Below are 51766 nucleotides of genomic sequence, written 5' to 3'. Positions count from 1 at the left end.
GCATGTTTTAAGCGTGAGAAGATGCCTCGTTATGGCTTCTAGCTGTCGGGAAAATCCATAGCCATAGTTGAAGGTTTAATGGTACACTTAAATGAAGTCTGTAAAACGGAGTGAAGATAAATGAAAGCATATTTAGACTTATTACAAGATGTTCTAACAAATGGAGTAAAGAAAGAAGACCGTACAGGAACAGGGACATTGTCCGTATTCGGAAGACAGCTTCGATTTGATTTGCAAGAAGGATTTCCACTAGTAACGACAAAGCGCTTGCATTTGAAATCCATCGTTCATGAGCTGTTATGGTTTTTGAGCGGTGAGACGAATATTCGTTATTTGAAAGAAAATGGCGTATCGATCTGGGATGAATGGGCAGATGAAAATGGCAACCTGGGACCTGTATATGGTTCACAATGGCGTAACTGGGAAACCAAGGACGGCAAGGTCATCGATCAAATCACGAATGTGATTGAGCAAATCAAGAATAACCCAGATTCACGACGCCTGCTTGTTTCGGCTTGGAATGTAGGAGAGGTGGATCAAATGAAACTGCCTCCTTGTCATTACGCTTTCCAATTCTATGTTGCGGAGGGCAAGCTTAGCTGCATGCTTAACATGCGTTCTGTGGACACGTTCTTAGGGCTGCCGTTTAATATTGCGAGCTACGCATTGCTAACCCATATGGTTGCACAGCAGTGCGACTTGGAGCCAGGTGAGTTCATCTGGACGGGCGGAGATGTGCATATTTATTCCAATCATATGGAGCAAGTGAAGACACAGCTTGAGCGTGAACCCTATCCGCTTCCAAAGCTTATTATTAAGCGCAAGCCATCTTCTATTTTCGAATATACATTTGATGATTTTGAATTTGAGGGCTATACGTATCATCCATCAATTAAAGCACCTGTTGCGGTATAACTAGCTGCACATACTCATGAACGTCGATAAATAGAAGAGGGGGGCTACTTTTGGGAATTAGTATGATATGGGCGATGGATCGCAATCAAGTAATAGGGAAAGATAATGCATTGCCTTGGCGGCTTCCAAACGATATGAAGCACTTTATTGCGGAAACACGGGGAAAGACCGTTGTCATGGGTCGTAAAACGTTTGAATCCATCGGATCGCCACTGCCTAAAAGACGCAATCTTGTATTGACGCGCAATTTGGAATGGAAGGCTGAAGGTGTTGAGACCGTTCATGATTTTACTGATGTAGTGAAGATGGCGGAGCATGAGGTGATCATGATTATTGGCGGCTCAGAGGTCTATCGGTTGGCTTTGCCATATGCGGATAAGCTGATCGTGACGTATATTGATCATGAATTTGAAGGAACGGATTATTTCCCAGAAGTCGATTGGAATGAATGGACGCCCGTTAGCGAGCGAGAAGGCATTCTAGATGAACAAAATACTTATCCACATCGGTTCGTAACTTATCAACGTCACGCCTGAGAGGACACTTGAGGGCAGGCACAGCAAGCATTGCTTTAGTCAAGTAGTGCAAATGTTAAGACGTTTTCTCTATGTCCAAGTCTATTGAATTTTTATAAAATGTTATGAAATGAAATGTCGAAGTTTGGTAAAAATCTTTCTTGCAACATCATTTATCCACGTTTATATTGGAGAATAAATGAAGTATGTGCATAGAGACGGACAGATGGATGGAGGAGTACACAGTATGTCAACACCTACTGGTTTTATGGAATATACAAGACAGATCCCAGCTGACCGTGATCCGCTAGAACGCATCAAGGATTGGGAAGAGTTCCACAAGCATATGAATGATGAAGAGCTTCGCCTTCAAGGAGCTCGCTGTATGGATTGCGGAACACCGTACTGCCATACAGGGCTCGAGATTACAGGCGGGACATCCGGCTGTCCAATTAATAACTTGATTCCAGAATGGAACAATCTTATTTATCGAGGTTTGTGGCGAGAAGCACTTGAGCGTCTTCATAAGACGAATAACTTCCCAGAGTTTACGGGCCGCGTCTGTCCAGCTCCATGTGAAGGTTCTTGTACCGTGGGCCTGATCGGTGAGCCTGTAACGATTAAGACCATTGAGCAAGCGATTATCGATCGTGGCTTTGACGAAGGTTGGGTGAAGCCTGAGCCGCCTGCACAGCGTACAGGCAAGAAGGTGGCTGTAGTTGGCTCTGGTCCAGCAGGATTGGCCGCTGCTGCTCAACTGAACAAGGCAGGGCATTTGGTTACGGTATATGAGCGTGCAGATCGTATCGGCGGACTCTTGACTTACGGTATTCCTACGATGAAGCTTGATAAAGACGTTGTACAACGCCGTGTAGATTTGTTGGCAGCTGAAGGCATTACGTTTGTAACGAATACGGAGATTGGCAAGGATATCTCTACTGAGCAATTGCAGCAGGATTATGACGCTGTCGTGCTGTGTGGAGGAGCAACCAAGCCGCGTGAGTTCAATATTGAAGGCCGCGAGCTCAAGGGCGTTGAGTACGCGATGGACTATCTGAATGGCTCGATTAAGAGCTATCTGGACAGCAACTTGGAAGATGGCAATTACCTGAGTGCGAAGGATAAGGATGTTATCGTCATTGGAGGCGGAGATACTGGAACTGACTGTATCGCTACAGCACTTCGCCATGGCGCTCGCAGTGTAACACAGTTCGGTACGCATGCGAAAGCACCGCTGGTACGTGATACGGTTAACAATCCTTGGCCTCAATTTCCGAATGTATATACACTGGATTATGCACATGAAGAAGCCAAAGCGTTATATGGTCAGGATCCACGTGAATTCTCCATTATGACAACGAAGTTCGTCGGTGATGAGCATGGACATGTAAAGGAACTTCACACCGTTCAAATCGAGCGTATCGTAGATGAGACGGGCCGCAAGATTTACAAGCCCATTGAAGGGACAGCGCGTGTATTCCCAGCACAGTTGGTTCTTATCGCGATTGGTTTTGACGGTCCTGAGAAGACATTGATCGACGGATTCGGATTGGAAACAGATCGTCGCTCTAATGTGAAAGCAGAGTATGGGAAGTATCGTACCAATGTCGATCATGTATTTGCAGCTGGCGATATGCGTCGCGGGCAAAGCCTGGTTGTCTGGGCGATTAATGAGGGCCGCGAGGCAGCGCGTGAGGTTGATCGCTATTTGATGGGAAGCACACTCCTTCCTTAACAGACGATCATTTTACTATTAATCATAGTGAATTAGTCAATCAACTTTTCATTCATCGTAGTGCGTTTCCTTTCAATATTAGGATCGGCGGTATGAAATTCATCCATTACTTGATCCATTCTCCATGTGAATTTGCAATACCTCGTCTATCTTAATAGCGGTGTGGAGAGAGGGGCGGTTGCTGTGGATCAAATCATGCAGATGTATCATTATCATGTGTGGGCAAACTCGAAGATTATCAATCGATTGAAAGAACTACCCCTGGACATCTATGAGCGTGAAGTGAAGAGTGTCTTTCCAACTGTGAAGAAAGTACTGACTCATTTGTATCTAACTGATTATGTATAGTTTCGATTCATGACTGGTCATAGTAGAAGCAACACCTTAGCGGATGTTCAAGAGTTGAGCGTGCAGATGGATTCCATATCATTAGCTGAGCTCGAAACGCTATATGAGGAGCTAACAACGAGATATCAAGCTTTTCTGCATGAACAGGATGATCTGGAACATACCGTTGTTGTTGAGACTCCGCTTGGTGAACCTTTAACAACATCACTTTCTGGAATTTTGTTTCACGTAGTTAATCATGGCACTTATCACCGTGGCAATATTACTGCCATGCTTCGTCAGCTAGGGCATGCGTCTGTGATGCAGGATTATGTACTATACATGTATGATGAGAATGAAACGCCTTCGTCTACTTCATAGTAGAAGTGAGTATGGTTTGTGAAAGGAATGAGCTGTCGAGGATTACTCGGCAGCTTTTTCGTATTGGTTATTGAAGTTCACATGATGGATTTCTTATCTTCATATAATAACATAATATATATTATGTAAACTAGTTGTGAATTCCTATTCATTATGATAAATACCACGTTTTGAATAGGATCATGAAAACGCAAAAAACCATAAAAAAAGCAGGCGTTTCACGTTATCTAGTGCACAGATTTTTTATTCGTGTTAGACTAAAATACTAGAATATTCAACACAATGAATACAACCAGAAGGGTTGGAAGTTCGGTATGTCTACAGGAAAAATCCTTGTTCTGGCGGAAAAGCCGGATATGGGGCGCAATATAGCGCAGGTGATTGAGCCGCGTGCGAAGCGTCATCGCACGCATATGGAAGGCGATCGCTATATTATTACTTGGGCGATCGGCCATTTACTAGGATTAGCAGAACCGGATCATTATGATCCAAAATATAAACGATGGAATTTTCAAGATCTCCCAATTATGCCTGATTCCTTTAAGATTATTGCATCAAGACGAACGAAGGATCAGCTTAAAGTGATCGGTGAACTAGCAAAGCAATGCGACTCGATCATCAACGCATGCGATGCTGGGCGAGAAGGGCAGTACATTTTTGCCCTAATCGAGCAGTATTGGAAGTGGAAGAAGCCTGTCCAGCGGCTATGGATCTCAGACCTTACGCCTGAGACGATCCGTAAAGGCTTTGAGCAGCTAGAGGACGCTTCTAAGTACAATAATCTGACGTCAGCTGCTAGAGCACGAAGTGAAGCCGATTGGCTGATTGGGATGAATGCATCTAGAGCCTTTACGACGAGGCACCGAACGCTGCTATCCGTTGGTCGTGTTCAAACGCCCGTTCTTGCCTTGATCTATGATCGTCAGGAAGAAATCGATAAGTTTGAGCCTGATCGGTACTTTGAATTGTCAGCGATATTCGAGCAGAACGGCACCACTTATAAAGGGGTTCGTGTAGGGGAACGAATTCGCAGCGAAGAGGAAGTAGGGAAGCTAAAGTCGTCGTTAGAAGGTAAAGCTGGGACCATTGATGATTTTCAGGTGAAGGAAGGGAAGGAATACCCGTATCGCTTATATGATTTGACACTCCTGCAGCGTGAAGCGAATGGGAAGTTCGGTTTCTCAGCGAAGAAAACCCTTGATATTGCCCAGGCTTTGTACGAGAAGCATAAGGTAATCACATATCCTCGTACCAACTCGAACTATGTAACCGAGCAGAATATTCCTTCCATGCACGATACATTAAGGATGCTGAAGTCAATGGACCTATATTGCGAAATGGCAGAGAAGGCAGAGCCTAGCCGTGTTCATAAGGGGAACAAGGGCGTATGCCAGCCAGTAAAGGTTGAGGATCACCATGCGATTCTTCCAACAAAGAAGCGTCCAGGCACTTTATCACCAGATGAGGCCAAGATCTATGATCTTATCGTTCGCCGCATGCTTGCCCACTTCTATCCGCCTGCAGAGTATACGCTTTATACCGTTATGACCAAGCTGGGAAGCGAGATGTTCAAGACCTCTATCAAGCAGTGGACCCTTCGGGGATGGAAAGAGCTCTATGACCAGGATGAAAAGAAAAAAAAGAAGAGTACCAAGCGTACGAGTGGCGAGAAGAATGAAGAATCCTCTGATGAGCCTGAAGAGTGGGGCGGAACAGAGCCCTTTAAGGTTGATACGAATCAGCCTGTTCAGGTGAAGGAGCTTAACGTGGACTCAAAAGCGACCCAACCGCCTAAGCCGTATACAGAAGGGACCTTGCTTAAGGCAATGGAAGGCGCGGGGAAGGATCTTGAGAATGAAGAACTTCGCGATGCGATGAAGGATGCCGGACTCGGTACGCCGGCTACTCGCGCTGCTGCCATTGAACGGTTAAAGCAGGTAGGCTATGTCTCAATGAGCGGAAAGCGTATCGAGCTTACCCTGAAAGGCAAGACGGCTGTAGAGCTTATCCGCCATGCGGGTGTTCAGCTATTGACCTCTCCTGAAATGACCGGGCAGTGGGAGAGACGGCTGTCACAGATCGCAAGCGGCGAAGCCTCCAGAGACACCTTTATGGATGCTGTTCGCAAATTTACGACGCATGTGATCGACTGTGTAGGCAAGCAGCGTGCGGTATCAGGTGAGCTTCTCGCACAATTTGAAGAAACGAGCAAGCAGAAAGGTTCAGGTAAAAAACAGGGAACGAAGCGAGGAACAGCAACGAAAGCAGGCACTAACAACACGACTGCTGCCGTCGCTAGTGCTGACGCAAAGAGCAGTGAACGAGAGAGCGGAGAGCGGTCCGCATTCGGGACATGTCCTCGTCCGGGCTGCGGCGGCACGATCATCGAGGGACGAAAGGGCTTTGGCTGCTCCCATTTCAAGCAAGGCTGCAAGTTTGTAATCTGGAAAGAGCAGCACGCTATGCATAAGACGATATCGCCGTCTATGCTTCAGAGTTTGCTGTCTAAAGGGCATACCCAGCTGTTGACCTTTACTAACCAAGGATCAAAGTTCAAAGGGCGAATCGTGCTCGCTAATCCGGAGATAGGCGATTTGAGCGTGGAACGAGAATCGTAGCTGTTCTGGAAATGTATCTGACTCCTGGCTTATCGAAATCAAACGATACTTATCAAAAATTGAAACCCCCGAACCTTTGCAGGAATGCATGGCCGGGGGTTCACTTTTTTTCTTAACCATTTGCTCTCGGTCAAAACTTGTGGACTACGCTTTATTGCTGACCCACTGCTGAATCGTCGATGGTACCTCTGTCAGCTTCTCGATCGTATAGAACGCGCCTTGCGGCTTCACATCGAGATCGACAATGTTAAAGGACCATTCGGTTGGCTGCTTCAGATAGATCGCATGAATACCGTTCGTAAGCGCTGGAAGGACATCCGTTCTTAACGAATTGCCGATCATCCAGGTGTGAAGGCGGTCTAAGTCTAATTGCTTCAGGATATCCTCTAATGCGTCAATCGATTTGTGCTGACGAATAAAGATTCGATCATCAAAGTACTCCTTAAGCTTCATTTGATCGATCTTGCGCTGCTGAATGACTGCCTCGCCACCCGTATATAGATACAGCTCGTGCCCTTCATCTCGAAGCTGGTTTAGCGTATCGATCATTCCAGGGTAGGGCTCGACTTCCATCTCATACACGCTCATGCCAAGCTTCCAAAGCTGATCTTCTTCTTCCTTAGAGGTGTCTCTACCTGTAAGGGTGGAAAAATGATTCCAGGTATGAATTAAGGATTTGGGGAAATGCGTGCTCACAAACCCAGATTTGGCGACGCCAGCAATATCATATTCGTTTTGAATGGTGCGAATTTCTTTGACGGTGACCCGATAGGATCGAAACCATGTCTTCATGAGATCAAAAAATTGATCGAGCACCGCATCAAAATACTTGTTGCAGTAGATGAGTGTATCATCCATATCAAACAATAGGGTTTGCTTACTCAACGAATTCGTTTGTTTGTTCATGTGTGCCACCTCCAAGCGCACTTGACACTCGTTTGGAAATGACATTTTCCAAAAGAAATGCTTCTGAAGCTGCATGCATCATACGGTCAAGGGCGAACATAATTCTCTAAAAATAGTGATAAATCAGACAGGCCTTCCTGGCGCAGCGCAATCTTCTCTACCTCGCCGTTCCAGTAAGTCTGAATATAGCCTGCTGCTCTAAGAATGGCCAAGTGATGCTTTACGGCATTCTTGCCAAGGTTGAGATGCGCGGTAAGCTGTGAGAAGGTCAGAGGCTCGTCCGCAATGGATCTTAAGATCTGAAGTCTCACTTCGTTAGACAGTGCAGAGATCATGCGCGTCAACGACAATGGCGGTCCTGCCTCGTCAGACTCATCCGCATGCGCAGCATACAAGATCAGCGTTGTCTTCTCGAATGCACAAGTCATGTTAATCGGCCGATAATGCCATAAAGGCGCAAGGACGACTTCATGATGGGGATCGGGATGATTGAAGATGACACCGTTGGTCGCCACTTCAATTAACTCCCTTGGATTCATTTTGTACATGAGCTTGAGCTTCTCATTCGCATCCTCAAGGATCGGAGACTCCCAATTTGTGGAGGAGGGTTCGAGATACAGCTCGTTCCACATGCGAAGAGCAGGCACAAACAGTTCTTTAATCATGGTAACATGCTTCTTGCGAAAGGGTTGTCCATAGGAACGAAGCAAGCATTTCCAATCCGCTTCTGACATCTCTTCTAATTGATCCAAAAAAACAGGGATGTCATGAGGGTGCTGGCGCTCTAAAGCAGCAGCGTATAAAAGATCGAAAATATGTATGGATGCTTGCTTCAAAACTGCTGCGGTGCTGGTGAAGGCTTCGGGCATCGTCTGCTCCACATGCTCGCTCCAGCTTACACCTAGATCGACGTTGCGTATCCACTTTCGATGTACAAACAGCATGTAGCTGCTGATGAGCTCATATACCGGTGAACAGTCGATACGAACTTGAAGGGCCATTGGTGGACCTCCTTATCAGGTCATTGGTCGGTATTACATATTCATTATGAATTGTGTTACAGGCAATTGTCTACTATAATGTTCAAAGTGCATGAAGCCGCACATCCGCTTCATGTTTTTTTTGTTGCGATCAAAAGTGGGAGGGGAAAGATATGCTATCATCATTCCGACGTCCGACAACATCCCCTGCTTGGCAATTTGTTATTTTGATTACCGTAGTGATGTTTACCGGACTCAGTCAAGGGCTGTTGCTGCCTCTGCTGACTATTTTTCTGGAGAGAATGGGAGTTCCTTCAGATTTAAATGGGTTAAATGCAACCGCATTGTATATTGGCACCTTTGCGATGATGTTTTTTGTAGAAAAGATACTTAGAAAGCTGGGCTACAAGCGCATGCTGCTTGGCGGCATGCTTGTGGTTACGATTGCCTTGACCTTGTTTCCTATTTTCCCTAGCATCGGGCTGTGGTTCGTGCTTCGGATTGTCGTTGGAATCGGGGACAGCGCGCTCCATTATGCGACGCAGCTGTGGGCAGTAACAATCAGTCCCGCAGACCGACGCGGACGCAATATCTCTTTATATGGAATGGCTTACGGAGTAGGATTCAGTCTTGGGCCACTTGGGATTCAACTTCTAGGCATTAGTGACTCTGCGCCATTTATCCTGATCGTTGGATTGTTTATTCTTGTCATGCTGGTCGTATGGTTTAAGCTTCCGAATCAGGACATGAACGCCATGCATGGTGAGGCAAGACCCAATAAACGATACACTCGCTCTTATCAATGGGCATGGTTTGCGTTGTTGCCTTCCTTCTTATACGGTTATATGGAATCGTCCATGAACAGCAATTTTCCCGTATATGCGCTGCGTTTAGGACTGGATCAATCCTGGATTGCTTTCCTGCTTCCTTTCTTTGGACTAGGAGCGCTCATCCTGCAGCTTCCGCTAGGAATGCTGAGCGACCGGATCAATCGTAAAGGCGTGCTGATTAGCTGCGGGATTGCAGGCGGACTTCTATTCTGTCTGGTACCGCTGGTAGGAGATAACCCATGGGCGATTCTGGTCTTGTTTATGGCGATCGGAGGACTCGTCGGCTCGTTCTTCTCACTTGGGCTTGCTTATGCGGCGGATATTCTGCCGAAGGCCTATTTGCCTTCTGCGAATGTGATAGCCTCTGTTCATTTTAGCTTGGGATCCATCATTGGTCCGAACTTAGGCGGTTTCGGTATCCGATATTTATCAATCGGCAGCATGTTTTACTTCTTAGGAATTGGTTATATATTGTTCTCTATTATCGGGCTGCGCTTCCGCGGAAAGGTCATCGCAGATGAAGGAGAAACTGCTTCTCAGGCCTCATAACGCATTCATAACTGGTTGTCTCTTCTGCATGATGGTGAAAAAACCGCTTGCATGAAGGTGACAACCTTTTTTAACATAAGAGGATAGGAATGTTCATCCTATGAAGCTTGAATGGACACCGTCATTTGTTTTTCTTACAATAAACATATAGATCTCTTTAGACAGAGCCTCGAGAGGAGCGCATTCAACTTATGTTAAAAATAGATCGATTAGTCAAGCAATACCCGCCAGACACAACCGTTCTGAAGGGAATCAGCATGGAAATGCATCATGGGGAATTCATTGGAGTTGTAGGGGCAAGCGGTTCGGGGAAGACAACCCTGCTTAAGTGCCTTGCGATGCAAGAATCATGGACAAGCGGTGCCTACTATGTCGATGGCACGGATGTCATAAAGCAGAATGCCCTTGTACGTCATAAGTTAAAACGCGAATTTGCCTATTTGGAGCAGAATCCAGTATTGTCGCCTAACCGCAAGGCGTTCAAAAATGTATTGATCGGGCGCTCCAGCCAAACACCGCTTTGGCGGATGGCGACAGGCATGGTCCGAAACGATGATTATATGGGAGCCATGGATGCATTAGAGCAGCTAGGGCTGCTCGACAAAGCCAAGGTAGAAACGGGAAAGCTAAGCGGCGGTGAGAAACAGCGCGTAGCTATTGCACGCGCTCTTGTTCATGGAGCAAAGGTAATACTCGCGGATGAACCGGTACTTGGCCTTGATCCTCATGCTGCTGAGGATGTGATGAAGAACTTCCAGATGATCTGTCAGAAGGAGCGCTGTACGGTCATCGCCGTATTCCATCAGGTTGAATTGGCAGAGCGCTACTGCACACGTATTATTGGAATCGGCGAGGGCGAGCTAAAGCTCGATATCCACGGCAGAAAGCTGCTGCAGAACGAAAAGCGGATGCTGCAGCTGTAGCATCAGCAGGCGAATGTCACGAATAGGGAGTTAGGATCATAAGCTATTGCTATAACCGTTTCATGGATGAGGTGATAGCATTGTCTTTGCATCCGCTTCCTGTGCAGACTCGAACGGAAGTGATTCGCAAGCCCAAATTAGAAGTATATGTTCCCCAAGTGATTGAAGCCGGATCAGCGGAAGCCACAAAGCGCATCAATCGGACGCTGCATCAGCATGCGGTTGAGCTTATTCGCAAGACGGGCTATGGCGAGGCTGACCAAACCGAGGTGACTGGAAACTACGAAATAAAGCTAAATGAGCGAGGCCTGATCAGCGTATTGCTGATTGTCTATGGTTACACCCAAGGTGCAGCGCATGGCATGACCTATCAGGAAGGCTTAACGTTTGATACGAATACAGGCCAGCTGATCACGCTAAAGGACCTGTTTAAGCCAGGCGCGCCGTATGTCGATGTGCTGAGCAAGCAAGTCGCAAGCCAGATTAAAGAGCGTGATATTCCTGTATTAGAGCCCTTTTCGAAGATTAGTCCTGATCAGCCATTCTTTTTGACGGATAAAGCGCTTGTGCTGTTCTTTAACCTTTATGATTTAGTGCCTTACGCTTACGGCTTTCCTTATTTTCCAATCTCGATATACAGCCTAGAGAGCATCAGCAAAGAAAATGGCCCGCTTGGCACCTTATGGTACTAAGTGATTATGGAGATGTCTGGTTGCTGCATCAGTCAAGACCAGGCATCTCTGATGCTATTGTTTGTAATGGGTTTGTCACCTATTGGTGATCTTTTTTTTTTATGATAGAAGGTGTTCTTAAGCTAATATTATAGGTGTAGAACAATCTATCGGGTATATTTATTCTTAAGTCGTTAGCTTGAGATAGAGAAATGAGGGATGTGATGAGACGCTCGTGGTTCAAACGAAGCGGAATCTGCTTGCTTCTTGCCTGCACATTCATCATCAATGGTTGTGAAGTGGTCCAGGACCCTAAGCTGTTAATGAGTGTTCCGAAGCTACCAGAAGAGCAGGCGAACCTGATGAGTATTATCAATGCTCAGCTGCCTGAAGGCGCGGAGAAGGTTCGACCGAATAACTCCTCGGATGGCAGTGCAGTTAGAATGGCAGATCTTGATGGTGACGGAAAGGCAGAAGCCATCGTATTTTATGAGGTGCCAGATAGTGAAGTTCGGCTACATGGCATGATTCTCAAGAGTGATGGCAAGGAGTGGACAAAGGTAGCAGATTTCGAAGGAGGCGGCGTAAGCCTTGATTATGTAGAGACGGTCGATTTGACGAGAGACAATCGATTGGACCTGCTTGTTGGGTATGGAAGCCAAGATCAGGATTCCTTAAATAAAGGAATGGTCGTATACTCCTTTGTCAACAATCGGATTGAAAAGATATTTGAGCAGCCTTATTCACAGATTGTGATCAATGATCTTGATGGTGATTCTAAGAAAGAGCTCTATATTGTCAGCCAGCATAAGGGAAAGCCGCCTGTATTAAGCCAGTATCAATATATTGACCAGAAGCTTACCAAAACGGCTGAAATCCAAATGGATGTTCAGGTTAACCTCGTTTATAATATGGTGTCAGGCTTAATTAGCAAGGACAAGCGTGGCCTTGTCTTAGATACGGTTACAGGATCAAACTATTACATGTCCGTTGCACTATTGTGTGAGGACGGGCAATTTTACGAAGCGTTCCCGAAAGAGAAGACGATCCGCAGTCAATCTTACCCAAGCACCGATGTCAACAACGATGGCATCATTGAATTTGTTAAAAATGAAACGCCGCAAGGCTGGGATATTTTCAGAGAGTACGAAATTCCTTACTTCCTTGACTATTATCAGTGGGATGGCAAGGAAAAATTAACGCTTGTACAGAAGCAGTACCGCGATTATGCAGACCGATTCCATTTCGCCATTCCAACCTCTTGGTATGGGCGAGTATCGATTGATACAAAGTCTGATCGCGATGAATATTTGCGCTTTATTGATTATCAAACCAATGAAACGCTTGCGGAAGTGAAGTTCTTCAGTGTGGAGAACTGGGAGCGATACAAGAATAAATGGACGTACCTCGCTGCATATGGCGATGAGGTCATCGGTATATTGAGCAAGGAGCAATTGAAGCTGAATGACGGTTCTTTGAAGCTGCCTGAGCTTGAACATGAAGGCGAGCAGCAGGAGAAAAAGTCAACCAAATAACAGAGGAGGTCATACACGGATGACAAAAATATTGATCCTAGAAGATGAGGAATCCATTCGCAGCTTTATCGTAATCAATCTTAAACGCAATGGCTTTGAAGTCGTGGAAGCTTCAAACGGCAATGAAGCGTTGGATAAGCTGTTAAGTGATCAAACGATCGATATTGCGCTGCTTGACGTGATGGTGCCAGGCATCGATGGCTTTGAAGTATGCCGTAGAGTCAGAGAACAGAATGAGCGCTTGGGCATTATTTTCTTGACGGCTAAGGTGCAGGAACAGGATAAGGTATATGCACTATCTGTCGGTGCAGACGACCATGTAAGCAAGCCTTTCAGCCCAACGGAGCTTGTGGCGCGTATTCAGTCGCTGCTGCGCCGCGTACACTCCTATCATCAAGCTTCTCAGAAGGTCGTGTATCATTCTGGCCCCTTCACGCTTGATCTTATTGCAAAGCGCTTTATGAAGGATGAGGAAGCGATAGATCTTACACCTACAGAGTTCTCTCTGATTCAATATTTCATGGAGAAGGAAGAGGTAACACTGAGTCGTGACGTATTGCTTGATCATGTATGGGGCAAAGAGTACATGGGCGATCCGAAAATCGTGGATGTAAACGTGCGACGGTTAAGACAAAAAATCGAGGATGAGCCTTCATCTCCGAAATATATTGAAACAGTCTGGGGACATGGATATAAATGGAAGGGAACCGTTTCCTAATCTTTAAGCCTGGTATACGGCGTTCAGTCGTCATGCACTACTTTATCGTCGTATTCCTAACGATGCTGATCCTAGAAGTGATCTTTATGCTTGCGGTGAGAACCTATTACTATGACGCTGTATATAACCATTTGCGCTCTCATGCATCGGCCACTTCATCCTACTATCAGCGCTATGTAAGTGTCTTATATAATGAAAATGACCGTACCTTATTGCCGGAGCTCTTGAATATTTTTCAGCTTGATAACGCTGAGGTTCAAATCTTGGACAAGAAGGGCGATGTGCTGATTTCACACACGGGCTTTCAAATTAAAGACCCGATTCGAACATCAGATGTGCTGATTGCCGTAAACGAAATGAAGATGTCGAGATGGGTAGGCAAGATGCCCGAGACTGGAGAAATGGTCATGGCGGTATCTACCCCTTTGCTTGCCAAAGGGGACGTGCGCTATGTGCTTCGGCTCGTCACTTCGCTTGATAACGTAAATCAAAAGCTGACCAGCACGGTGCTGTTATCCTTTGTGATCTCAGCTTCCGTTCTCGTGCTTGTTTTGATCATTAGTATCGGTCTCGCCAACTCGATTGTAAAGCCGATCAATGATATCACAGTGGCCTCTGCACAAATGGCAAAAGGCAGGTTCGATGTCAGGGTGACAGAGGAATACCGCTATGAGCTCGGAGAACTGGCGAAGACTCTGAACTTCATGGCGCAAGAAATTGTTCGAAGCAATCAAATGAAGGATGACTTCATCTCTTCAATCTCTCATGAATTGCGAACGCCGCTTACTGGCATCAAGGGCTGGAGTGAGACGCTCTTGTCTGGCAATATGGACGATCCGGAAGAAACGAAGTTTGGTCTAAATATTATTACGAAGGAAACAGACCGGTTGATTGGCCTTGTGGAAGAACTGCTGGACTTTTCTCGCTTGCAGCAGAACCGAATTCAGCTTCAAAAGGAACCGGTCGTTCTTGCGAATCTGCTTGAGGAGACCATCTTCCAGGTGAAGTCGAAAGCCGATCAGAAGTCCATCGAGCTTCAGTTAAATCTTACGGACGAAGCGATTAGCCAGATTCAAACTACTGGTGATGAAAACCGATTGAAGCAGGTATTTTTGAATCTGATTGATAATGCCATCAAATTCTCTCCACTGCACTCGACGATTAAGGTCGAACTGGAACGTGACGACAGCTATTGTTATGTCAAGGTGATTGATAATGGAATTGGCATTAACAAGGATGATCTGCAGAAGGTCATGGATAAGTTCTATCAGGTTAACCCTGACCGTGGAGGAACTGGACTTGGCCTTGCAATCAGTGATGAGATTGTGAAGGCGCATGGCGGGGAGTTATCGCTTCACAGCGAATCACAGGAGGGGACAACAGCGCTGGTTAGATTGCCTCTTCGTACGGAATGTACGGACGATGAGACGATTGCATGATAGCTTAAATGAATGATGAAGAAACCGCGTAATGACCCTTCATGTGAGAAAGTATAACTGAAAAAAATATCTAAAGCTGACGTCGACGATGTGTTGACGCCAGCTTTTTTATATTGATTTCAATCTCTTTCTCTATCCAAATGGAATCCATTATAAAAGGATTATTCTTTATTTGTCTCGCGAGCTTCAGGTTTTCCGTGTTATGAAGATAGTCTTATCAAGCTCATTGACATTGAACGAATGCCTAGCTTGAATAGGTTTGATTTGCTGTACATGCTGCAGTATCTGCCTGTTTAATGCGTGAGCTTGCAGCTAAGCTAAACAGTACCAATGCTAGATTAAATGCCATTGCTATCGTGATGGCAGCTTCCAGCGATAAGCTTGCCGTTTGGCTTATGGCGATGATGGCGCCTCCGATCCCGATCGCGACACCAGGCGTGAAAGAGTCTGCAAATTGCAAGCTTCCCGATACTAGGCCGGATTCTCCCTCCTTGGAATATGAAAAGGCAAGGGTTCCGCTGGTTGTATGAGCGAGACCAATCCCGATCCCTGCAATGATTTCACTAAGCACCGCTAATACGACATTTAAAGCAGGCACCCATATCATCATGCCGATGCCTAAGATCATGAGCAGAATCCCTGCAACAATCCGTTTCTGTCTGCCTCTGCCTTGATCCTTCGCATCCCATCGTGCCTGAAGGATAGCAACGATACACCAGCTTAGCGCCGCACTTGCCACAATAAGCCCTGCTCGGTCCGCTGCGATGCCCTTTGTATCCGTTAAGGCGAGGACCAGGAAGTTCTGGGTGCAAACATAAGCCGCGAAGAACAGGCCACGTGAGGCGATCAGTGAAGGAAGTCCAAAGCGAAAGGTCAATGTCCCTGCTGGGAGAAGCTTGCGTAGGGGCTGGGCCATGAGAATAAGGCCTAGGATCAGAAGCAAGATGCCTAGTGACTTCGGAAGCATGCCTAAGCCGGTCAAGAAGATTCCAGTTCCGATGGCGAGTATGACGGCCATTCCGGTGACCCCAGATTCGTTCTTTGCTTGAGCATTCGGCATGTTCAGCTTACGGAAGACAGGCAGACTAAGAAGCACGGCAAGGAAGAGAAATGGAAGCACGCCCCAGAATACAAATCGCCAAGACCATTGTTGGGCAATGAGCCCGGCAACATAAGGACCAAGCATCGAGGGCAATACATAGGCTGTGCCTAGAGCGCCTAGTATTTTTGCTCGTAGTTCATCTGGGTAACTTAAGGAGATGGCAGAGTAGATGCAGGTATACATCGCACCAGCGCCAAAGCCCTGCAAAGCTCGCGAGCCAATGAGGACGTACATGTTGCTTGCAATAGCAGCGATCACCAAGCCGGCTGCAAATAATATGATGGCGATCGTAAACAGCAAAGCAGGCCCTTTGCGGTCGATCTGACGACCGATGACCAACGTGCCAATGATTTGGGCGAGCAAATAGGCGCTGAAGATCCAGCCGAATAGGGGAAGACCGTTGAGATCACCGGCAATAGCCGGAGCAACCGTCGTCACAGCCAAGCCTTCAAATCCAATCGTCATCGCTGCCAAAATGATGCCAATCGATAAAGCCAAATAGCGCGGGGCAAAAATACTTTGTGATGCCAACCGACTCACCTTCCATCCTCATGTATTCTCGTTACACGAAGTATCCGGATACTTTATATATAAAGATCTTTAGAAACAAAATATACCAATCGTTTTGACTTTGTCAAGAATTATCTTTATAATCTCTGTATAAAAACTTTCTCTAAAGAACGAAGGTGAGCGAAAATGAAAAAAGAGAGATCGCAAACTAAGCTGGGTGCTGAAAGAACGAGAAGAAGCATTGTGAAACTGCTAAAGCATAATGCCTCCATGGATGCTCATCAGTTGGCAAACGAGCTTGGCGTCACTGCAATGGCTGTTCGTCAGCATTTGTATAGTTTGCATGAGCAAGGGCTCGTCACTTATACAGAAGAGGCAAGAGCAATGGGGCGGCCAGCGAAGATGTGGGGGCTTACGTCTGAAGCTAATCGGCTTTTCCCGGATGGATATGCGGATCTTACAATCAGTCTGATTCAATCGATGAAAGAAGCGTTTGGCGAAGAAGGCTTGGATAAGATGCTTGATATTCGTAATCGCAATCAAATAGTGGATTATCAGAGTAAAGTCGCAGCAAGTCTTCCCTTAGAGGATAAGTTAAGCGCTTTCGCAGCGGCTCGGACAGCAGAAGGATATATGGCGGAATCCATTGAGAACGAAGATGGCACCTATTATTTTGTGGAGAAGCATTGTCCGATCTGCGAGGCAGCGAGAGCGTGTTCTGGGCTTTGCAGCAAGGAAGTTGAGATGTTCCAGCAGGTGCTTGGACATGACGTGGAGATTATTCGATCAGAGCATATATTGTCTGGGGACAATCGTTGTGTGTACTGGATTAAGCCATCAGATGCTTCGAAGGACTTATAAGATGTTATGGTGTGTGATACAAAGATTGTGAAGTAAGGGGAGTAGAGCTTGTACAGCAGGTATAGGCTCTCTTTTCCTTTTTGATTACATATGAAAACCAAATTTATGCAAGTCTACCTCAACATTGCTGCAAATCCTGCTTTTTACCAAACATTTCTTTTACTTTTCACCCCTTATCCGCTATTATAGATACGGTCGTTAACATACAATGTACATAAATATACAGATTCTTCTATATTTGAAACAGGAAATGCAATATTCTTACATTTAATGGTTCGAAAATTGTACCGGCATTAAGTGTAATATAATACCAAATTAATAATAGAATGATTATCATACATTTGCATGATTACATATTGATTCTTAAGTGGGTTTAATAAAAGAACCGGGTTGCACCAGAAATGGTTAAAGTGAAATAAGGGACGGCCGTGTGTTCAAATTTCTGATTTAGAGTGATATAACGGGGCTGATCAGAATATTTGTCCGCATCTTTCTGTTGATTGATACGGGATGAGCACGTACCGATTAGGGAATCCTATGCAGAGCAGAAAATGTTATCGAACAATGGTAAGATAATAACGCTTTTATAAATCATGGCAAGATAGCTCTAATAAAGTATTTTCAAAAAAGTATTGTATAAGTATGCATAAGTATGTATAATGAGGTCATTCCACCAGACAAGCTGGTGCGCATTTATCTGATCATAGACATTTATAGACGAAGTGGGGTTACATCAATGAAGAAACATAAATTTTTTAAACTAGCTACGGTTTCTATGCTACTCATGGCGCTTCTTGTAGGCTGTGGCGCTAAGGAAGATCGTTATGATGCAGCCATCAGTGCAAAGAAGATTATAATGGCGACAAATGCAGAATATGCACCTTTCGAATTCCATAAAGATATCGATGGCAAGGATCAAATTGTAGGTTATGACATATTAATCGCGCAAGAGATCGCGAAGGATCTTGGCGTTGAGTTGGAAGTAAAGGATATGAGCTTCTCTGCTGTTGTAGAGAGCGTAGCAACGGGCAAGGCTGACTTTGCAATGGCGGCAATGGACCCAACGCCTGAACGCGAGAAGGCGATGCTGTTCTCTCAGACATACTACACCGCAGTAGCTGGGGTGCTGGTTAAGAAGGATGACGCCGATAAGTTCAAGACTGCAGATGATCTTAAAGGCCTGACCGTTGGCGTGCAAACTGGTTCTACTTTCGTAGACGTTGCTCAGCAAATTCCAGCATTCAACGATAAAGAGCAGCTTATGCAGCTTGATAAAGTAGGAGACCTCGTACAAGCGCTTGAGAGCAATCGTGCAGGAGCCGTTCTTGTAGAATTGCCAGTCGCACAAGCCTATGCAGCGAACAATCCGAATGTTGTGATTGCGCCGATCGAATTGAAGCCAGCAAGTGAAGGTTATGTAGCTGGTGTGGCGAAGAGCAGTCCAAAGCTGCAAGAAGCCATTAACAAGACGATTGACCGCTTAAAGAGCGAAGGCAAGCTTGATCAATTTATTAATGAGGCGAATCGTCTCGTTGAAAGCGAGTAAGCCTTGCTTTGTGAAGGATAAATAGCTTTTTGAGCAGAAACGCTTCCTGTCCCTGAGACAAAGGTAGCGTTTCTCCGTGTTTTATCACCTTTAAGGCGAAAGATGGAAGGGGAGTCAATATTCGTGAATGTATTTCAAACGATTTTAGAGTATAAATCCGGATATTTATCTGGTGTAGGGGTAACGGTAGCCTTATCCTTACTAGGGGTACTCGTTGGTGTTATTCTAGGGATTATTCTTGTTCTTATGCGCATATCAACCATCAAGCCGCTGCGCTGGATTAGCGTGACGTACATTGAGATCTTCCGTGGAACGCCGCTGCTTGTACAGCTGTTCATTGTATACTTCGGTCTGTCTGAATATGGGATTACGACAAGCATGTTTGGCGCAGGTTTGATTGCGGTATCCATGAACAGTGCAGCCTATCTGGCTGAGATCTTCCGAGCAGGGATTCAAGGCGTGGATAAAGGCCAAGCTGAAGCCGCACGCTCCTTAGGGATGGGCAAGGCCATGACGTTCCGTCATATTATCATGCCGCAAGCGCTTCGCAGTGTTCTGCCTGCGATCGGGAATGAGTTCGTCACAATTATTAAAGAAACATCGATCGTTAGTGTAATCGGTCTAGCTGATCTTATGTTTGAGACTAACATTATTCGTTCGAAGACATACACAGCGCTTGCGCCATTGCTTGGAGCTGCATTCTTCTACTTCATCATGACATTTACACTGTCCAAGTGTATTGTGGCTCTGGAAAGGAAGTTGAATAAAGATGATCGAAACTAAACAGCTGCATAAATCATTCGGTAAAAATGAGATTCTAAAAGGCATCGATCTGAAGATCGAAAAAGGAGAAGTCGTTGTGATCATCGGACCATCCGGGTCTGGTAAAAGTACATTCCTTCGCTGCCTCAACTTATTGGAGATTCCTACCTCAGGGGAAGTCATTTTTGAGGGAGAAATCATTAATAAGAAAAATCACGATATTAATAAAACACGTGAAAAGATGGGGATGGTGTTTCAATCCTTTAATCTGTTCCCGCATATGACAGTGCTTGATAATATAACAATTTCACCAATGAAGGTGAAAAAGATGAATAAGGGCGAGGCAGCAGCAATCGCAATGGACCTGCTTCAGAAGGTAGGGCTTGCTGATAAGGCTAATGCTTATCCATCGCAGCTCTCTGGCGGCCAGAAGCAGCGGATCGCGATTGCTAGAGCGCTTGCCATGCATCCGCATATGATGCTTTTTGATGAGCCGACATCTGCGCTTGACCCAGAAATGGTCGGCGAGGTGCTGGGTGTCATGAAGGGCCTTGCCGAATCTGGAATGACGATGGCTATCGTTACGCATGAAATGAGCTTCGCCCGCGAAGTAGGCGATCGGATAATCTTTATGGACGGCGGCGTGATCGTAGAGCAAGGCCCGCCAGAGCATATCTTTGGGAATCCCCAGCATGATCGCACGAAGGATTTCTTAAGCAAGGTTCTATAGGAACTAGCCGCTTTGGACATATTCATAAGTACATGTAAGCACCTTCTATGTACCTAGTACAGAAGGTGCTTTTTGATTTTCTTTCATTCCATATCATGCCATTCATAGGTCTAACGGTGACGAATTTGTAATGTTCTTGTAATAAAAAATAGTTCTTTAAGCCCTTGATGCACAAGGGTTTTTCTTCACTTACAATAAATACCTGCGCACAGGTTACAAAATTGTGATATGATGCTTTCCGAGCCGAACACATGATTGTGACGGGGGACGCTTTCTCGATTCTTTAGAGCTTTGCAAGCTTTTTCAAAGGATCTTGGGGTGAATCACAAGACGCTAATTCGAAGCAGCACCAAGCGTCTAGACGGGAACTCCTTACCCGAATCCGACAACTAACCCCGATGGCGTACATCAAGGAGGTACTTAGATCTATGAATAAAAGACTGCTAGTAACAGTTACCGGCGCGCTGTTAAGTGTAGCCACTGTACTTGCGATTCTGCCAGTTTATGCTTCTTCTGAAACACCAGAGAGCACAAATACGTTCTATTCGGTAGCACAACAATATAAGTTAAGCATGGAATCATTAATTGCTGATCATCCGATGCTTGATGCGAAGAATACGATGGGTGGAGTGGAAGTGAAGATGCCTGAGCCGGCGTCTGATCTTGCCAAGATGAATGCGACGGAAGCGAAGGCTTCTTCAGCACAAGCGAAGGAGCAAGCTGCTGAAGTGAAGCAGGCTGCACCTGCACAGCCGAAGGCTGCGAAAGCAAGCGAGCCTAAAGCGAAGACAGCGAAAGCAGAGCCGGCTAAAAAGGCTCCGACGAATGTCGTTAACATTAACGGCCGCGACATGAAGTATTCCAAGAAGTTTTCCATGAAAGCAACGGCTTACACCGCTCATCCAAGTGAAAATGGTCCTTGGGGTGCGGTAGACGCACTCGGCAACGACTTGAAGCTTGGAACCGTTGCTGTCGATCCGGATGTGATTCCACTTGGTACGAAACTGTTTGTAACCGGCTATCAATTCAGCCACCTTCCTGCTGGAGGTTATGTAGCGATAGCATCTGATACCGGAAGCAAGATTAAGAAAAAGCGTATCGATCTGTTCGTACCTGTAAGCAAAGAGGTTGGTTCAACCTTTGGCGTACAGCAAGTGGAAGTATACGTATTGAAGTAATAAGGAGACTTGAATACAAGCAGACCTAATCTTATTCGATTAGGTCTGTTTCGCTTTTTCCGATACTTTTCGTGGGATGTTTAGTGATCACGTTTTTGCTGCTGATCATTCAACAGTTCTGGCAGCGTAACGAATGAATATTGCTGAGCACGAAGCTTCTTTATAATAGAAGGAAGCGCATGAATGGTATTCTGCAAATATTCGCGCTTGCCGTTGCCGCCCGCATGCTGCAGAACAATAGATCCTGATGAAACGGTGGACATGACATTCTGCTCTACTGCTTTTGTAGAAATTCCTCGCCAATCATTTGAATCTACATCCCAGTTCACGACAAGATAGCCATGATCGCCTGCCCACTTTAATTGCTCCTCCGTTATTTCGCCAAATGGCGGACGGAAAAACCTCGGTTTATATCCAGCAATAGACTCAATAACCTGTTCGGTATCCTTAAGCTGGCTGATGAATTTAGAGAGCTCTGCTTTGGTCAGCAAAGGATGATTATACGTATGATTGCCGATCACATGCCCTTCTTCAACAATGCGCTTTACAAGGGCCGGATGCGTCTTGGCTCGGTGTCCGACCAGAAAGAAGGTGGCCTTCACATCCATTTCCTTTAAAATGTCGAGTACGACAGGAGTGACCGTATTATCGGGTACATCATCAAAGGTCAAGGCAACCTTTTTCTCAGAAGAAGAGCCTCTCATCTTAAATACTTCAGGATAACGTATGCGAAGCTCTGGCAATGTAAGCTTGCGCTGCTTACTCATCACTTGAGAATGAACCTGATTCTGCTGGTTGGCTGCTTGCATTTCTTTTGTTTGTCGCGAGCTATGCTTGGTGTATTGCTGTTTAGATTGCCGCTGCCGCTTCAAGTATGATGAGCTTGAATGCTGAAGCTGTTTTTGCTGCTGTTTTTGGGTATGAAAAGAAAACTTCAACTTCTCTTCGGGCTTGTCCGATCTCGCTGATTTTGATGCACGTTCTTGCTGCTCTACGTTCATTTTATCGGTATTGAGCTTCAGGGAGGTTTTTAATTTTTTATCGCCATCAGGGGAAGGGGGCGTTGATGAGAGAACCCAATCGGCCTGTTCAGGAATAGATGGCAGCGCCTTTTTTGGATCCTGTACCGTATGACATCCTCCAAGGAGCGAAAGAATGAAGCAATACATGATGATTTTTAAGGAAAGCCTCATTGTAGGTCTCCTTTCCTGTAAACAATTGATACCTTTGTTATGTCCTCCAAGAACATGAAATATGCTTTTCTTGGCTGGGCAGTTCTATCCATATCTCATACTAGGAAGAAATGTAAACCTAATTAGAGATTTCATGTAACATTAGAAAACCTTTCTAATAATCTGATAACTTTCGTACACTGTATCAAAAGTTTTCAAACTTTGTGAGGATAGTCACAGTTAATGTGCTTTCTTAATGACATAGTTATAGATGATGTAAACCTTACAAAGGGAGAATGACTGTGCACACAATTGTTTCCAATGAACGCATCTCAGAAGGCATTTACCTCATGACGGTAGAAGGTCAATTTCAAGCGCGCATGGGCCAGTTTTACATGCTACGCGCTTGGGATCGGGAGCCGATATTATCCCGTCCCATCAGTATTTTCAATGTGGAAGCGAATTGCATCCAATTCTTGTACAAGGTAGCTGGTGAAGGCACGCGAATGTTTGCTCGTTTGCGCGCCCAGGATCAAATTCAGCTGGAAGGCCCATTCGGAAATGGATTTCCGGATGTAACAGGCAAGACAGCATTGATTGGCGGCGGCATAGGCGTAGCTCCGCTGTTGTATACAGCGAAGCAGCTGAAGGACAAGCCCGATATTTATCTCGGCTTCCGTGGTCAATCGTATTTGACTGAAATGTATGAGCCCTATGCGAATGAGCTCAATGTTACAGTTAACGGAAACCTTCTAGAAGATTTGGATCTCGGAAAATACGATCAAGTATTTGTATGCGGTCCACTCGGTATGATGAAGGCTGTGGCGTTAAAAGGCGAGGGAGTCGATACGGACATTTATGTCTCCTTCGAAAAACGAATGGCGTGCGGCATTGGAGCATGTTATGTCTGCTCTGTGATGAACAAGGAGAAAAATAAAAAGGTTTGTTCAGACGGACCTGTATTTCTTGCACAGGAGGTGGATTGGCATGCGGAACTTAGCTTGTAAAGTGGCCGGAATTCCTTTTAAGAACCCTATTATTATGGCGTCAGGTACGTTTGGCTTCGGACGTGAATTTGCCAAGCTGTACGATATCAATAAATTAGGCGGTATCTCGTCGAAGGGCTTAACGCTCCATCCACGCAGAGGAAATACGGGTACCCGCATCATTGAAACTGCGAGCGGAATGTTGAATAGTGTTGGTTTGGAGAACCCAGGCATCGATGCATTTTTGAAGGAAGAGATGAAGTTCTGGGAAACCATCGAACCTGTTAAGATCGTAAATCTAGGTGGAAGCAATATAGATGAATATGTGCAGGGTGCGCTCAGAATAACGCAGGATGCAGATGATCGTCGCAAGAGCAAGCTCCAGGCCGTGGATATGATTGAATTGAACATATCATGTCCCAACGTAAAAGAAGGCGGGATTGCCTTCGGAATCAAGACGGAGGTTGCGCGCGAGGTCATTCGCGAAGTTCGTCAGGTTACATCCCTACCGCTTGCGGTGAAGCTCTCGCCTCAGGCAGAGGACATCGTGAAGATGGCTGTGATGTGCGAAGAGGAAGGTGCTGAGAGTATATCACTCGTTAATACCTTCTCTGGTATGAAGATCGACATTTATCAGCGCAAGAGCATGTTCAACAATATGTACGCAGGGTTGTCAGGGCCTTGCATTAAGCCAATTGCGCTTCGTATGGTCCACCAAGTGGCAAAGGCAGTCGATATCCCTGTCATTGGCATGGGGGGCATCTCCTCCGCATCTGACATCATTGAGTTTATTATGGCCGGAGCCGAAGTGGTTCAAGTAGGAACGTACAACTTCATGAACCTTCGTGCAGGAGAAGAACTTCTTGCTGGGCTTCAGAGCTTTATGGAGCTAGAAAACATTCAAAGCCTCGATGAGATCAGAGGGATTATTTAAGATGAGCTGGAACGTGCCTGATCATTCCATTCAATGCAGCGTTCAAGCACTCGGCCGTGATTGGCTCGTCACGCTGACTGGCGGAGAAGTTGTAATGGATCATCACATTGGAGCCGTATCGACAGCTTATAGAGATATGGAATCCAAAGAGTGGAATGTCATTACCCAATCGATTCCTGGGCATAAGGAGCATTTGCTGACGGAAGCCATGGCGCTAGAAGCAGGACAAGCATTGAACGGAAATGTAACAGTTGTTGCAGGCATTCACTTCGATCATTTAACAAAAGAGCAAATTGCGTTGGTCGTAGACGAGGCTTGGTCCTGTTTTCGTGGGGCATTATCAAAACAAGCATAACCTTTAGAATGTATTTTCAAAACCGTTTTCTCGCGGTAAGGGCAGCTTAGCAGCTCTTGTTGCAGGAAGCGGTTTTTGTTGTTTTAGGGCAGTTGACGTCAAAAAATCACGAATCAATCAAATATTTAATGATATTAATCAAAAAAATGAATGCAGGCAAATAACATTCTGATCAACCAACAATTGTAAATAAACATAATATCAATATACGTCTTTGCACACATATATGGGAGGTTACGAGTTCCCTAGTCACTGTTCTCCATATGCACTATGTATCGCTGCTTAGTCAGTCACAATGGAGTCAGTCACAACCAGCTCGATTTTCAAAATTGTCCCAACCATTCAGAAATCAACAGGAAGAACGTATCCGAATCATTTAATATGGTGTGCTTTACATAAGCTTAAAATAAGCGCAATATAAGATTTAGATACAAAAATGAAACTCACCTAAATACCGTCCGTATTATATTAGCAATAACCTTAAAACTGTTTTGGTACATTCTTGAGGAGGTAATAACCTTATGTCATTATTCAAACGTTTAAGAGATCTAACCATGTCTAACTTGTATGCTTTGATCGACAAAGCAGAGGATCCTATCAAAATGACGGATCAATACTTACGTGATATGCAAGAGGATCTTGAGGAAGCAGAGCGCGCTGTTGCCCAGCAAATTGCAATTGAAAAACGCTTTAAGCAGCAATACGAAGAGCAAGAAGCACTCGTGAAAAAACGCGAAGAACAAGCTCATCTTGCTGTTAGCGCAGGCAACTTGGATCTTGCCCGCCGTGCTCTTGAAGAAAAGAAAGCTGCCGAGCAGAAAATGTCCGAGTTCAAAGTGAACTATGACCAGAATAAAGCTGCTGCTGACAATCTCCGCGGCAAGCTTAACGAAATGCACAAGCAGTACACCGATATGAAGAACAAACGCGAAACGCTTGTCGCTCGCTACAATGCGGCAAAAGCTCAGAACGAGATCAACAAAACGATGTCTGGCTTCGGCTCCGATACAGCAACAGCAGGACTTAAGCGCATGGAAGAAAAAATGCTGCAGATGGAAGCACAAGCAGATGCGAGCAACGAGTTGCTTGGCAAAAACAGCTCCTTGGATGATGAGTTCGCTAAGCTTGGATCCAGCAAAGAAATTGAAGATGAACTTGCTGCAATTATGAAAAAAGTACAAGATGAGAAGGCAAACGGGAATTAATGTCCTCCTTTCCACATATGTACTTTTGATAGGATGAATGTGAGAAGACGCTTGCGAATGCAAGCGTCTTTATTCGACAGCAAGTGAATGCATGATGATAAGCCTGGATGCTGGAATCATAGGAGGATATAAGGTGGATCAATTCAATGTAACACTGCAAAATGTTCAAGCCATTGGACTGTGGACAGGAATCAGCGTTGTGCTGCTGTTCATTCTGATGTGTGTGGACTCGTTCTTTACGTCATATAATGACATCCGCGAAATGAAGAAGGGGAATGTTGCGGTAACCACCCGGTTTGTAATGAAGCTGTTTGCACAAGGGTATATCCTGTCCACTTCTATCCGTGTAGCCTATTCCCTATGGGAAGCATTAATTTATTCGGTCATCGCCTTTGTGATTCTGCTTATTATTGAGTGGCTGGTTCGCTTGCTGCTTAAAGGGATGTTCAGCTTGAATCTCGAGGAAGGCACGAAGAACGGCATGATGTCGCATGCTCTTCTTGCAGGCTCCTTGCATGTAGTTGGAGCTTTCATTATTGCAGCATGCCTATAGAGAGATACGGATCGGAAGAAATGAAGGGAGTGAACAGGCGTGAGTCTATGGAAACGAGTGCGCAAGCTCATGGAGAAGCCTGAGCCACCTAAGCCAGAGAAGACACCGATGAGCTTGGTACCTGGCGATATTGTCGAGGTATCACTGATCACCTATGAGATTGTCGGACGTACCGAGTGGCGTGTTCGATCGTCGGTATGGCTTACGTTGCGTGATGGGGCAGCCATCAAGTATTTGCACATTGATCAACGTGAGCAGCTCCGATACTCATTATTTGAGACGATCGACGGAAGATTGGATGCTGTTGAAGAGGTTCCAACTGAGATTGAATTAGATGGAACCTGGTATTACCTAGAGGATCAGTACAGTGGTCAGGTTACCGTTAACGGACAAACACCATTCGGCATAGCAGGCGAGCAATATGTATGGGATTACCAAGCGGATAATCGGAAGCTGCTTCGCATAGAATGGCAGGATGGCCGATTCCAGCTCTATGAGGGAGAATCGATTCTGGCTCCTGATGTTCGCGTCATGAGACAATCGTAACGAAGAACATGACGATAAAGAAGAACTCCTTCTACTGGATCAAATGCCTGCTCGTACTTACGCTCATCTTCCCGCTGCTCGCCGCTTGTGGGCAGGTGAATGTTGCCGAACAATTTCCGTTAGAATCGGTTACCGAGGATGGTAATCGTACCTCGTATGTGTATCGTGCTGCGGATACAACGGTACCTGATGCAGCCAAGCTGCTCTCGGATAAGCAAAGACCTGAGCAGATATCCAAGGAAGATCCCGAGCGTATGTTCCTTGTCTATTCCAACCAAATTATTCAGATTCAACAGGATCAGGAACAGCCTAAGGATGCATTAATTGAGGTTGCTTCTAAGGAATACGTTAAGCAGAACTATGATCGCAGCTTCCTTGAGATGTACTTAACGTACAAGATCGTTGACAGCATGTTCGATTCGTTAAGTGGCCTTGGCAAATATAGAGGCTATACCGATCGAAAAGTATATACGCCATCCAAGCCGTATCATGCTCCGACAAAGGAGGATATGAAGAAGGCTCCTCCGATTACGGTAGATCGCAAAGGCTCTATATTCAAAAGAGGCTCCAGCAATGATTCCACAGTCGGAAGCAGCAGTAACATTTTTAAACGGACACCATCTTCCTCAAAAGGCACGATCAGTCGAGATAAGAGCGGTACAAGCATCAAAAATCCTACAATCAAGAAATACAAGCCGCCAAAGACGAGATCAGGCAAGGGCAGTGTGTTCCGAAGAGGTCGAAGGTAGCGGTAGGAAAAAAGACCACCCCATTTATGAAATCTATGAAGGGGTGGTCTTTTTTCATTGTCGGACCTTAGCGGTCAATCGCTTCAGACATCGTTTTATCAGTCAGGTGAGCATAGATCTCCGTTGTCTCGGTCGATGCATGGCCGAGCTGTTCTTTCGTCTTATAAATATCATTGTGAAGATAATAGTCCGTAGCAAATGAATGGCGCAGCTTGTGAATCGTCAAAGAAGGCTTGCCAAAGGCTTTGGCATACTTGATAATCATGGCCTGCATGGCTCGCTTTGTCATTCTCTTTGCTTCCTGCTCGCCATTTTTAATAGCAAGGAAAAAGGCCTTTTCACGTTTTGGAGCAGGGTAGCGTATAGAACGGAGCTCTAAATAAGCATCCAGATCCTCTTTGGCACGATCCCTGAAGTACACAGGCGTCTTGAAGGTCTCGTCTTGATTGCCTTTTCTGGATACGTATAAGAGTTTATTGTTCATATCAACATCATCACTATTAAGGTTTACAACCTCGCTTACGCGTAGGCCCGAATTTAAGATTAAGCTCACGATAGCCGCATCTCTAACCGCATTCTGCTCGTGGGCATATAGCGCCTGCTTATTATCTGCTACATCAGCGGCATAGCCACTCCGTACATAGTCTACAAAGTCAAACAGCTCATCCTCTTCCAGCAGCTTTCCCTTAAGTTTAGCAGCCGTGTCTTTTGGCTTATGTACTCGTTTGATCTCGATCTTGGCCATAATATTGCGTTTTAGAAGGGGGTAGTAGTTCTCGTCTTCTGCAATCTGGCTTAAATAATGAAAGAGAGAACGCAGGGAGGATAGCTTGCGAGATAGCGTAATTCGGCTGTTCTTCTCCTCCTTATAGGTGGTCAAGTAGATGCGGAATGCCGTAATCTGCTCCATACGAAGGGACTCCAACTCTTCCAAGGTTACATTTTTAATGGTTGGACCCGCGCTGATTCCCTCTTGAATAAGCCATCCAAAGAAGATTTCATAATCTCGAATATATTCGATTAAGGTAGAAGGCGACAGATCAGGAAGTTTATATTCAATAAACTGCTGGACGTACCAAGGCAAAGTTGGTAGCTTCTGATCCACCTGCTGTCGGTCCCTTTGCTTTTGAATAGTCACTAGAAGTAACCCCCTTAAATATTAATGATATTAAATATCAATAAGATTAATTACAGCTAGACTCGAAGTGTTATAAGCGATGAAAGTCCTCTTATTTTATCATATTTTCAATGAATAAAGGTTTTCTTTTACCGTAGAAAGGCTTACACTATAGAGATGCAATTCACCAAGAAAGGCAGCGACAAAGGCAATGAATCAGACTCATACGTGGAAACAAAAAGTGAAAATGATGTTTCACATTCTGTTACCGATCTTTATTACGCAAGTGGCCATGCAGTTTATGGTGTTCTTTGACACGGTGATGTCAGGCAACTTCAACAAGGAGAATCTCGCAGGAGTTGCAATCGGAGCCAGCTTATGGACTCCAATTTATACAGGCGTATCAGGGATATTCCTTGGCGTTACACCTATTGTCGCGCAGGCACTAGGTGCACGTAAGAAGGAGAGGATCGCTTCTAGCGTCATTCAGGCCGCTTATTTAGCAATCGTATTTGGCCTTGTGTTGATCGTCGTGGGCGGATTTGCGATTGAACCGATCTTGCATGCTATGAGCCTAGAGGCTGAAGTTGCAAAGGTTGCAGCGAATTATTTGCATTTCCTTGGAATCGGTGTTATTCCTGTATTGATCTATACAGTGATGAGAGCCAGCATCGATGGTTTAGGGCAAACGAGAGTTACGATGTTCATTACGCTGTTGTCCTTCCCGATCAACGTGCTCTTGAATTATGTATTCATCTTTGGAAAGTTTGGGTTTCCTTCATTAGGCGGAGCAGGCTCTGGGCTTGCGACATCGATCACCTACATCATCATTATGTCTGTCGCAATATGGTTTATGAAGCGAAACGACGGCATGAAAGAGCTTAGAATGCTGTCAGCATGGGAGAAGATTTCATTTAAGAAGTGGAAGGAAGTATTAAAGATCGGAACGCCAATCGGTCTCTCCATCTTCTTTGAAGTCAGTATTTTCGCGATGGTCACGCTGCTAATGAGCAACTATGATACCGTAACGATCGCGTCCCATCAGGCCGCGATGAACTTTGCTTCCTTGCTGTACATGCTTCCGTTAAGTGTAGCGATGAGCTTAACGATATTGATTGGGTTCGAAGTAGGCGCGAAACGCTACAAGGATGCTAGACAGTATGCTCGACTTGGCATCGGGTTTGCAATTGGTATGTCGTCCTTGTGTGCGATTCTATTGTTCTTCTTATCATCTGATGTTGCAGCCCTTTACAATCCTGAGCCATCTGTACGAGAGTTGACACAATCGTTCCTATTCTATGCGATCTTCTTCCAATTATCGGATGCTATTGCAGCTCCAATTCAAGGCACGCTTAGAGGATATAAAGACGTGAATATTGTATTTATCATTGCATTTTTATCGTATTGGGTGATTGGATTGCCTTCTGGTTATGCACTCGCTGCCTTTACGAGCCTTGATGCGTATGGATATTGGATTGGCCTGATTGTTGGTCTTGCGATAGGGGCAGTTGGGCTGTTCTCAAGACTTGCTGTTATTGAACGTAGAGCAAAGCGCGGAATCTTAGCGGATAAATGATGGATTATGAATGTAGCACTAATCAGCCTTATCGAATAAACAGGCAGTCCTTCGCATGAGGGGCTGCCTGTTGTTCTATGTGGTTACGATAAAAACCGTTTTCGAATCTCCGGGGAGGGGAGGGTACAGCTCTCTTTTTTTCCAAACCAACGATAACGGCGCTTCGCAATAAAAGTATAAACAGCATCGCGTATAGGGCGAGGCACGATTAATAGAATCGAACACAGCTTCCATAGTCCCTTTAGATGTTTGCAGATCCGAAGAGCTGCCGTTGACTTTACATAATACTTATTATGTTCGATTAAGACGAAGCTTTCGATATGACTCGGTACATGATACTTTTGAAGCTGAGCCTTACCGATCTCACTTTGCAAGGAAGCAAATGAAAAAACTGCAGAAGGATCACGTTTGATAATAAATTGCACACTCTTATCGCAAAAGTTGCATTCGCCATCAAAGAACACGATTCGCTCCATCCTAATCCCGCCTTATCCTTAACCTAATTTATGTTCTATATGGTTATATATTGTATCACAAACTTCTACAATCGCCGTACAGTCATTGTACAAATTAGCTATACAAAAGCATGCCCTAACCTCCAGATCTTCGTTATGGTACGCTGTAACCGTTAAGTGATGACCTTTCTTTCATTCATTATCATTCGCTGATGGTATATATGGTTCATGAAATATTAGGAGGCTAAAGAATATGTCTATCTATCGAACAGTCGATCTGAATGCCGTTCGTCCGATCATGGAGCATCTTCAGTCAGAGGCGCTGGCATTGATCTTAGAGGGTGAACGGCCATGTGAAATCTATGTGGATCGTCTTCAGGATCCGCGTTCGGTCATGATTTGGGATAAAAACAGAACGTTCTATTGTGCGGGAGATGCTGAACAACGCTCGTTTACTAAGGCACTAGCCAGTGTTCTGCTTGAACATTGTTTTCCGATGATGAACAGATCGAATAAGCTGGATTTTGTGTTTTGTTATGCAGGCCTAGAGTGGGAGGCGCGCATTCAGAATGACATGATTCCAGACAGACGTCTTGCGAAGCTAGACAGACGGTATTACATCATCGATCCAGAGGTGCATCGAAGCATCACGGTCTCCATACCAGAAGGATTCACGATCGAACCCTTTACCGAGAAGCTCTTTCATCAACTTTTGCCTGAACAGCGCCAGCTGGCAGCTGACATGCTTGAGGAGAATCAAATAACATGCGAGCATTGGATGATGGGAAATCGGTTCGGCTATTGTGTGTTGGATGAGAACCAGGTTATCGTGAGTGCTTGCTTAACGGACTTCGTACATGGAGACATCTGCGAGCTCGGAATTGAAACGGATGAGAACGATCGTAGAAAAGGATTTGGGACAGCAGTTGCCCATGCGACAGCAGCTCATGCCTTTCGAATCGGGATTCACAGCGTGGGCTGGGATTGCTGGGACGATAATGTGGGCTCGTTCCGAACGGTAGAACGAATCGGAGGCAGGCTTGTTCGTCAATATACTGTCCTAACAGGCTGGTTCAACTCCTTTGACCATAGACTCGTACAAGCATACCGCGATTGGACCAATGAAGAGTATGACTATGCAGCTACGCAATATGAGGAGGCATTAACACGGTATGCGCTTCATGCGGAGGAAGACTTAGAAGTGAAGTCATCCTATATGCTTACTAACATTCCTCTTGGCTGGTTCAACTTTAATGCTGCAAGAGCTCAGGCTCGCGTTGGTGAAATATCCAAAGCCATCTCCTATCTGCAAGAAGCGATACGATCAGGATGGATTAGCCAAGAGAAGGCGATGGAGGAAGAATCGTTTCAATCCATCAAACAGGATCTATGTGTAAAGACTGATTAGCTCGTACAGCGCATAAATTGGGCATGAGATTCAAGAGACTGTGCCAAAAATAAAAGAAGCTCAGCGAAGGGATAAGCCCTTAAGCGAGAGCTTCTTTTTGCATTTTATTGGGGGTGAATGCGTGGAGAGAGTGAGAGAATATTTGCTAGTTGGCAACTGTGAAAAGATAATAAAAGTCTTTATGGGCGTTGCATCTTTTAGTTGCTCTCAGAAATGGATTTTGATAAAATAAAACCGTCCAGACGGTACAGTAAAAGTTGACGGGTAGAGAGGTGAATGTCAATGGCGGTGTCCAAGCGTCAGTTAATCTTAGAAGCGGCATCCTCGATTATTATGCAGAAGGGAATCAACCATTTGACCTTGGAAGAAGTGGCGGCTGAAGCCGGGGTAAGCAAGGGCGGGTTGCTGTATCATTTTTCGAATAAGGATGAGCTGATTAAAGGACTTAATGTTGAGACGATCAAGGAATATCGAGAGCTTGTTCAAGAGGCATTGGATGAGACGGGAAGCTATACGAAGTCCTTTCTATTAGCGACACTTAAGCAGCTGGATAAGCACCACAATGCGTCTTCGAGCATGCTAGCGGCGCTTTCAACGAATAAAGAATGGATCAAGCTATGGGATGAAGACTATCAGCGATTTCGTGAAGAAATGGTGAGGGAAGAAGTTCCTTTCGAAGTGGGGATGATCGTTCGCCTTGTCAGTGATGGGCTGCTGTACTCACGCTTGTTCGAAAGTGATCCGCTGCATGTGGAGGAAGAGAAGAAGGTTGTACGCTATTTGCTTGATTGGATCGATAAGGAGAAATCAGTATGAATTATGTATGGTTGGGCTTGGCCATTGTCATGGAGGTATTCGGTTCTACGATGCTGAAGCTGTCTAACGGCTTTACGCGCTGGCTTCCGATAGCAGGCATTGTGCTTGGCTACGGGTTCGCTTTCTGGCTGATGTCCCTTGCCTTAAAAGCACTTCCGCTAGGGCTTGTGTATGCAACCTGGAGCGGTGTTGGGACGATCCTGACGGTATTAACAGGAATGTGGATCTTTAAAGAAAAGATGAATCGTCAAGCATGGCTTGGGATGGGGATCCTGATCGTGGGCATCGTGATGCTGAATCTGACGAAGTAAAGGTAGGGAACAGTTATGTCCGGCGTTTTTTATTTGACCTTGGCGATTATATTTGAAGCCTTCGGCACGACGATGCTGAAGCTGTCCAATGGGTTTACGGTTCTAGGCCCGAGTCTTGGGGTGGCATTAGGATTTCTCGTATCGTTTACGAGTTTAAGTTTTGCGCTCAAGACAATTCCTCTATCTACGGCGTATGCAACCTGGAGCGGTGTTGGGACGGCATTATCCGTTGTCATTGGGATCATCGCTTTTGGGGAAACGATACATGTTTTTAAGGTGTTAGCCATTATGCTCGTTATCATTGGTATTGTGATCCTGAATCGAGCCAAGGGAGGATCGCCTGCATCCCAAGATGAATCTAAAAATGCTGCTGAGGCAGGATAAGGCCATTTCATGAATACGATTTAGAATAATAGTTGAATATATCGTGCAAACCTATTTTATTGGCGAATCGCATCATTCGTTAAAAATTGAAGCACCTCTTGGTATTCCATATACGAAGGGGTGCTTTTGCTATTTAGGGTTGAGCCGCAGATAAGGTGTTGGATGGAAGCCGTATGCGGATAGTAGCTTCTGCTGGCAATGAACGCGTTGGCGTAATCGATGCTGGAGCAATCCAGGTACGCGGCTTTGAGCTTTGCTGCAGTTGAAAGGAGCGATAGCGTTTCAAACCGTATTTAATGACCATCGGGATAAATGTGCTTGCCGCAATCGCGAGGAGATCGGAGAGCAGACTCTTTTTGACAATCGCGAAGATCGCAGAACTGCCAATCCAATCGATCGTAATTCCTTCGAGCACCCGATGGATCGGAATTACAACAACAATGAAACTCGGTGATGACGGATATCTCCACATCATATGAAACCACCCCTTGCATTAACGCGATGTGTTGAACGTCTCATGTATATGCCACGTATGAATGTCCTATTCTTGTGTCAAAATCGAAAAAAGCAATCATGTATTCAATAAATAGTGTGTATTACATATTGTAAAAAACATAAATATGACGTATTATATCTTCAATTGATATGGATATCATGGATGTAAATTGGAGGGATCGTCATCGAACTGTCAGGGAGACAGCAGGAAATTATCAGCATTGTAAAACGACATGCTCCTATCACAGCAGAACAAATTGCGGAGATGCTCAACATCAGTCGACCAACGATTCGGGGGGATCTATCTCTTCTCGTCATGACAGATTATTTAGCAGCGAAGCCGAAGGTAGGGTATTTCCTTGGCCAGAAGAGTGAACAGCCGACCATGGATTCTGCGGAGCTGCGTGGCATAAGAGTTGGAGAGGTTCAAGGCTTGCCGATTGTGGTGGACATCAAGACCACGGTTCAGGACGCCGTTGTGACGCTCTTTCTTGAGAATGTGGGCAGTCTTATTGTGACAACGGAGCAGGGGATGCTGGCAGGTGTCATTTCTAGAAAGGACTTATTGAAGGTCACATTAGGGAATCCACAGGCTGGCGCAATGCCAGTTAGTATGGCGATGACAAGACAAGCGAATGTAATCACCGTTACTCCTGAAGATTCTGTACTCGATGCAGCTCGCAAAATGATACATTATCATATCGACAGCTTGCCAGTCGTACAGGAAAAGAACATGCTGGCGGACGGTCATCTGGAAGTAGTCGGACGAATTACGAAGACAACGATTATTAAAGTCTTGCTTGATAAGCTGGATCAGTAATTGCAGGGGGACGGTTGATGATGGGGAATACGTCAGGGATGATTATCATTTGCTCTGATTCTGTGGGAGAGACAGCCGAGGCCGTCGTGCGGGCAGCGATCTCTCAGTTTGATGCTGAACATGTAAGACTTAAGCGATATAGCCATGTGAGACATGCGGATGAGCTTGTTCCATTAATGAAAGAGGCGGCAAGCGAGAAGGGATTCATTGCGTATACGTTAGTGCAGCCTGATCTGAGAGAAGCGATCAAGGAACTGGCAATTCAATTCAATGTGCGGATCGTCGATGTGATGGGGCCAATGATCTCAGCCTTCGTGGACACATTTGCTAGTGAGCCGAAGCGCACGCCTGGCTTGCTGCATCAATTGGATGAGGATTATTTTCGCAGAGTTGAAGCCATTGAATTCACAGTGGACAGCGATGACGGCAAGGACCTGCATGCGATGCATCGGGCTGATCTTATTCTGCTCGGCGTGTCGCGTACTTCAAAGACGCCGCTTAGCATATATTTGGCACACAAAGGGCGGAAGGTTGTAAACTGCCCAATCGTACCTGAGATGCTGCCACCGGAGCCCCTGTTCCATCTTCCTGTCAGCAAGATTATCGCATTAACGATGACTCCAGAGCATTTATGGAAGGTGCGGACAGAAAGGCTGAAGAGTATGGGGCTGCCTGAGCATTCTAGATATGCATCTATGGAACGAATTCAAGAAGAGCTGGATTATGCATCAGGGCTGTATGATCGACTTGGATGCAAAGTTATAGATGTTACCGATAAAGCCATTGAGGAGACAGCTTCTCTTATTATGGAGTGGATGTAGCAGGTTGAAGCGTGATCGGATAACGCTTGTTTATCATTTTTATGAAAAAAGAGGGGGATCAGGATGGATCGGAAACTAGCGCTAGAAATCGTTCGGATTACGGAGGCAGGAGCCATGGCCTCTTCAGATTGGATAGGCCGCGGAGATAAGCACTGTGCGGATGAGGCTGCCACAGCAGCGATGCGCAGCATGCTTGATACGGTGCCGATTAAAGGAAAAGTAGTCATTGGCGAAGGTGAAATGGATGAAGCTCCTATGCTGTTCATTGGAGAGCAGGTGGGAAATGGTACTGGTCCGGAAGTGGATGTTGCCGTTGACCCCTTAGAAGGCACCGAGGCGGTAGCGAACGGCCGAGACCACGGCATGAGCGTGATCGCTATTGCGGAGAGAGGAGCCTTGCTGCACGCTCCTGATATGTATATGAGAAAGCTCGCGGTAGGACCGCTGCTCGCTGGTAAGCTGAGCCTCGATGATCCGGTAGAGGTCACCTTAGAGAAAGTAGCTTCCATTCTGAACAAGCCGCTCATGGAGCTTACCGTAATGATTCTCAATCGCACTCGTCATGAAGGAATCATCGATACGTTAAGAAAAGCAGGCGTTCGCATTAAGCTCCTTGAGCATGGGGATGTGGCAGGGGCCATCGTCACCGCGATTCCTGAGCACGGCATCGATCTGTACATTGGATCAGGCGGTGCGCCAGAAGGCGTACTTGCTGCTGCTGGACTTCGCTGCTTAGGCGGAGAGCTACAGGGAAGATTGTGGGTAACCTCTGATGAAGAGAGAAGACGCTGTGAATGGATGGGCATCTCGAACCCTGATCAGCTGCTTCGGATGAAGGATATGGTTGGAACCGGCGATGTTATTTTTGCCGCAACGGGTATTACAGATAGCGCATTGTTGAAAGGGATTCGGTTCCTTCCAGGTGATCGCATAGAATCCCATTCCGTTATGATGCGAGCCAAGACGGGGACGATCCGTCACTTGCAAAGCATTCATCATCTCCCTGCCAAGCGAAAGCAAGCAATGGGATAACGTTAAGCCTGATTTTAGCAGCATTCATAGTCAAAATAGAAGCTATTCAAGCTGATCACTTGAGTGGCTTTTTTTATTTGGTCATTTCAAATGGAATTAATACATTATCGTATGTTCAGACATGTGTTTGTTCATAATGATGAATATGCAGCTGTGATTTTCGATGACGGGGAGATTGATTTGGAAAAGGCAAAGATTAGTGTGCATCAACTATATGTGCTTGTCGTCTTTTACGTTGTCGTTAGTGCCATCATTATCGCCTTCGGAGTAGAAAACAAACAAGATGCTTGGATGACGGCTTTAACCGGAATGCTTGGTGGAATCGTGTTGTTTTTAATGAATTATACGATCTATTCTTACTATCCTGGGCATACATTTGGACAAATTATCGAGCGAATTATAGGGAAGCCGTTAGGTAAAGTGGTCACGGTGATGTATGTGATCTATTTCCTCTACATTGCTGCTTTCGTCTTGCGAGATTTCGGGGAGCTTGTTCGCGTATTTGCATATCCAAGGACACCCATGCTTCTCATCAGCTCTTTTATGCTGATCGCCATTTTGTATACCGTGTATAAGGGAATTGAGGTCATCGCCCGAACGGGGGAGATCTTCTTTACGATTATCTCTATATTAGGGGTCATTGGGTTGACGCTGCTTCTCAGTTCAGGAAATGCAGATATACATAATCTGATGCCTGTTCTAGAAAGAGGCTGGATGCCTATTATTTTCAGTTCTTATCACAGCACGGTGTTTCCTTTTGGGGAATTGATTGCTTTTATGATGCTTTATCCTTATTTGGAAAGTCAAAAGCATACGAAGAGAGCTGTTATTACAGGGATTTTCTTTGGCGGAGTTGTGATTTCCCTAGTAACGATGCTGAACATTGCCATACTTGGTGTAGATTTATTTACCCGGACCCAGTACCCGCTCCTTACAACATTTCAATTAGTAGAAGGGAAGGCATTTCTGGAAAGGATGGATTCCTTATTTATGGTAACGTCTGTGTTGGGAGGCTTCTTTCGAATATCCATTCTGTTCTACGCTACCTTGATGTGTGCGACGACTGCTTTTTCCGTTCCGAATTACCGAACACTAGTGCTTCCGTTGGGTGTTGTTCTGCTCTATTGCTCAGTCAATCTTGCAGGAAGCTATACGGAATTCATTGTGAACGGAATGTACGCATTCACATACTATATTCAACTTCCCATGCAGATTATCATCCCGCTCCTTCTACTGATTGTAGGGTGGTTTCGAACGCGGAGAAAGGGTAACCCGACATAATATTTGCCTCTCAAAAACAAAACTGCGTATAATAATCATTATACGCAGTTATTTGTGACCCAAAAAAGGGGACGATGTCGACTAAGGTCAGATGATCTTTTTCTTATAAGGTTGAATCGTGATTGCTCATTTTTCGCAGTCGAAAACCAACGAAATTCCGCGTGCAGCAAGGCTTTATCCAGTATGGATCCTCTTATTTCAATTTTTCTTGACGGATGCTGCTTGGAATTATTGCAAGATTGTCACGGTATCGTACCCGCTGGTGTTGTATGATGGAAGGAGGCATTTTTAAGGATGAGCATATCTTCATCAGTTCGCAATGAATTAGAGGAGCGATATGAGGAGCCCTTAATGGCTTTTCGAATGTGGATGTCGAATGCGGGTTATACCGCTTATACGCAGCGCAATTACATTAGTGATGTTCATCACTTTCTATTCTTTCTGGATGGCAAAGCGGTAACAGAGGTTAAGAATCTTCAGATTTTTGCTTTCCTCACGAAGATCAAGCAGTCAGGTGTGAGCGATACAACTCGCAATCGGAAGCATTGTGCGCTTATTAGCTTTTACCGAGCCTTGAATGAGCTTCAGATCACCGATATCAATCCTGCTCTTCAGGTTAAGAAATCGAAGACGGAATCCGCACGTTCGCCCGTCTATCTGGAGCCCACTCAAATCAAGGACTTATTTATACATATTGAAGGGAAATATCAAGAACGCAATAAAGCAATCATGATGCTGATGGCTTATGCAGGCTTACGCGTAGGCGAGGTCCATCGGCTTGATCTCGGGCATTATCACCCAGAGCGTCGAACGCTTGAAGTGTTCGGTAAAGGACGGAAGTGGCGAACAGTGCCCTTGCCGGTCCCTGTTGCCGAGCAGCTGGAGCGTGCGATGGAGGAACGGCTTGAGCCATGGCGGGCGGGAGAAGAAGCGATGTTTATCTCGCAAAAGGGAAGAAGGCTGTCTATCCGCCATATTCAGCTTATGGCGAGTGATTTATTTGAGCAGATCGATCAGCATGCCGGGAATCTATCGTCTTCACAGAAGCGATCGTACTCCTGTCATAAGCTCCGGCATTCGTTTGCCACGATGCTAATTCGGAGTGGAACCGATATTCGTACGGTTCAGGAAATGCTCGGACATGCCTCGATCCAGACGACAACCGTTTATACCCACGTCAATGATAAACAGAAGGAAGAAGCAGCTTCTAGACTTGCATCTTTCTTGGAGCTATAGGTGATATTAGAGATAGTTCACTAGAGTGAATGAGGAACAGCTCGTCAAACTAACGAATGTATTGTTAAGGGGGAGTGCTTGTGGATGCTTTTAAAACAAAGCTGCATGCGCTAATCCGTCAACCGTGGCTGAAAAAGTCACTAAAGATTGTGTTTCCGATTGCAGTTATCGTCTTTGTATTTTTTCATGGTAAGAAGGAGCTATCACAATTCTCGATCTCGGATTCGCTGCATGCGATCCGCTTGTTATCGAGTGAACGATTTACGGCATTAATTATACTTGGCATGCTGGCGGTTGCAACCATGTACGGCTATGATTGGCTCCTGATCCGTTCGATCGGGAAGAAGTTTCGTGCAGCTAAGATATTCCGAACCTCTTGGATTGCCAACACCTTTAACGGCATATTCGGCTTTGGCGGTGTTGTTGGCGTCGGGGTTCGCTCGATTCTATATCGAGAAACAGATAAAGATACGCCTAAGCTGCTCATCGCTTTAGCCTGGATGGCACCATCTATGATCAGCGGCTTATCCTTGCTATCAATTGCTGTGCTTGTTGGAATCCTTCCGGTTCATGAAGTGCTGGCAGGCCGTTCCTGGATGTGGATCGTGCTTGTGGTTGTCGCCTGCTTGTTTCCTGCCTATCTCATTAGTTCGAGATGGAAGGGCAAGCATCACGCCAATATGGGGTTGACCTTTGGCTATACCCTTGTATCCTTCCTTGAATGGGTCGCTGCTGGGACCGTTGTCTATGTCATCTTGATCAGTCTTCAAGCGCCAGTGTCCTATATGGATGTGCTGGCAGTGTACGTCATCAGTGCAGTAGCAGGGATTGTCAGCATGGTGCCTGGCGGATTCGGCGCCTTTGACATCATGTATTTGGTCGGGATGCAATCCATTGGGGTAGAAGATCATTTGGTATTTACGGGGTTGCTTCTGTTCCGGATCGTCTATTATTTCATTCCCTTTGGTCTTGGCCTGATCTTTGCCGCATTTGAATTTGGCGGAGTTGCGGTTCGGCGTTGGGAGGAGCATCCCCGGTATGGCACTTATATTGAAACGGGGAGCATTCTGTGGTTTATCCAACGGTCATTCTGGATGAGCCTATCCTCCTGGTCTACAACCATCTTATTGCTGATGACATCCTTGTTCCTGCTTCTATATGGGGTTACGGTTCCCGTTCCTGGGATAAGCTTTGTATACATACCTTGGGCACATGGGCCTGTATTTCCTATCCTAAACGGGATTATCGTGGGCTGTTCGTTTGTAAATTTGATGATGCTAAAAGGCGTATTCGAGCGCACACACCGTGCTTACTATACTTTATTTGTCTCACTAGCACTGTGTACAGTCGCGACCTTCCTGCTAGGGACAAGCTTAAGGCATACGCTATGGCTAGTCGGCATGGTATGGTTCCTGTATTTGCTGCGCAAGCAGTTCACACGCTTACGGTATCCCGTAAGTCTTGTCGGTACGACAATGATGACCGTATGCATCGTGCTGTTTGGCTGGCTGTACATCCTTTTGGGCAATGAGCTCAGTCTATTGCATGACTCGATTCAATTTGGCGCGTTCCTGCAGTCTAGACAGGAGTGGTTCTCCACCCTAGGCTGTGCCGCAATTGTATTCATGGCGATGTATGTATCCGGCTGGTTCATGCTTGAATATCGACAGGAGGAAACGTTCGGCAGACCGTGGCGCTCATCCGACCACGAACTCTTCCGCCATGTCAGTCATGGCTGGCTGTATCTAAGCCTATCAAACAGACGAGTATACGAGAGTGATGTACAGGGTGCGTCATTTCCGCTCATCATTAAAGGCCGCCGTATCTACATCCTTGGGCAGCCGCAGATTGACGTAAAGCTTCGAGCTGCGGCATTAACGGATTTATACGCCTCAGCGGACCTTTACGGCTATCGTCTAGTGTTTCTTCATGTAGATACGGATTGGATGCCGCTCCTGCTTGACTATGGCAATGACTTCTTCCGAATTGGAGAACGAGCGAAACTTCAGATGACAGGTATTATTGAGGAACCAGTCAGCGACACGAATATCATCGAGCGATATGATTTCCCATTGGATCAATCTGTTAAGAATCATCTTTTAAACAGCTTGTCGCAGTGGCACCATGTTGATGCTCATGATCGTTATAATATGGAGCTTGCGTTGGAAGCACCATTCTCGGACTATCGATTGTTTATCTCCAAGCCGAGAAGCGAACAAGTATGGAATGGAGCTGCCATTGTGCGGATCGAGCAGGAGCGGAAGACACTCGTCATTGAAGACCTTCGCACAACATGCTTAACGGATCCATTTGAACCGATCAAATCGACAGCCGTTGAGCAGCATCTGCTGCATACGCTGTATCAATGGGCACATCATCGCGGCTGCGAGCAGATTGAGAGCGGCTATATTCCGTTGTCCCATCTGGAAACGAGCATAGCGCCGATGAGCTGGTCAGAACGTACGGCGATTGCGATGTACCGAAGAATTCGCCATGTGTATGTGCTTGCGAATCAGCGCCATCGATTTGAACCATGGAGTGAGCTGGAATGGGAATCGCAGTATATCGCTTATCCGAAACAAATGTCTCTAATAACGCTGATGTGGAAGCTTAGCAACTGGATTCGGAGATCCTACCGAAGAGAGCAAAGAAGAGGGAAAGCTGAAGCAGCGAAGGTAAATTGGAAGCTGGATCAAGAACCAACCTCATGAAAATAGCTTGAAATCTTCTGAAAGGCTCGGTAATAGTTTACCGGGCCTTTTCGCTTGAAAAAATCGCTTTCATCTCGCTTATACGGTAAGGATTCCTTGTAGGATCTCTAGGATGAAGGTGCTACAATAGGATTTGTGATTAAAAGTACGAAGCCGCTTGTCGATGAATCCTGACATGTACAGCATGAGATCTTAAACAGAAGGTGATATATAGATGAAGGGGATCATAGGTTTTGCCATCTTAATAGGCTTTAATTTTGCGGGTGTGTGGGTACATAATGCGTTTCACATCCCGCTTCCAGGCAACGTGCTCGGATTGGTATTGTTCCTAGCTGCGTTGGGGCTGAAAATTGTACGTCTCGAATGGGTAGAGACAGCAGCAGAGCTGCTACTAAAGCATATGCTGTTGTTCTTCATTCCTTATGTCGTGGGTATTATGGCGTTCTTCCCAGTGCTAGGTGCTCATTGGGTCAGCATCTTTGCAGGGATCATCGGCAGTACATTGGCGGTATTGTATGTAACAGGTCTTGTCGCGAAGAAAATGCAGGATTCCATGCCAACAAAGCCTGTACCGAATAAAGTTCGGAAGGAGGAAGCCGCATGAATGTGAATATTCCGCAACTAGCGTTTGGCTTCGTGGTCACGGTTTTGGTTTATTTCGCAGCACGAGCACTGCATCGCAAGGTAAAATGGCTGCATCCCATTATCGTTTGCGCTGGCACGATTATCTCAATGTTAATGATTAGCGGCATTCCGCTTGATGATTATAAGGCTGGGGCAGATCTACTGTCCATGTTTCTAGGACCTGCAACGATTGCGCTTGGAGTTCCAATCTACAAGCATCGTCATCATATTAAGGAAAACTTCAAAGCGGTGATGCTCTCGATCACTTGCGGCTCCATCGTAGGGGTAGGGAGTGTTGCAGCGATTATGTTCTCCTTCTCAGGCGTTCGCGATATTGCGATGAGCATGCTTCCCAAATCGGTAAGCTCTCCTATCGCTGTTGAGATTGCCAAGTCCCTTGGTGCTATTCCTGAGCTTGCAGCGGTATTTACCGTATTTACTGGACTGGTCGGCGCCATTGCAGGCACTGCCTTTTTGCGTCGAGTAGGGATTAAGGATGAAGTCTCACTTGGACTTGCTCTGGGTACAGCAGCGCATGGTTTCGGCACGGCGAAGTGTTTGACGGATTCTGAAAAGCAAGGGAGCTTTAGCGGACTTGCTATGGGACTTATGGGTGTCATTACGTCCATATTGTTTGCCATTCTGTTCTTATTTATGTAAATGAGTAAAAGGATGAATGACTTTGATTAATAAAATCAAGGTCATTTTTTTTGATTAGATAATGTGATTTAATTCACATGATATCCTCAAAATTTGTGATATAGTGAAGTCATCCAATAAGAGGAGTGATGAGAGATGAGAACATTCAAAACTTTCGATCAAATGAATAAAGTTACTCAAAACTATCTCCAATTCTGCTATATGTGTGACGATAAAGCAAAATGCACGACAGAAGCTGCTTGCCGCGAATGTTGGACAAAAAACAACTGTGATGCAGAAGTAGAGCGCCACGAAACACGTGACATGCTCCAAGCATACTACGCTTAAAAGGGAAGAGTTCTTTTTACACTGATATGTGAAAAGAATAACTTTCCAAATGTGTAAACCGTATTCCTCCTTTCAATGGGAAGGAGAACGAATGGTAATGTTTATTGCAACTGCTTAACCTCATTTGAAGAATTTAAATATCTGTTATGGTTTTGACCTCCATGAAGTGGAGGTTATTCTTTTTAGATGTTAGTTTACATAATAAGTATTATGTAATGTATAGTACATTCTCATTAATCTTATATTATAGTGTTCTAATATGTAGTGGTTTAATAACAATCAGGGGATGAAGAAGCTTACAGATTTCGATTGAGAGAAAGAACGGTTATGTATAAGGATGATATTGTTCATGTGTAACCATACCATACTTTGAATATCTATCCGAGCAGCATCTAATGCAATTTAAATAGACATAGCCCTAACAATATCCCGCAAGACAAAGCCCTGTCGTATGATCAGTGTCAATCATGATCAAAGGACAGAGCTTTGTCACTTATGCTTCAAGTTGTGAACAAGAATGCTTGGACGCTATTCCTTATCTAACAAGGAAACGGCCTGTGCATTGCTGATAACCTGTGCAGGATCCTTGCAGCCAGGAATAACGGTTGTCACGCTTGGATGTCTTAAGCACCACGCAAGTGCCCATTGGGCCATATTGGTTCCCTCTGGGACTTCCTCATTCTGGATGCGTGCGACCACTTGTAGTGTTTCATCCAATCCTTCGCCATTTTGACGAGCGCGTACATCATTGCTTGCAAAGCGAGTGCCGGATTGATATTTGCCAGACAGCAAGCCGCTTGCAAGCGGAACGCGAGCGAGGACGCCAAGATCATATCGATCACAGGCAGGGAACACATCTGCTTCTGGGCCTCTCTCCAACCGGTTATAGACAATCTGGATCGCACTTGCGCCAACCTCGGCCGCATGAGTAACCTGATGCATGCTGTTGCTCTTGTTCAAGGATAGACCGATATGGCGAATCTTGCCCGCCTGCTTCTGCTTATCGAGCATCGTCCACAGTTCCTCTTGATCAAAGGCTGCATCTGAGCCGGAGTGGAATTGATACAGATCGATATAATCTGTCTTCAATGCCAGCAGCGATGCATCCAACTGCTTCAATACATCTTCTGCACTATAAGCATCGGTCCGATTAAGATGTGAGTGGAAGTGATGACCAAACTTCGTCGCTACGATCCAATCCTCACGCTTGTCCCGCTTCAAATAATCCCCAATAAATGCCTCGGATAGATGATCTCCATAGCATTCTGCGGTATCGATCAAGTTAATGCCCGCTTCCTTCGCGGTATGTAGAATCTCGTCAACCTCAGATTGGGCATAGTCTTTTCCCCATTCGCCGCCAAATTGCCATGTCCCTACACCAACGACGGAGACATTTAGGCCAGTAGAACCAAGTCTGCGATACTGCATTCCCATCCTTGACCATCCTTCCTATTGTGATTTAGAATACTTTCATCTTAGCATTTTTCAGAGGAGGTTGCATTCGCCTCCTAGATGGCTTGCAAGATTACTGTCACAATCAGTCCTGTCTTTGATATTTCCGCCAGAATGATGAATAATAGAGGAAGACTAGAACAAATCTAACATGTTGTTGATCTACAGGGAGAGTTGAGGGAATTATGGATTATCCAGTGATTGCAAATCGTTATGAACTATATAAAATGATCATGAAATCAGATGAAGGAACATGGTGGAGAGCGCGCGACAATTCATTGAAGCGTGAGATTATTTTGCTTCAGCTGCAGGAGGAGGGCCAGGCGGAGACGCTTAAGAGCCTTGGATCAGATGCCGTTCAGGTGTCAAGCGAATCGTTCTTCCAAGTGCTTAATGCAGGCACGGATGGGAAGACGAGCTATGTTGTATTCTCTCCGCAGACGGGTATGCCGCTGTATCAGTATGCAGAGAATCATGCGATGCCGCTGCAGTCTGCACTAGAAATTGTATTCACGGCTGGCCAGAGACTGCAAGAAGGGGTGCGCCAAGGCTTACCAGCCTTCTCAGTCAGTTTTGATAACCTTTGGATAACGGAGAAGCATGAGCTGCTTGTTATGAATTACTGGACAGAGGCACGCAGCAGCCGCACAGGCACGTTTGGTTTGTCTCAGCTGTTATATCAGTTGTGCACGCTTCATCCGCTTGCGCCGCGCCAATACGATACTTATGTGAGCCGCATGCAGTCAGCGCTAAAGTATGAGCTTGCCACTCAGAGAAGCTCTGTCATGGCACTGTCTAAGCGCGTGTATCAAGGCAATGAGCCTGTGCTTAGCTATATGTCTACGATTAAGGAAATTATTAATCAGCCAAACATACCGATTGCTGGTGTAAGCGAGCCTGAGCCAGCTCCTGTTCAGCAAGTTCCGGAGGTTCCGGCATATCCAACATATACGGCTCCTGAACCTGAAGTGAATCGCTATTCGACTCCTGCAGAACCAGCATTATCTGTGCCATCAAGGGGATTTGATTCACAGCAGATGGAGGAAGAGGAGAAAGGGGAGGAATATGCACCTCCTGTAGATGAGCGCAGACCGCGTACAGATCGCAATCGTACAGTAGAGCAGCCATCACCATCATCGGCTAATTCGAAAAAAATAAAGCGCATCTCCATTATTGCAGGTGTGATCTTATTCTTTGGATTGCTGGCAGGGGCTGTTATTTGGGCCAATCAGCTTTCAAGCTCCCGCGGCGCTGAAGCACCTACGGATATTAGTACAGAGCAGCCTGATCAGAACGGATCAGACCAACAGGATAATGCGGAGGAGCCAACGACGCCAGAGGATCAGAATGCGTCCACTACAGATGGCAGTGACTCAACGCAGGCTCCACAGGATCAGAATCAAGATCAGGGATCATCGAATACAGGTACGGAGCAGCCTTCTACCGGCAGCGATGATTCAACATCAACAGGTTCGAATTCATCGAATAACGGCAGCAATACTAGCAATAATGGGAATGACAATACAGGCAATGCTACGAGTCCAGGCAACAATAATGAGAATACGACGCCGCCAGCTACCACGGATCCAAACCAGCCGGTTGAGCCAACGAATCCAACGACTCCTGAACAGCCAAATCAACCAGGAACGGAACTTCCAGCTGTGGAGGAAGGCCAAGCGCCAAATCTCGTCGGTTTATCCCGTGAGGATGCGGAAAAGCAAGCTCTCGCTGCTGGGTTGAAATACTCGTTCGTGATCGAAGCTTCGGAGGGTGGAACGAAGGGCACGGTCTTCAAGCAAGAGCCTGCTGCAGGTACACCCGTGAAGAAGGGCGATAAGATTACGTTTACAGTCGTGAGATAGTCAAGTAATACGGTAACTTTACGATACATTTGAATCAAAGAAGTACCCAAGGTCTACATGCAGGCATGTCCAGCATTAGACATTGGGTACTTTTTCATTTTTACAGGCGTAATTCTAGATAGGATTTCACATCATTGTTTTCACACATGAATAGTGAACCATATTAACCGTCCCTCAGGAATCCGTTACTTCAATGCTGATCTTTGTCACAAAATCAGACTCAACGGCAGCCGCCAGCACATGAATCAAGTACTCTTCATAAGCATCTCCGCAGATTTGTAGCCCTTGTTCGGTAATCTGCTGAACGAGATGTGGATAGTAGTCTGGTATCTCGTCTAATGAACCTTTGTAATACGTTACGGCATATAGACCAGCTGGCCTTAAGGATGCTGCAGAATCCTTGCTCCGGGCATACAGCCTATGAATTCTGCCAAATCGTCCGGATTGAAGATCTTCTTGCGATAGCACAGAGCCAATATAAGCTGGTCCCATCAGACCCGTTTCCTTCATAAAAGCATCATACCGGGCAAACCATTCCTCGTTGCTTGTGTCCTTATCCGCTGGAAAGGGTTCGCTATATAGCATCGTTTCTGCTTCAAGCTCCACAAGAGAAACCTCCCCAAATGGTACACGAATGGCTTCTTCCGTCTGCGAGACGACTAACTTCAATAGCTTTCGAATGTCTTCAAGCTTTTGAATCTCCTGCTCTACATGCCTAAGCTGCTGATGGGATAGGGTGAGAAGCCCCTGCGGAGAAGGGTTGTCAAGGTAGCGTTCCAGCTCTTTGATTGGGACGTTGAGCTCTCGAAGTGATTGTATGGTCCAAAAGGCGTCCAATTGAGGCATCGTATAATAGCGATAACCATTTTCATGAACACCGGCGGGATGAAATAAGCCGATTTTATCATAATAAAAAAGAGTGTCTTTTTTAATGCCGAAGCGATGTGCAAATTCGCCTGTGGTGAATGTTTTTACATGTTTTCGATCCATATATGCCTATACCTCCTTGACTATGGAGTAGCTCCATACTCTATCATGCCTCTTAGGATGAAAAGAATCAACTCTATATCTTTAAGAATCATCCATGATGATTGTCCAGCAAAGGAGATGTTAGAATGAAACGCTTTAGAACGGTTGGAGAATTTGAACAGCAGGAGTCGGTATTGTTGATCTGGCCGATTCCTGAGCATGCAACAAGAAGCCTCAATCTTGACAGGGTAAGCGTTCAGGTTGTTCAAGCTTTAATGGATGAGGTTGAAGTGATGATAAGCTGCTTTGATGAAGAGGTTGAAAAGCGCGCTCAGCGGGTGCTCCAATCTCACGGTGTAGACATTGGCCGCATTCGCTTTGTCCCATTCCCATCAGAAATTGTGTATCCTCGCGACTTCGGTGCGGAGGTCATGATCAATGATGAAGGGGAACGCGCACGCGCTGATTTTCGTTTCAACATGTATGGCTTCTACACAGAGCAAGATGAGATTTCTCGATTGCTTCGAGGATACGGCCAATTCCATGCTGAGCAAGTGGGCATTGAACATACGATTCATGCGGATCTGATCAGTGAAGGCGGTGATCGTGAGTTTAATGGTCGCGGTGTCATGATGGCGATACAGGAAACCGAAGTGGATAAGCGCAATCCTGACAAGTCTGTTACTGAGGTGGAAGAAGAATTTAAAAACGTTTTTGGTCTTGATCAAATCATTTGGCTTCCGCGAGGAACTTATGATGATGAGCATCCTTGCATGGGACCGATCCCTTCCGCTGACGGCACATATCGATCTTATCGCAGTGCCTCTGCCAATGGCCATATTGATGAGATGTGCAGATTTGTCGGTCCCGATACGGTCATTCTGGCTTATGTGCCTGAAGAGGAAGCGAAGAGCAGTGAGCTGCATGCGCTTAATAAAGAGCGTCTGGATATGGCGTATGAAGCATTGCAATCGGCTAGAACCGTAGAAGGGAAGCCTTATACCATCTTGAAGATGCCGATGCCAGAGCCGATTTACATTGATCTTTATCCAGAGGATGAAGCCTTTCAGACTTGGGAGATGATGAAGGAGTCACTGGAAGAGAAGGACAAGTTATTTGACGGCAGTCCATTTCCAACAGCGCCAATCAACGTACTGCCTGCGCTAAGCTACTGCAACTTTTTAATTGCGAATGGAGTCGTTTTGGCTCAGAAGTATTATGAAGAGGGCATGCCGGAGCAAATTCGAGAAAAGGATGAGGAAGCGTTTGAGGTATTAAAGAAAGCCTTCCCAGATCGTCGAATTGTTCAAATAAATACACTTGCTTTAAATCTGTATGGTGGAGGAATCCATTGTCATACCCGTAACATTCCTGCTGCATTAAAGAAGCAATAAGCGCTTTAGCCGTTAACCTTGCAATCCCAATGGGGAACACGATTATGTTTGTTAATACGTGTATCCATAAACAAGCCGAGCAGATCATCAAGTCTGCTCGGCTTATTGCTTTGTTCATACAGGGTACTAATGTCATTCGAATGTCATATTTGATAAATGAATTCACTTAAGAGTTCACAACTGCATCGTCACGTCTCGGCTACACGATTCTGTTTACCAATCGATTGCTGATTGACAGCAGCGGCCAGGTCACCATGACAAGGACAAAAGCAGATAAGAAGTGCGGCAGCTCTCGTACCGTTAGCATAAAGATATCGTTGCCAAGCGGTGTTAAGAAAGCAGCTGCGAAGAGTGTCAGCATCGCGATCACCAGCTGAATCTTCAGTCCATTCAAAGGTCTTGCAATTCTTGTAAGCACAACGAGACTTGATCCGCCTAGCACAAGCACTGCGAGCGTTCTTGCCTCAGATGTATGAAGGCCGCTTAAGTAGGCATATAGGAACATGGTTAAGGTTACCCCTGCTAGAATAACGGCATTTGGGATGGCCGACTTCAGTACCCTTTTTAAGAAGCCGGGGCTTACGCGATCTCGATTCGGACTCATCGCCAGGAAGAACGCAGGAATGCCAATCATCAACGCACCAATCAGCGTGACATGAATCGGCATGATCGGATACGGCATCAAGATGCAGGAGAAGATAATCGATAGAAGGACAGAGTATACCGTCTTCGATAGGAAGAGCACTGATACTTTCTCCAGATTGTTTATAATCTTGCGGCCTTCCATAACGACTCTTGGTAATACGCTAAAGTCAGAGGTGAGAAGCACGAGCTGAGATACTGCTTTCGCTGCGTCAGAGCCATTTGCCATCGCGATGCCGCAATCCGCCTCCTTCAGGGCAAGCACGTCGTTAACGCCATCTCCTGTCATTGCAACGGTATGGCCTTTTGCCTGCAAGGCTTGTACAAGCAATTTCTTCTGTTGTGGGGATACACGACCGAACACCGTGTATTGCTCCGCAGCATCGGCCAGTACTTGCGGATCATCGGACAACTGGCGAGCATCGATATAATGCTCCGCGTCTTGTACCCCTGCACGCGTCGCAACAGCAGATACGGTGATCGGGTTGTCCCCAGAGATAATCTTGATCGTGACGCCTTCCTGAGCGAAGTAACGGAGCGCTGCCGGCGCTTCTTCTCTGATGCGGTCTGCGATGATGAGCATGGCTACCATTCTAGGATGTTGGACCCGCCCTTCATGGAATTCCGCTTCACTCACTTGGGCAAGGAGGAGGACGCGTCTGCCTTGAGATGCCTCTTGCTCAACATCTCTCCTCACTCGTTCATAATCATCTTGAAGGATCATTTCTGGAGCCCCAATCACCCAAGCACCTTCTGATTCGAATGCTGCACCGCTCCATTTTTTATCGGATGAAAAGGGTACAGTATGTGTGACTTCCAGTTCTGGCGCATGCTCGTACTGATCTCGAATAGCCTGCTGTGTTGGATTCATGCTTGGCAGCGCATGAACCACTCCTGCAAGCACGTTGTCAACCCGCTCCTTGGGATCTTCGGCAATCATGTTGATGCCAATGAGCTCCAGATCGCCTTCCGTGATCGTGCCTGTCTTGTCGAGGCACAACACGTCCACACGAGCCAGCACTTCCGTTGCAGGAAGCTCCTGAACGAGCGTTCGATGTTTCGCGAGCTTGACGATCGCAACAACAAAGGTTGCACTGGTAAGCAAGACAAGCCCTTCAGGCACCATGCTTACGATTCCTGAT

The 51766-nt window shown here is 45.8% G+C and carries 48 protein-coding genes, 1 pseudogene and 1 riboswitch; of the genes and pseudogenes, 39 read left to right on the top strand and 10 right to left on the bottom strand.

Annotated features, from left to right (window positions below):
• The first annotated feature begins 120 nt into the window (after nt 1–120).
• From thyA to I2H74_RS00340, 5 genes and pseudogenes are all read left to right on the top strand, one after another.
• Nucleotides 121–915, top strand: a complete 795-nt coding sequence (gene thyA / locus I2H74_RS00365) for a thymidylate synthase (RefSeq protein ID WP_195570671.1) — start codon at nt 121–123, stop codon at nt 913–915.
• 50 nt (nt 916–965) lie between these two features.
• Nucleotides 966–1451 carry a dihydrofolate reductase gene (locus I2H74_RS00360; protein ID WP_195570669.1) on the top strand — a complete coding sequence of 162 codons (486 nt, stop codon included), beginning with the start codon at nt 966–968 and terminating at the stop codon, nt 1449–1451.
• Between the two features lie 226 nt (nt 1452–1677).
• Nucleotides 1678–3165, top strand: coding sequence for a glutamate synthase subunit beta (locus tag I2H74_RS00355; RefSeq protein WP_195570667.1), 1488 nt, complete (start codon nt 1678–1680; stop codon nt 3163–3165).
• 195 nt (nt 3166–3360) lie between these two features.
• A pseudogene (locus I2H74_RS00345) lies at nt 3361–3873 on the top strand (DinB family protein).
• A 314-nt stretch (nt 3874–4187) separates the two neighbouring features.
• A complete protein-coding gene (locus I2H74_RS00340) occupies nt 4188–6491 on the top strand; it encodes a type IA DNA topoisomerase (RefSeq protein ID WP_195570662.1) in 2304 nt (767 codons plus the stop codon).
• A 144-nt stretch (nt 6492–6635) separates the two neighbouring features.
• Here I2H74_RS00340 and I2H74_RS00335 read toward each other — a convergent pair whose 3' ends face one another.
• Together I2H74_RS00335 and I2H74_RS00330 are read right to left on the bottom strand one after the other, a co-directional pair.
• On the bottom strand, nt 6636–7397 hold the full coding sequence (locus I2H74_RS00335; RefSeq protein WP_195570660.1) for an HAD family hydrolase: 762 nt from the start codon (nt 7395–7397) through the stop codon (nt 6636–6638).
• An 86-nt stretch (nt 7398–7483) separates the two neighbouring features.
• Nucleotides 7484–8398, bottom strand: a complete 915-nt coding sequence (locus tag I2H74_RS00330; protein WP_195570658.1) for an ArsR/SmtB family transcription factor — start codon at nt 8396–8398, stop codon at nt 7484–7486.
• Between the two features lie 152 nt (nt 8399–8550).
• Here I2H74_RS00330 and I2H74_RS00325 point away from each other — a divergent pair, with 152 nt between their 5' ends.
• The 6 genes from I2H74_RS00325 to I2H74_RS00300 all read left to right on the top strand — a co-directional run bounded on the left by I2H74_RS00325 (nt 8551) and on the right by I2H74_RS00300 (nt 15042).
• The gene (locus I2H74_RS00325; protein WP_195570656.1) at nt 8551–9756 is read left to right on the top strand and encodes an MFS transporter; all 1206 of its coding nucleotides are present in this window, start codon (nt 8551–8553) and stop codon (nt 9754–9756) included.
• A gap of 191 nt (nt 9757–9947) precedes the next feature.
• Nucleotides 9948–10679, top strand: coding sequence for a phosphonate ABC transporter ATP-binding protein (locus tag I2H74_RS00320; protein ID WP_195570654.1), 732 nt, complete (start codon nt 9948–9950; stop codon nt 10677–10679).
• A gap of 71 nt (nt 10680–10750) precedes the next feature.
• Complete coding sequence (locus tag I2H74_RS00315; protein ID WP_324253965.1) at nt 10751–11371, top strand: DUF3298 and DUF4163 domain-containing protein; 621 nt, start codon at nt 10751–10753, stop codon at nt 11369–11371.
• A gap of 203 nt (nt 11372–11574) precedes the next feature.
• Nucleotides 11575–12885 carry an FG-GAP repeat domain-containing protein gene (locus I2H74_RS00310; protein ID WP_229106259.1) on the top strand — a complete coding sequence of 437 codons (1311 nt, stop codon included), beginning with the start codon at nt 11575–11577 and terminating at the stop codon, nt 12883–12885.
• Nucleotides 12886–12904: 19 nt separating this feature from the next.
• On the top strand, nt 12905–13603 hold the full coding sequence (locus I2H74_RS00305) for a response regulator transcription factor (RefSeq protein ID WP_195570651.1): 699 nt from the start codon (nt 12905–12907) through the stop codon (nt 13601–13603).
• A complete protein-coding gene (locus I2H74_RS00300; protein ID WP_195570649.1) occupies nt 13582–15042 on the top strand; it encodes a sensor histidine kinase in 1461 nt (486 codons plus the stop codon). The genes I2H74_RS00305 and I2H74_RS00300 overlap by 22 nt, the downstream gene beginning before the upstream one ends.
• Before the next feature lie 244 nt (nt 15043–15286).
• Here I2H74_RS00300 and I2H74_RS00295 read toward each other — a convergent pair whose 3' ends face one another.
• Complete coding sequence (locus I2H74_RS00295; protein ID WP_324253964.1) at nt 15287–16684, bottom strand: MFS transporter; 1398 nt, start codon at nt 16682–16684, stop codon at nt 15287–15289.
• A gap of 156 nt (nt 16685–16840) precedes the next feature.
• On the opposite strand from I2H74_RS00295, the gene I2H74_RS00290 reads away from it, so the two are divergent.
• The 5 genes from I2H74_RS00290 (at nt 16841) to I2H74_RS00270 (ending at nt 21731) form a co-directional block, all read left to right on the top strand.
• A complete protein-coding gene (locus I2H74_RS00290; protein ID WP_195570647.1) occupies nt 16841–17515 on the top strand; it encodes a helix-turn-helix transcriptional regulator in 675 nt (224 codons plus the stop codon).
• A 736-nt stretch (nt 17516–18251) separates the two neighbouring features.
• Nucleotides 18252–19061 (top strand): transporter substrate-binding domain-containing protein, encoded by an 810-nt coding sequence (locus tag I2H74_RS00285; RefSeq protein WP_229106258.1) that lies wholly within the window; start codon nt 18252–18254, stop codon nt 19059–19061.
• A gap of 123 nt (nt 19062–19184) precedes the next feature.
• Complete coding sequence (locus tag I2H74_RS00280) at nt 19185–19844, top strand: amino acid ABC transporter permease (RefSeq protein WP_324253963.1); 660 nt, start codon at nt 19185–19187, stop codon at nt 19842–19844.
• Entirely contained in the window at nt 19831–20553 is a 723-nt protein-coding gene (locus tag I2H74_RS00275; protein WP_195570643.1) for an amino acid ABC transporter ATP-binding protein, read from the top strand. Before I2H74_RS00280 ends, I2H74_RS00275 begins: the two co-directional genes overlap by 14 nt.
• A 231-nt stretch (nt 20554–20784) precedes the next feature.
• A riboswitch (cyclic di-AMP (ydaO/yuaA leader) is annotated at nt 20785–20972 on the top strand.
• 9 nt (nt 20973–20981) lie between these two features.
• The gene (locus tag I2H74_RS00270) at nt 20982–21731 is read left to right on the top strand and encodes a 3D domain-containing protein (RefSeq protein WP_195570642.1); all 750 of its coding nucleotides are present in this window, start codon (nt 20982–20984) and stop codon (nt 21729–21731) included.
• Nucleotides 21732–21811: 80 nt separating this feature from the next.
• On the opposite strand, the gene I2H74_RS00265 is transcribed toward I2H74_RS00270, so the two are convergent.
• Nucleotides 21812–22924 (bottom strand): polysaccharide deacetylase family protein, encoded by a 1113-nt coding sequence (locus I2H74_RS00265; RefSeq protein ID WP_229106257.1) that lies wholly within the window; start codon nt 22922–22924, stop codon nt 21812–21814.
• Nucleotides 22925–23205: 281 nt separating this feature from the next.
• On the opposite strand from I2H74_RS00265, the gene I2H74_RS00260 reads away from it, so the two are divergent.
• From I2H74_RS00260 to I2H74_RS00230, 7 genes are all read left to right on the top strand, one after another.
• The gene (locus tag I2H74_RS00260; RefSeq protein WP_195570640.1) at nt 23206–23910 is read left to right on the top strand and encodes a dihydroorotate dehydrogenase electron transfer subunit; all 705 of its coding nucleotides are present in this window, start codon (nt 23206–23208) and stop codon (nt 23908–23910) included.
• Nucleotides 23891–24823, top strand: a complete 933-nt coding sequence (locus tag I2H74_RS00255) for a dihydroorotate dehydrogenase (protein ID WP_195570638.1) — start codon at nt 23891–23893, stop codon at nt 24821–24823. The genes I2H74_RS00260 and I2H74_RS00255 overlap by 20 nt, the downstream gene beginning before the upstream one ends.
• A gap of 1 nt (nt 24824) precedes the next feature.
• Nucleotides 24825–25178 carry a hypothetical protein gene (locus I2H74_RS00250; protein ID WP_195570636.1) on the top strand — a complete coding sequence of 118 codons (354 nt, stop codon included), beginning with the start codon at nt 24825–24827 and terminating at the stop codon, nt 25176–25178.
• A gap of 521 nt (nt 25179–25699) precedes the next feature.
• Nucleotides 25700–26383, top strand: a complete 684-nt coding sequence (locus I2H74_RS00245; protein ID WP_195570634.1) for a PspA/IM30 family protein — start codon at nt 25700–25702, stop codon at nt 26381–26383.
• A gap of 133 nt (nt 26384–26516) precedes the next feature.
• A complete protein-coding gene (locus I2H74_RS00240; protein WP_420707401.1) occupies nt 26517–26936 on the top strand; it encodes a DUF350 domain-containing protein in 420 nt (139 codons plus the stop codon).
• Nucleotides 26937–26975: 39 nt separating this feature from the next.
• Nucleotides 26976–27482 carry a DUF4178 domain-containing protein gene (locus I2H74_RS00235; RefSeq protein WP_195570632.1) on the top strand — a complete coding sequence of 169 codons (507 nt, stop codon included), beginning with the start codon at nt 26976–26978 and terminating at the stop codon, nt 27480–27482.
• A gap of 8 nt (nt 27483–27490) precedes the next feature.
• Entirely contained in the window at nt 27491–28231 is a 741-nt protein-coding gene (locus I2H74_RS00230; protein ID WP_195570630.1) for a DUF4247 domain-containing protein, read from the top strand.
• Between the two features lie 67 nt (nt 28232–28298).
• Here I2H74_RS00230 and xerS read toward each other — a convergent pair whose 3' ends face one another.
• Nucleotides 28299–29369 carry a tyrosine recombinase XerS gene (gene xerS / locus I2H74_RS00225; RefSeq protein WP_195570629.1) on the bottom strand — a complete coding sequence of 357 codons (1071 nt, stop codon included), beginning with the start codon at nt 29367–29369 and terminating at the stop codon, nt 28299–28301.
• A gap of 190 nt (nt 29370–29559) precedes the next feature.
• On the opposite strand from xerS, the gene I2H74_RS00220 reads away from it, so the two are divergent.
• On the top strand, nt 29560–30924 hold the full coding sequence (locus tag I2H74_RS00220) for an MATE family efflux transporter (RefSeq protein WP_195570627.1): 1365 nt from the start codon (nt 29560–29562) through the stop codon (nt 30922–30924).
• An 83-nt stretch (nt 30925–31007) separates the two neighbouring features.
• Here the strand turns inward: I2H74_RS00220 and I2H74_RS00215 are convergent, their stop codons facing one another.
• The gene (locus I2H74_RS00215) at nt 31008–31400 is read right to left on the bottom strand and encodes a thiol-disulfide oxidoreductase DCC family protein (RefSeq protein ID WP_195570625.1); all 393 of its coding nucleotides are present in this window, start codon (nt 31398–31400) and stop codon (nt 31008–31010) included.
• Between the two features lie 232 nt (nt 31401–31632).
• On the opposite strand from I2H74_RS00215, the gene I2H74_RS00210 reads away from it, so the two are divergent.
• The 4 genes from I2H74_RS00210 (at nt 31633) to I2H74_RS00195 (ending at nt 34298) form a co-directional block, all read left to right on the top strand.
• Nucleotides 31633–32787, top strand: a complete 1155-nt coding sequence (locus tag I2H74_RS00210; protein ID WP_195570623.1) for a GNAT family N-acetyltransferase — start codon at nt 31633–31635, stop codon at nt 32785–32787.
• A 282-nt stretch (nt 32788–33069) separates the two neighbouring features.
• A complete protein-coding gene (locus I2H74_RS00205) occupies nt 33070–33603 on the top strand; it encodes a TetR/AcrR family transcriptional regulator (RefSeq protein WP_195570621.1) in 534 nt (177 codons plus the stop codon).
• The gene (locus I2H74_RS00200; RefSeq protein WP_195570620.1) at nt 33600–33914 is read left to right on the top strand and encodes a DMT family transporter; all 315 of its coding nucleotides are present in this window, start codon (nt 33600–33602) and stop codon (nt 33912–33914) included. Before I2H74_RS00205 ends, I2H74_RS00200 begins: the two co-directional genes overlap by 4 nt.
• Before the next feature lie 15 nt (nt 33915–33929).
• Nucleotides 33930–34298, top strand: coding sequence for a DMT family transporter (locus I2H74_RS00195; RefSeq protein WP_195570618.1), 369 nt, complete (start codon nt 33930–33932; stop codon nt 34296–34298).
• Between the two features lie 133 nt (nt 34299–34431).
• On the opposite strand, the gene I2H74_RS00190 is transcribed toward I2H74_RS00195, so the two are convergent.
• Complete coding sequence (locus tag I2H74_RS00190; protein WP_195570616.1) at nt 34432–34773, bottom strand: hypothetical protein; 342 nt, start codon at nt 34771–34773, stop codon at nt 34432–34434.
• A gap of 189 nt (nt 34774–34962) precedes the next feature.
• Between I2H74_RS00190 and I2H74_RS00185 the strand changes: the two genes are divergently transcribed.
• From I2H74_RS00185 to I2H74_RS00145, 9 genes are all read left to right on the top strand, one after another.
• Nucleotides 34963–35613, top strand: a complete 651-nt coding sequence (locus tag I2H74_RS00185) for a CBS domain-containing protein (RefSeq protein WP_195572056.1) — start codon at nt 34963–34965, stop codon at nt 35611–35613.
• A gap of 20 nt (nt 35614–35633) precedes the next feature.
• Nucleotides 35634–36434, top strand: a complete 801-nt coding sequence (locus I2H74_RS00180; protein ID WP_195572055.1) for a pyruvate, water dikinase regulatory protein — start codon at nt 35634–35636, stop codon at nt 36432–36434.
• A gap of 63 nt (nt 36435–36497) precedes the next feature.
• Nucleotides 36498–37466, top strand: a complete 969-nt coding sequence (gene glpX / locus I2H74_RS00175) for a class II fructose-bisphosphatase (RefSeq protein ID WP_195570614.1) — start codon at nt 36498–36500, stop codon at nt 37464–37466.
• Nucleotides 37467–37646: 180 nt separating this feature from the next.
• A complete protein-coding gene (locus I2H74_RS00170; protein WP_229106255.1) occupies nt 37647–38747 on the top strand; it encodes a GerAB/ArcD/ProY family transporter in 1101 nt (366 codons plus the stop codon).
• A 294-nt stretch (nt 38748–39041) separates the two neighbouring features.
• Nucleotides 39042–39983 (top strand): tyrosine-type recombinase/integrase, encoded by a 942-nt coding sequence (locus I2H74_RS00165; RefSeq protein ID WP_195570610.1) that lies wholly within the window; start codon nt 39042–39044, stop codon nt 39981–39983.
• 80 nt (nt 39984–40063) lie between these two features.
• Nucleotides 40064–42694, top strand: coding sequence for a flippase-like domain-containing protein (locus tag I2H74_RS00160; RefSeq protein WP_195570609.1), 2631 nt, complete (start codon nt 40064–40066; stop codon nt 42692–42694).
• Between the two features lie 214 nt (nt 42695–42908).
• Nucleotides 42909–43298, top strand: a complete 390-nt coding sequence (locus tag I2H74_RS00155) for a CidA/LrgA family protein (RefSeq protein WP_229106254.1) — start codon at nt 42909–42911, stop codon at nt 43296–43298.
• Nucleotides 43295–43978, top strand: coding sequence for an LrgB family protein (locus I2H74_RS00150; protein ID WP_195570607.1), 684 nt, complete (start codon nt 43295–43297; stop codon nt 43976–43978). Before I2H74_RS00155 ends, I2H74_RS00150 begins: the two co-directional genes overlap by 4 nt.
• Before the next feature lie 135 nt (nt 43979–44113).
• Nucleotides 44114–44305, top strand: coding sequence for a hypothetical protein (locus I2H74_RS00145; protein WP_195570605.1), 192 nt, complete (start codon nt 44114–44116; stop codon nt 44303–44305).
• Nucleotides 44306–44833: 528 nt separating this feature from the next.
• Here the strand turns inward: I2H74_RS00145 and I2H74_RS00140 are convergent.
• Nucleotides 44834–45733, bottom strand: coding sequence for an aldo/keto reductase (locus tag I2H74_RS00140; protein WP_195572053.1), 900 nt, complete (start codon nt 45731–45733; stop codon nt 44834–44836).
• Nucleotides 45734–45942: 209 nt separating this feature from the next.
• On the opposite strand from I2H74_RS00140, the gene I2H74_RS00135 reads away from it, so the two are divergent.
• Nucleotides 45943–47619 (top strand): PASTA domain-containing protein, encoded by a 1677-nt coding sequence (locus I2H74_RS00135; RefSeq protein WP_195570603.1) that lies wholly within the window; start codon nt 45943–45945, stop codon nt 47617–47619.
• A gap of 174 nt (nt 47620–47793) precedes the next feature.
• On the opposite strand, the gene I2H74_RS00130 is transcribed toward I2H74_RS00135, so the two are convergent.
• Nucleotides 47794–48609 carry a MerR family transcriptional regulator gene (locus I2H74_RS00130; RefSeq protein ID WP_195570601.1) on the bottom strand — a complete coding sequence of 272 codons (816 nt, stop codon included), beginning with the start codon at nt 48607–48609 and terminating at the stop codon, nt 47794–47796.
• Between the two features lie 125 nt (nt 48610–48734).
• On the opposite strand from I2H74_RS00130, the gene I2H74_RS00125 reads away from it, so the two are divergent.
• Nucleotides 48735–49982 (top strand): agmatine deiminase family protein, encoded by a 1248-nt coding sequence (locus tag I2H74_RS00125; protein ID WP_195570599.1) that lies wholly within the window; start codon nt 48735–48737, stop codon nt 49980–49982.
• A gap of 199 nt (nt 49983–50181) precedes the next feature.
• Here I2H74_RS00125 and I2H74_RS00120 read toward each other — a convergent pair.
• Nucleotides 50182–51766: HAD-IC family P-type ATPase (locus tag I2H74_RS00120; RefSeq protein WP_229106253.1), on the bottom strand; the 1585-nt coding region annotated here is incomplete at its 5' end.

It is taken from the genome of Paenibacillus sp. 1001270B_150601_E10 (assembly GCF_015558675.1).
Taxonomy (GTDB): domain Bacteria; phylum Bacillota; class Bacilli; order Paenibacillales; family Paenibacillaceae; genus Paenibacillus_B.
Note: the sequence above shows the minus strand (reverse complement) of the source record. Positions and strands in the feature narration are given on the sequence as shown.

Bases quoted from the DNA above. Each gene is read 5' to 3' on its own strand.
- thyA (WP_195570671.1), top strand. From the start codon at position 121: ATGAAAGCATATTTAGACTTATTACAAGATGTTCTAACAAATGGAGTA.
- I2H74_RS00355 (WP_195570667.1), top strand. From the start codon at position 1,678: ATGTCAACACCTACTGGTTTTATGGAATATACAAGACAGATCCCAGCT.
- I2H74_RS00340 (WP_195570662.1), top strand. From the start codon at position 4,188: ATGTCTACAGGAAAAATCCTTGTTCTGGCGGAAAAGCCGGATATGGGG.
- I2H74_RS00335 (WP_195570660.1), bottom strand. From the start codon at position 7,397: ATGAACAAACAAACGAATTCGTTGAGTAAGCAAACCCTATTGTTTGAT.
- I2H74_RS00330 (WP_195570658.1), bottom strand. From the start codon at position 8,398: ATGGCCCTTCAAGTTCGTATCGACTGTTCACCGGTATATGAGCTCATC.
- I2H74_RS00325 (WP_195570656.1), top strand. From the start codon at position 8,551: ATGCTATCATCATTCCGACGTCCGACAACATCCCCTGCTTGGCAATTT.
- I2H74_RS00320 (WP_195570654.1), top strand. From the start codon at position 9,948: ATGTTAAAAATAGATCGATTAGTCAAGCAATACCCGCCAGACACAACC.
- I2H74_RS00310 (WP_229106259.1), top strand. From the start codon at position 11,575: ATGAGACGCTCGTGGTTCAAACGAAGCGGAATCTGCTTGCTTCTTGCC.
- I2H74_RS00305 (WP_195570651.1), top strand. From the start codon at position 12,905: ATGACAAAAATATTGATCCTAGAAGATGAGGAATCCATTCGCAGCTTT.
- I2H74_RS00300 (WP_195570649.1), top strand. From the start codon at position 13,582: ATGGAAGGGAACCGTTTCCTAATCTTTAAGCCTGGTATACGGCGTTCA.
- I2H74_RS00290 (WP_195570647.1), top strand. From the start codon at position 16,841: ATGAAAAAAGAGAGATCGCAAACTAAGCTGGGTGCTGAAAGAACGAGA.
- I2H74_RS00285 (WP_229106258.1), top strand. From the start codon at position 18,252: ATGAAGAAACATAAATTTTTTAAACTAGCTACGGTTTCTATGCTACTC.
- I2H74_RS00275 (WP_195570643.1), top strand. From the start codon at position 19,831: ATGATCGAAACTAAACAGCTGCATAAATCATTCGGTAAAAATGAGATT.
- I2H74_RS00270 (WP_195570642.1), top strand. From the start codon at position 20,982: ATGAATAAAAGACTGCTAGTAACAGTTACCGGCGCGCTGTTAAGTGTA.
- I2H74_RS00265 (WP_229106257.1), bottom strand. From the start codon at position 22,924: ATGAGGCTTTCCTTAAAAATCATCATGTATTGCTTCATTCTTTCGCTC.
- I2H74_RS00255 (WP_195570638.1), top strand. From the start codon at position 23,891: ATGCGGAACTTAGCTTGTAAAGTGGCCGGAATTCCTTTTAAGAACCCT.
- I2H74_RS00250 (WP_195570636.1), top strand. From the start codon at position 24,825: ATGAGCTGGAACGTGCCTGATCATTCCATTCAATGCAGCGTTCAAGCA.
- I2H74_RS00245 (WP_195570634.1), top strand. From the start codon at position 25,700: ATGTCATTATTCAAACGTTTAAGAGATCTAACCATGTCTAACTTGTAT.
- I2H74_RS00230 (WP_195570630.1), top strand. From the start codon at position 27,491: ATGACGATAAAGAAGAACTCCTTCTACTGGATCAAATGCCTGCTCGTA.
- I2H74_RS00220 (WP_195570627.1), top strand. From the start codon at position 29,560: ATGAATCAGACTCATACGTGGAAACAAAAAGTGAAAATGATGTTTCAC.
- I2H74_RS00215 (WP_195570625.1), bottom strand. From the start codon at position 31,400: ATGGAGCGAATCGTGTTCTTTGATGGCGAATGCAACTTTTGCGATAAG.
- I2H74_RS00210 (WP_195570623.1), top strand. From the start codon at position 31,633: ATGTCTATCTATCGAACAGTCGATCTGAATGCCGTTCGTCCGATCATG.
- I2H74_RS00205 (WP_195570621.1), top strand. From the start codon at position 33,070: ATGGCGGTGTCCAAGCGTCAGTTAATCTTAGAAGCGGCATCCTCGATT.
- I2H74_RS00200 (WP_195570620.1), top strand. From the start codon at position 33,600: ATGAATTATGTATGGTTGGGCTTGGCCATTGTCATGGAGGTATTCGGT.
- I2H74_RS00195 (WP_195570618.1), top strand. From the start codon at position 33,930: ATGTCCGGCGTTTTTTATTTGACCTTGGCGATTATATTTGAAGCCTTC.
- I2H74_RS00190 (WP_195570616.1), bottom strand. From the start codon at position 34,773: ATGATGTGGAGATATCCGTCATCACCGAGTTTCATTGTTGTTGTAATT.
- I2H74_RS00180 (WP_195572055.1), top strand. From the start codon at position 35,634: ATGGGGAATACGTCAGGGATGATTATCATTTGCTCTGATTCTGTGGGA.
- glpX (WP_195570614.1), top strand. From the start codon at position 36,498: ATGGATCGGAAACTAGCGCTAGAAATCGTTCGGATTACGGAGGCAGGA.
- I2H74_RS00165 (WP_195570610.1), top strand. From the start codon at position 39,042: ATGAGCATATCTTCATCAGTTCGCAATGAATTAGAGGAGCGATATGAG.
- I2H74_RS00155 (WP_229106254.1), top strand. From the start codon at position 42,909: ATGAAGGGGATCATAGGTTTTGCCATCTTAATAGGCTTTAATTTTGCG.
- I2H74_RS00150 (WP_195570607.1), top strand. From the start codon at position 43,295: ATGAATGTGAATATTCCGCAACTAGCGTTTGGCTTCGTGGTCACGGTT.
- I2H74_RS00145 (WP_195570605.1), top strand. From the start codon at position 44,114: ATGAGAACATTCAAAACTTTCGATCAAATGAATAAAGTTACTCAAAAC.
- I2H74_RS00140 (WP_195572053.1), bottom strand. From the start codon at position 45,733: ATGCAGTATCGCAGACTTGGTTCTACTGGCCTAAATGTCTCCGTCGTT.
- I2H74_RS00135 (WP_195570603.1), top strand. From the start codon at position 45,943: ATGGATTATCCAGTGATTGCAAATCGTTATGAACTATATAAAATGATC.
- I2H74_RS00130 (WP_195570601.1), bottom strand. From the start codon at position 48,609: ATGGATCGAAAACATGTAAAAACATTCACCACAGGCGAATTTGCACAT.
- I2H74_RS00125 (WP_195570599.1), top strand. From the start codon at position 48,735: ATGAAACGCTTTAGAACGGTTGGAGAATTTGAACAGCAGGAGTCGGTA.